Genomic DNA, 56527 nt, shown 5'->3' on the forward strand with positions numbered 1-56527 from the left:
GGGACGACGAGCGTGATGGTGAGGGCAAGCGCGAGCGGCTCGGGCCATGCGGCGACGAGCGGGCCGAGGAGTGCACGAGCACCGAGTGCGAGTGGGAGGATCGCGGCCCAGGTCGCGAGGATCCGGAGTGTCGCGGGAAGCGGCGGCGGCATGGGGCGGGACGGGGGCGCGGATCGAGGGGCGGTCTGCGGGGGCATGAATCTCCAAACGGTTGTTTGGGGATGAGCGTACGGCGCGGGGCGCCCAATTGCAAACGGATGGTTGGAGATGCGCTACGCTGTGCCCATGGCATGGGACACGGCAGCAACCCGCCAGGCGCTTCTCGATGCGGGCGCCCGGCAGTTCGCGGAGCGGGGCTTCGCGGGCGCGCGCATGGACGCGATCGGCGCGGACGCCGGGGTCAACAAGGAGCGCGTTTACCAGTACTTCGGGAACAAGCGCGGCCTGTTCGACGCGGTGCTCGCCGACCGGCTCGGCGATCTGCTGGGCGCGGCACACGCCCCTTCCCCGGGATCCGGCGCTGCGGGCATCGCGGCGTACGCCGGCGCGCTCTTTGATCGCTTCGCGGAGCGGCCCGAGCTCGCTCGCCTGCTCGCCTGGGAGAGCCTCGAGCTCGACGGGGCCGCTGACGCCGTCGCCCGCACGGCGCGCTGCGCGAGTCAGGCGGACGTCCTCGCGTCCGCACTGCCCGGCCTCTCCCCCGCAGCTGCGCAGCAGTTGCTGCTCAGCATCGTCACGCTCTGCGCGGGCTGGTGGACACTCGCCCGCGTCTCGGAGATGGTGGCTCCGGGGAGCGACGCGCCCGCCCGACGAGCGGTGCTCGTCACTCAGGCAGAGGCCCTCGCCCGCGCGGCGTGAACAGCAGAACACCCCCGCCCGGAGAACCCGGACGGGGGTGGAGTGGTGGGCCCGGCCGGGATCGAACCGACGACATCCACGGTGTAAACGTGGCGCTCTACCAGCTGAGCTACAGGCCCGAGCGAATCGGACTCCCCAAGTGTAGGGGATCCCGCTTCGCCGACGCGAATTAGGCGATCGCCGCGAGCGCGTCCCGGTAGGACGCGAAGTCGCGGGCCTCCCCGGGGGCGGTCTCGAAGGACGCGAGGACACGACGGCCCTCACCGATCACGAGGGTCGCGCGAGTCGCGATGCCCGCCTCCTCGACGAACACGCCGTACTCCTTCGCGACCTGGCCGTGGGGCCAGAAGTCGGAGAGGATCGAGAACTCGTAGCCCTCCTGGTCGGCCCAGGCCTTCAGCGCCCAGACGGAATCCACCGAGATGCCGAGCAGGCGGACCTTGCTGTCCGCGAAGATCGCGAGGTTGTCGCGCAGCTCGCACAGCTCGCCCGTGCAGATCCCCGAGAACGCGAGCGGAAAGAAGACGAGCGCGACGGGGCCCTCCGCGACGAGCTCGGAGAGCGTGAGCTCCTCGCCGTGCTGATCCGACAGGGTGAAATCGGGCGCCTGCGCGCCGACCTCGAGCACCATGGTGTGCTCCTTTCTCGGTGCGGGGCACCGGGGTGAACAGTCCGTGGGATCCACACTAGCGAGCGCGCGTGCCGCGGGCACGACCTCGAGCGTCCGAACATTCTGCGAATCGGCCGCGCTCCCGGGCGCGGCGGCCGCACGAAACGCCCGGCGGGACGCCGTGTTTTCGCCCCGAGAGGCTGCGCATTCGCGCTGCATACCATTCCACATCGTGGATGTTCGATAGTGTGGGAGGCACACCCGCTGACCAGCGGGCGCCTCTCGTGCTGCGTGCCCACGCATCAAGCCGCGTCGATCGCGCAGCACGCCACTGGTGAATGGAGCACAATCTTGGCTGTGAACACGCAGGATCCGTACGCACCCGACAGCGACGACTTGGATCCCCAGGAGACCGCCGAGTGGCGGGAATCTCTCGACGCGGTCGTCGATGAGCGCGGCGCAGGCCGCGGTCGCGAGATCATGACGAGCCTGCTCGACCGCTCGCGACAGCTCCACCTGAACGTTCCGCAGGTCCCCACGACGGACTACGTCAACACGATCGCGTCCGAGGACGAGCCCGACTTCCCGGGCAACGAGGAACTCGAGCGCCGCTACCGGTCCTGGATCCGCTGGAACGCCGCCATGACGGTGCACCGCGCGCAGGCTCCCGGAATCGGCGTGGGCGGCCACATCTCCACGTACGCCTCGGCGGCGTCGCTCTACGAGGTCGGCTTCAACCACTTCTTCCGCGGCCAGGATCACCCGGGCGGCGGCGACCAGATCTTCGTGCAGGGGCACGCCTCCCCCGGCATGTACTCGCGCGCCTTCCTCGAGGGCCGCCTCACGGCGGACCAGCTCGACGGCTTCCGCCAGGAGAAGTCGCACGCGGGCGGCGGTCTCCCGTCGTACCCGCACCCGCGCCTCGCACCCGACTTCTGGCAGTTCCCCACCGTGTCGATGGGCCTCGGCCCGATCAACGCGATCTACCAGGCGCAGCTCAACAAGTACCTCACCAACCGCGGGATCAAGGATGCCTCGGACCAGCACGTCTGGGCGTTCCTCGGTGACGGCGAGATGGACGAGGTCGAGAGCCGCGGCCAGCTGCAGGTCGCTGCGAACGAGGGGCTCGACAACCTCACCTTCGTCATCAACGCGAACCTCCAGCGCCTCGACGGGCCGGTGCGCGGCAACGGCAAGATCATCCAGGAGCTCGAGAGCTACTTCCGCGGCGCGGGCTGGAACGTCATCAAGGTCATCTGGGGTCGCGAGTGGGACGACCTGCTGAACCGCGACTCTGACGGCGCGCTCCTGAACCTCATGAACACGACGCCCGACGGCGATTTCCAGACCTACAAGGCCGAGAACGGCGCATTCGTGCGCAACCACTTCTTCGGCCGGGATGAGCGAGCACTCCGCCTCGTCGAGGACTACTCCGACGACCAGGTCTGGGGCCTCCGCCGCGGTGGTCACGACTACCGCAAGGTCTACGCGGCGTACAAGGCCGCGATGGAGCACAAGGGCCGCCCGACCGTCATTATCGCGAAGACGATCAAGGGCTACGGGCTCGGCCCGCACTTCGAGGGGCGCAATGCGACGCACCAGATGAAGAAGATGACGCTCGACGATCTGAAGATGTTCCGCGACACCATGCACATCCCGATCACGGACGCGCAGCTCGAAGCGGATCCGTATCGGCCGCCCTACTACCACCCGGGTGCGCAGGACGAGGCGATCGAGTACATCCACGAGCGCCGTCGCTCGCTCGGCGGGTACCTGCCCGAGCGCCGCTCGACGCACACGGACCTCGCGGTGCCCGAGACGAAGTCGTACGCCATCGCCGCCAAGGGCTCCGGCACGCAGGAAGCCGCGACGACCATGGTCTTCGTGCGCCTGCTGAAGGACCTCATGCGCGACGGCGAGTTCGGCAAGCGGATCGTGCCGATCATCCCCGACGAGGCCCGCACCTTCGGCATGGACTCCTTCTTCCCCACGAAGAAGATCTACAACCCGCACGGTCAGAACTACGTGTCGGTGGACCGCGACCTGCTCCTCGCGTACAAGGAGAGCCCCGAGGGCGTGCTGATCCACGTCGGCATCAACGAGGCCGGCGCCTCTGCCGCGTTCACCGCGGTCGGCACCTCCTACTCGACCCACGGCGAGCCGCTGATCCCCGTCTACATCTTCTACTCGATGTTCGGCTTCCAGCGCACGGGCGATGCCCTGTGGGCTGCGGGCGATCAGATGGCTCGTGGCTTCCTCGTGGGCGCGACCGCGGGGCGCACGACGCTCACGGGCGAGGGCCTGCAGCACGCCGACGGACACTCGCTCGCGCTCGCGTCGACGAACCCGGCCGTCGTGGCGTACGACCCGGCGTACGGCTACGAGATCGGCCACATCATGCGCGCGGGCATCGAGCGCATGTACGGCGGATCGCACCCCGATCCGAACGTGATGTACTACCTCACGGTCTACAACGAGCCGATGATCCACCCCGCGGAGCCCGCCGAGGTCGACGTCGACGGCATCGTGCGCGGCATCCACCGCGTGCAGGCCGCGACGGCAGGCACGCACCGCGCGCAGATCCTCGCCTCGGGCGTCGCCGTGCCGTGGGCGCGCGAAGCCGCCGAGCTGCTCGCCCAGGACTGGGATGTCGCGGCCGACGTGTGGAGCGTGACGAGCTGGAACGAGCTGCAGCGCGACGGCGCGGCCGCCGAGCGCGACACCCTGCGCGATCCCGCCGCGGCCCCGCGGACGCCGTACCTCACCGAGAAGCTCGCGGGCGCCGAGGGCCCCGTGGTCGCGGTGAGCGACTGGGCGACCCAGGTGCCCGAGCAGATCCGTCCGTACGTGCCCGGGGACTACTCCGTGCTCGGCGCTGACGGCTTCGGCTTCTCGGACACGCGCGCAGCGGCTCGTCGCTTCTTCGGGATCGACCGCGAGTCGGTCGTGGTGAAGGTGCTCCAGCGCCTCGCCGCCCAGGGGAAGATCGCGGCGGACATCCCCGCCCGCGCCGCGGCGCAGTACCGCCTGAACGATGTGAACGCCGGCACGACCGGCGGCGCCGGCGGCGACGCGTAACGCGGCCGGCTCGGAGGATGGAAGGCTGATGGACCGGGCGAAAGAGCAGGAACTCGCGTGGCTGCGCACCATCACTGGTGAATTGTCCACGCTCACACTGACGCGTCTTGATGAGACGCTGCCCTGGTACGGAAGCATGCCTCCGAGCCGCCGCTCTGCGGTGGGCCTGGTCGCGCAGACCGGGATCACCTCCTTCATCCAGTGGTACGAGGATCCGTCTTCGACCCCCTGGATCGCCTCCGACGTGTTCAGTGCGGCGCCCCGCGAGCTGCTCCGCTCGATCAGCCTGCAGGAGACCCTGCAGCTCATCCGCGTGGTGGTCACGGTCGTGGAGGAGCGCGTGGGCCCGCGCAGCGAGGCCCTGCGCGAGGCGATCATGCACTACTCGCGGGACGTCGCGTTCGCGGCGGCCGACGTGTACGCCCGCGCCGCTGAGGCCCGCGGGCTCTGGGACGCCCGCCTCGAGGCGCTCGTCGTCGACTCGATCCTCACGGGCGAGAGCGACGACGAGCTGCCGAGCCGGATCGCGGCGCTCGGGTGGCACGGCGACGGCGAGGCCGCAGTGCTCGTGGGATCCGCCGAGCGCACCGTGGACGTCGACCAGCTGCGGCGCTCGGCTCGCCACGCGGGCGCCGACGTGCTGATCGGGCTCCAGGGCACGCGCCTCGTGCTCGTGCTCGGCCGCGTGGATCCCGCGCAGCGCGATGCGACGCAGCTGCCTGAGGAGCCGCTCCCCTTCATCGAGATCGCGCAGCGGGTGGCCGACGGCTTCTCGGATGGCCCGCTCGTGCTCGGGCCCACCGTCGCGAATCTCGTCGATGCCTCGCGGAGCGCGCGCGCCGCGCTCGCGGGCGTCGCCGTCGCGCGGTCGTGGCGGAAGGCGCCCCGCCCGGTCCTCGCCGACGATCTGCTCCCCGAACGCGCGCTCGCGGGCGACGGTCTGGCACGGCGCACCCTCATCGAGCAGATCTACGAGCCCCTCGCCGCCCACTCCGGCGAGCTGCTCGAGACGCTCTGGTGCTATCTCGACAACGGGCGTTCCCTCGAGGCAACGGCGCGCGAGCTCTTCGTGCATCCGAACACCGTGCGCTACCGCCTGAAGAAGGTGTCCGAGGTGATCGGCTGGAACGCGACGGGTGCCCGCGAGGCCCTGATCCTGCAGTCCGCGCTCATCGCCGGATCGATCGCGCAGCACGGCCGCCGTCCGGGCTCGCAGAAGCCGAGCTCCGGGCACTGATCCGCCCGCAGGCGCGCCGAAATCCAACAAAAATACGCGATCCCTACAACGATCTTTTGGATTTATGGTGGGGAATATGCAGGATGCGCGCGGGTGATCTGAGAAACTGGAACACGTGATTGTCATCGCCTGCCCTGGACAGGGCTCTCAGACCCCCGGCTTCCTGAGCGAGTGGCTCGACCTCCCCGGCGGCCGCGAGTTCCTGCGCGAAGCCTCCGAGCGCTCCGGCGTCGACCTCATCGCGCACGGCACGGAGAGCGACGCCGACACGATCCGGGACACCGCGATCGCGCAGCCGCTCATCGTCGCCGCGAGCATCCTCGCGTGGCGCGAGCTCTCGGCTCGCACCGATCTGTCCGCGGTCGGCGTCGCCGGTCACTCCGTGGGCGAGTTCGCCGCCGCGACGGCGGCCGGCGTGCTCGACGCGGGTGACGCGCTCGCGCTCGTGGGCGTGCGCGGTCGGGCCATGGCCGAGGCCGCGGCTCGCGAGGAGACCGGCATGGCCGCGGTCGTCGGCGGCGTTGAAGCCGACGTGCTCGCGAAGATCGCCGAGCACGGGCTCACGCCCGCGAACCGCAACGGCGGCGGTCAGATCGTCGCCGCGGGCTCCCGCGCCGCGCTCGCCGCGCTGGCCGAGGACGCGCCGCGCGCCGCGCGCGTGATCCCGCTCCAGGTCGCCGGTGCGTTCCACACCGACTACATGGCGAGCGCGATCCCCGCGCTTCGCGAGGCCGCGAGCGGCGTCGCCGCCGCCGATCCCACGCACCCGCTCTGGACGAACGCCGACGGCACTCGCGTGACGAGTGGCGAGCGCTACGTCGAGCTGCTCGTCTCGCAGATCGCGCAGCCCGTGCGCTGGGACGCCTGCATGGCAGACTTCCAGGAGGCCGGCATCACGGGCCTCATCGAGCTCACGCCCGCGGGCGCGCTCTCGGGGATCGCGAAGCGCGCGCTGAAGGGCGTGCCGAGCGTCGCCATCAAGTCCCCCGCCGACCTCGACGCGGCGGTCGCCATGATCGCCGAAGCCGCCTGACCGAAGGACACCTGACTATGTCTCCTCTCGTGCAGCCCACCGGGCCGATGCACTCCCGGATCCTCTCCATCGGCGCCGCCCGCGGCGACCTCGATGTGCCGAACGACGACCTCGTCGGCCCGATCGATTCCTCGGACGAGTGGATCCGCCAGCGCACCGGCATCATCCAGCGCCGCCGCGCGAGCGCCGAGCTCTCGGCCGTCGACCTCGCCGTCGCCGCGGGTGAGGAGGCCATCGTGCGCTCCGGGCTCGAGCGCTCGGAGATCGACGGCGTGATCATCTCCACGATCTCAAACGTCGCGGTGACCCCGTCGATGGCCGCGCTCGCCGCGCACCGCCTGGGCCTCACCCCCGCGGCCGCCTTCGACATCTCCGCCGCCTGCGCAGGGTACGTCTACGGCGTGGCTCAGGCCGACGCGCTCGTGCGCTCGGGGGTTTGCTCGAACGTGCTCGTGATCGGCGCGGAGAAGCTCTCCGATCTCGTCGACCCGACCGACCGCAGCATTTCCTTCCTCCTCGCGGACGGCGCCGGCGCCGTCGTCGTCGGTCCGAGCGACCACGCGGGCATCGGCCCGACGGTGTGGGGCTCCGACGGCGAGAAGTGGGACACGATCCGGATGACCTCGACGTTCGAGGAGTACCGGAACAACCCGACCGAGGTCGCGTGGCCCACCCTGCGCCAGGACGGTCAGACCGTGTTCCGCTGGGCGGTGTGGGAGATGGCGAAGGTCGCCCGCCAGACGCTCGAGGAGTCGGGGATCGAGGCGAAGGATCTCGCCGCGTTCATCCCCCACCAGGCGAACGCCCGCATCGTCGACGAGTTCGCGAAGCAGCTGAAGCTGCCCGAGAGCGTCGTCGTCGCGCGCGACATCGAGATGCAGGGCAACACCTCCGCGGCATCGATCCCGCTCGCGATGCACGCGCTGCTCGAGGAGCACCCCGAGCTCTCCGGCGGCCTCGCCCTCACGATCGGCTTCGGCGCCGGTCTCGTCTACGGCGCGCAGGTCGTCGAGATCCCCTAATCCCCTCGGGGTTCCCGCGCGCGGCTCCGCGGCGCCGCGCGCGGCCCCCGATACACTTCATCAGCCAGTACCAACCTAAGGAGAAACACCATGGCATTCAGCAACGAAGAGGTCCTCGCAGGTCTTGCAGAGCTCATCAACGACGAGACCGGGATCGCGGCCGACGTCGTCGCTCTCGACAAGTCGTTCACCGATGATCTCGACATCGACTCGATCTCCATGATGACGATCGTCGTCAACGCGGAGGAGAAGTTCGACGTCAAGATCCCCGACGAGGAGGTCAAGAACCTCAAGACCGTCGGCGACGCTGTCGACTTCATCGTCAAGGCTCAGGCCTAACGACTCCCCGGTCGCCGGGAGGCGAGCACGTGCTCGCCTCCCCGCCCGGAACCCCTCGCCCAGCCCAAGGATTCACCCCACCCGGAGCAGCATCACATGACGAAGAAGATTGTCGTTACCGGCATCGGCGCCACCTCCCCGATCGGCGGAACCGCCGCGGAGAGCTGGGACGCGCTCATCGCCGGCGCCTCTGGCGCGAAGACCCTTGCCCACGACTGGGTGGCGCAGTACGAACTCCCGGTCCAGTTCGCCGCAGAGGCGAAGGTGCGCCCCGAAGAGGTGCTCGCCCGACCGGTCGCGAAGCGCCTTGACCCCTCGAGCCAGTTCGCGCTCATCGCCGCGATGGAGGCGTTTGCGGACGCCGGCTCCCCCGAACTTGATTCCGAGCGCCTCGGCGTCGACTGGGCGACCGGCATCGGCGGCCTCTGGTCGCTGCTCGACGCCTGGGACACCCTCCGCGAGAAGGGCCCGCGCCGTGTCATGCCGCTGACGGTGCCCATGCTCATGCCGAACGCGCCCGCCGCCGCGGTCTCGATGCACTTCGAGGCCCGCGCCTACGCGCGCACCGTCGCCTCGGCCTGCGCGTCGAGCACCGAGTCGATCGCCGCCGCGTACGAGCATATCCAGGCCGGCTACGCCGACGTCGTGATCGCGGGCGGATCCGAGTCCGCGATCCACCCGATTACGCTCGCGGCGTTCTCCTCGATGCAGGCCCTGTCGAAGCGGAACGATTCCCCCGAGACGGCCTCGCGCCCCTACAGCATCGACCGCGACGGCTTCGTCATGGGCGAGGGCGCTGCCGCACTCGTCATCGAGAGCGAGGAGCACGCCCTCGCCCGCGGCGCGCGCATCTACGCAGAGATCGCCGGCGGCGGTGTGACGGCGGATTCGTATCACATCACCGCGAACGATCCCGAGGGCCGTGGTGCGAGCCGCGCCGTTGAGATGGCGCTCGCACAGGCCGGCGCGACGCCCGACGAGGTGACGCACATCAACGCGCACGCGACGTCCACCCCCGTGGGCGATGTCGCCGAGTACGCGGCGCTCCGCAAGGTCTTCGGCGACCGGATCGACTCGATCCCGGTCTCCGCGACCAAGGGCGCGACCGGCCACCTCCTCGGCGGCACGGGCGCGCTGGAGGCGCTGTTCACGATCCTCGCCGTGAAGAACCGCGTGGCTCCCCCGACGATCAACCTCTCCGAGCAGGATCCCGAGATCCCGCTGCAGGTGTCGGGCTCGGCGCAGGAGCTCGGCTCGGAGCCGCAGCTCGCGATCTCGAACTCCTTCGGCTTCGGCGGGCACAACGCCGTCGTGGCCATCCGCTCCTACGACGCCTAGCACCCCCGCTCCGCCGCCCCTCGGGTGCGGCGGAGCGTCGCGGCCGTCGTGCTCGGCAGACGAAGAGGCCCCCTCCCGGTTCGGGAGGGGGCCTCTTCGTCAGGACTGGGCGCTCGCGCCGATCGCGTTCGCTATGCGGCGATGTGCGAGGCGAGGAACCAGCGATCCTTGTCGAGCTGCTGGGCGATCGCGATGACGATGTCCTGGCTCACGGGATCGATCTCCTCGAGCCCCTTGACCGCTGCGTAGACCGTGACGAGCGTCGCATCGATCTGAGCGACCATGTCGCGGATCGCGGCGTCGGCCTGCTGGAAGCCGTCCGCGAGCTCCGGGGTCGTGGTGCGCGCAGCGACGGTGCCGATGCGGCCGTCCACGGGCAGGCCGAGGGCGACGATCCGCTCGGCGACCTCATCGTAGGCGTCGCGTGCACGGTCCACGACCTCGTCGAGGAGCTCGTGCACCGCGATGAAGTTCGTGCCGCGGACGTGCCAGTGCGCCTGCTTGCCGTTGACCGAGAGCGCGATGAGATCGTGCACCACGGGGGTGAGGTACTGCGAGACGCCGCTCGGACGGTGCAGCTCGCCCTGGGCGGCGGGAACGGTGATCTGGGTCGTTGCCATGAAGTGGATCCCCTTCGTTTCGGATGAGCCCGGACCGGGTGGATCCGGGGCTCCTGTCAACCAACACTCTCAACGGTACGCCGATTTTTGGGGAGCGCAAGCAAGGAAAGGCTGGGCTTACCGCGCGGAAAGTCCCCGATGGGGGCCAAGAATTGACCCCCGACCGGGGAGTTCCTAGGCGAAGACGCGCGCGAGGAAGTCGACCGGCTCCACGCGGGGCCCGGTGAAGAACGGCGTCTCCTCCTTCACGTGGCGGCGCGCGTCGGTGGCCCGCAGCTCGCGCATGAGATCGACGATCCGGAGGAGGTCGGCCGACTCGAACGCGAGCAGCCATTCGTAGTCGCCGAGCGCGAAGGACGCGACCGTGTTCGCGAGCACGTCGCCGTAGTCGCGAGCCGCGGCGCCGTGCTCGCGGAGCATCTCCCGGCGCTCCGCGTCGGGCAGCAGGTACCAGTCGTTGCTGCGCACGAACGGGTACACGCACACGAAATCGCCGGGGGCGTCGCCCGCGAGGAACGCGGGCACGTGGCCGCGGTTGAACTCGGCGGCGCGGTGCACGCCGATGTTCGACCAGACGGGGGCGAGCCGACCGGCCGTCCACTCGAGCACCGTGCGGTAGGCGCGCTGCAGTGCAGCCGTGTCCGGGGCGTGCCACCAGATCATCAGGTCCGCGTCGGCGCGGAAGCCGGCGAGGTCGTACCAGCCGCGCGTGGTGAGCCCCGGGATCGCGTCGAGTTCGGCGACCAGCCCGGCCGCGATGCTCCGCCAGGCGGGGGTCACCCCCACGCCGTCGCTCGGACGCGTCTCGCGGAACACCGCGTACATCGTGTAGTTGGTCTCGGCGTTGATGCGCTCGGCAACGGCGCTGTGATCGACGACGGGGGCGGACGAGCTCATGGGGTCTCCGTTCAGAGGGTGGTCGTGCAAAGGGATGCGTGGGCCGCGTGCGGGATCAGTCGTCGGTGCCGGCGATGACGGGGATCCCCGTGACCTCGCCGTGGCGCATCCGGCAGCTGTTCGCGGGTGCGACGTCGGGGAACGCGCCGAGCGAGCCAGCCGTGGGCGCCGGGACGTCCTCGCCGCGCTCGCGTGCCGCACGCTCCAGGATCATGTCGACGAGGCCGCGGATGAAGGGCTCGCGGACGCTCACCGTGCCGGCGCGCGCCGCTGCGATGCCGTGTTCGGCTGCCGTCTCGAGCGCCTCCACGTCGAGGTCGAAGGCGACCTCCATGTGGTCCGAGATGAAGCCGATCGGTGCGATCACGATCTTCGTGACTCCCGCACCCGCAAGCGCCTCGATGTGGTCGTTGACGTCGGGCTCGAGCCACGGGGTGCGCGGATCGCCCGAGCGGGAGCAGTAGGCGAGCGAGGACGGGAGCGCGGCGCCGGTGCGCTCGGCGAGCGCCGCATCGATCACGGCGCGGACGTCCTCGTGCTGCTCGCGGTACCCCGCTCCGGTCACGGCGGAGGCGTCCTGCATGGTGTCGGGGATCGAGTGGGTGACGTACACGATGTGCGCGTCGGCGAGCCCGCCGGCGAGGGACTCCCCGGCCTCGATGATCGCGTCGAGGTTGGCGGTGACGAAGCCGGGATCATTGAAGAACGGGCGGAGGATGTCGATGCGCGGGGCGATCGCGCCGAGCTCCGTGGTCGCCGCGGCGAGGTGCTCGCGGTACTGGCGGCTGCCCGAGTAGGAGGCGTAGGCGCTCGTCACGAGCGTGAGCACGCGGCGGGCGCCGAACGCGGCCGCGTCGCGCAGCGTGTCGACGGTGTACGGGTGCCAGTTCCGGTTGCCCCACACGACGGGCAGTGCGATCTCGCGGCGCGCGAGCTCCGCCTGGAGTGCCGCGACGAGCTCGAGGTTCTGCTCGTTGATCGGGCTGCGGCCGCCGAAGTGGTGGTAGTGCTCGCCGACCTCGGCGAGGCGGGCCTCGGGAATTCCCTTGCCGCGAGTGACGTTGCGCAGGAAGGGAATGACATCTTCAGTGGCGTTCGGGCCGCCGAAGGAGCAGACGAGGAGGGCGTCGTAGGGAAGGGCATGTTCCGTCATGCTCTGCACCGTATCACCAGGTTTCCTGTAGATCTGATGTATAACATCGGATGTGTAAGATCTGATCTGGAAATCGATGGAATCTGTCGGTTCACAGCTTCACGCACCCCCGCACCGCGCCCGTTCCGGGCGCCGCCGATCCCGACAGGACCCCCGTGCCCCGCACTCGAATCTGGCTCGCCGCCGCGCTCTCGGCGGCGCTCCTCGTCCTCGTCGCGCTCGGCTCGCTGACACTCGGGATCGTGCGCCTGCCGCTCGACGAGACGCTGCGCGCGCTCGTCGACCCGAGCGGCGTCGCGCAGCGCACGGGCGCCGTCGTCTGGACGATCCGGCTCCCTCGCGTCGTCGTCGCCATGCTGGTCGGCGCCGCCCTCGCGGTGGCCGGAGTCGTGATGCAGGCGATCCTGCGCAACCCGCTCGCCGAGCCCGGCATCACGGGTGTCTCCGCGGGCGCGGCGGTCGGCGCCGTCGCGAGCATGACGCTCGGCTTCACCGGCTCAGCGCAGTGGGGCATCCCGCTCGCCGCGTTCGCGGGCGCCGCGGCCGTCACGCTCGTGCTGCAGCTCGTGCTGCGCACCCGGCGCGACCTCGGCTCGGCGACGGTGATCCTGATTGGCGTGTCGCTCAGCGCGCTCGCTGGCGCGCTCATCAACGTGCTCATTGCGAACGCGAGCGACGACGCGCTCGTGCGCAGCGCGATGTTCTGGCTCGCGGGAGACCTCGAACTGCGCACCTGGCAGCACGCCGCCCTGGCGGTGGGCCCGATTCTGCTCGGCGGCGCCTGGCTGCTCAGCCGGCACCGCCAGCTCGACGCGCTCGCCCTCGGCGACCAGATCGCGGCAACCTCGGGCGTGCACGTGCAGCGCGAGCGATTCGGGCTGCTCCTCGTCGCCTCGCTCATCACGGGCGCAGCGGTATCGGTGAGCGGCATCATCAGCTTCGTCGGCCTCGTCGTGCCGCACGCCATGCGCCTCCTCGTCGGGGCCTCCCACGCGCGCCTCCTGCCGCTCTCCGCGCTCGGCGGAGCCCTGTTCCTCGTGCTCGCCGACACGGTCGCGCGCACCGCCTTCGGCTCCGTCGTGGTGCAGACCGGCGTCGTGGCCGCGCTGATCGGCGCCCCCGTGTTCCTCGCGCTCCTCCTGCGGCGGGGGGCACGCGCATGAGCGCGCCCGGCGCCCGCCTCGACGCCTTCGCTGCCCTCCGTGGCGGGCGCACGCTGAGCGCACCCATCACGCTCGAGCTGCCGCGCGGCAGCGTGCTCGCCCTCGTCGGGCCGAACGGGGTGGGCAAGTCCTCGCTGCTCGCCGCGCTCGCGCACACGGGCGTGGCCTCGCGCGGGAGTTTCTCGGCCGCGGGCGCCGAACTCGGGACGCTGCGCTACCGGGACCGCGCTCGCGCGCTCGCGCTCCTGCCCCAGGACCTCGCCGCGCCACCCGAACTCACCGTTGCCGAACTCGTCGGCGTCGGCGCACGCGCCGGTGGCGCGGCCGATCCCGCTCAGGCGAGTGCAGCGGCGCTCGCACGCTGCGGCATTGCGGAGCTCGGCGCCCGCCGCTTCGGGACGCTGTCCGGCGGGCAGCGCCAGCTCGCCCACCTCGCGCGCGTGCTCGCACAGGACACTCCGATCGTGCTCCTCGACGAGCCAACCTCGGCGCTCGATCTCGCGCACCAGCGAGCGGTCGAGGAGACCATCCGTGCGCTCGCGGACGACGGCCGGATCGTGATCGCGGCGCTCCACGACCTCGGGATCGCCCTCCATGTGAGCAGCCACGTACTGCTGCTGGAGCGCGGCGGTGGCTTCGCCGTGGGCTCCCCCGCGGAGGTGCTCACCGCCGAGCGCGTGCACGCCACCTACGGCGTGCACACGGAGCTCGTCACGGCCCCCGGCGGTCGGCAGGTGCTCGTGCCGCGGGACACGCCCGCCCAGCACGCCGTGCTGTCCATTCCGGCGACCCAGGCGTCCCCGCACACGCCCGCGTCTGCGCCCGACCCCGCTCCCGCGGTGCCGCCGCCCACGTGACCCGGCGCTCCCGCTCCCAGTTCTCCCGCTCCCAGCTCACCCCTCCCGTCTTTCCCGTCTCCGACCGGCGCCCGATCCGGCGCCCGCCCGAAAGGACCGCCGTGCTCGCTCAACGCACACGCACCCGAACCACCGCACTCCTCCTCGCCGCGACCGCCGCGACCGCCGCGCTCAGCCTGGCCCTCACTGGCTGCGCCGCGGGCGCGACCGACACGGCGCCCGCATCGCAGGCCGCCGACGCTCCGGCCGATGCGCCGGCGTTCCCCCGCACGATCACGGTGCCCGGCGCCCACGGTGCCGAGGCCACCACGCTCGAACTCGAATCGGCCCCCGAGGCCATCGCCGCGCTCGACTACGAGAGCGCCGAGGTGCTCGCCGAGCTCGGCCTCGCGGACCGCCTCGTGCTCATCCCCGAAGCGGTGCTCAACCCCGCGCTCGGCGGGCACGTGGACGAGCTGCGCGGTGTCCCGGAGACGATCAAGGTCGCGATGGAGCTCGATCCCGAGACGGTGATCTCGCTCGCCCCGGATCTCGTCGTGATGAGCCCTCGGCACGGCGCGGAGACGCGCATGGGCGGCGTGTTCGCGCAGGCCGGGGTGCCGACGCTCCAGCTCCCCGATTCCTGGACCGGCGTCGACGAGCTCACCGCGAACATCGCGCTCATCGGTGAAGCGACGGGCGAGGACGCGGCCGCCGAGCAGCTGGTCGACACGATCGATGCGGGCCTGCGGCCCAGCGCGACTCCGCACGACGCCCGGGTCCTCGTGCTGAGCAACCAGGCCGGACGGCCGTTCGTCACGGCGGGCAACGCGTTCCCGCTCCGACTGCTCGAACTCACGGGCGCGCGCGACGTGAGCGCGGAGCTCGGGATCGAGACGACCGGCCCGATCTCCGCCGAGCAGATCGTGCAAGCAGATCCGGACGGGATCCTGCTCGTCGACATGAACGGGAGCGGCGAGCGGCTGTTCGCGGAACTGCTCGCGAACCCCGCCGTCGCCGCGCTGCCGGGCGCGCAGCGCACCCTGCTCGTCACGGGCTCCGAGGTGCAGGCGCTCGGTCTCGCCGGAACGATCGACGGCCTCGCCACGATCGATGCGTGGGTCGGGGGTCTCGCGGAATAGCCGCGCCCGGGTCCACGCACCCGGGATCCGCTCACAGCCCTCTCCTTGCCGGGTTTCGCGCCGCATGCTCACCCACGCGGCGCGTGCCCAGCTGAGGTGACCCTTCCCTCGCTATAGTTGAGCCACGTATTCGGTTTCTCCACAGGAGTTGCTTCGATGGCTTCCACAACACGCGGTTCGCAGAAGGCGCGCGACACGCTCGACTTTCTGCGCGAGAAGATCTCCTCCAGCGAGTGGGACGTCGGCGCGCTCATTCCGAAGGAGCCCGAGCTCATGGAGCTCATCGGCGTCGGCAAGTCCACGGTGCGCGAGGCTGTGCGCTCGCTCGCAGCCTTCGGCATGCTCGAGACGGTTCCGGGAGTCGGCACCTTCGTGCGTGCCCGCACCCCGGTGAGCACGCTGCTCACCGAGTTCCTCGCGGATCACGATCTCGAAGAGGTGCTCGTGTACCGCCGCTCGCTCGAGATCGAGGCTGCGCAGCACGCGGCCGTGCACCGCTCAGAGGAGCAGCTCGCCGGCCTGCGCGAGGCCGTGCGCCGCGCCCAGGAGGCCGTTCCCGGCACGGCGGTCGACTCCTGCGACCACAGCACCAACCCGGGCGCCTTCCACCTGCTCGTCGTCGAGGCGAGCGGAAGCAAGCTGCTGCTCGACCTCTACCTCGGTGTGATGTCGCTCCTCCAGCGCGCGGCCGCCGAGGGGCGGGTCATCCTCGGCACCACGCTCGACACCATGCACCTCGACCACGGAGCCGTGCTCGAAGCGATCGCTGAGCGCGACGTGCGTAGCGCCGCCCACTCCATGGCCCTCCACGTCGACCGCGACCTCGGGCTGCGCACCGACATGCTCGACTTCACGGCGCAGACCGAGCGTGCCGCGTCGCTCATCGGCGCGGGCTACGACCCGGGCGCGAGCCCGGAGGATGCCGAGGGGCAGCCGGTCGAGCTGACCCTTCGCCCAGGCGGAGAATAGCAGCTCGCTCGGGCGCGAGCTGCTCGCTGGATTGCGAGGCGCTTGCGCTTGAGCGATCAGCTAGGCGCTGAGGAAGCGCTCGCGCACCGCGTCGCGCTCGACGGTGCTGAGCCCCAGCGCGCGCTCGAAGTACCCGTCCATGTCGCCGTACTCGGAGCGCACCTGCGCGAAGGCGGTATCGAGGTAGTCCTCCTGCACCCCGAGCAGCGGGCGCAGCAGATCGGGATCGACCCCGGCCTCCTCGGCGCGCGCGAACAGCGGCGCGAGCCGCGGCAGCAGGTCGGTGTTCGTGCGGAGGTAGTCGGCGCGGATCGCCTCATCCGGTGCACCGAGCAGCGCGAGCAGCGATGCGGCGCCCCACCCGGTGCGGTCCTTGCCCGTGGTGCAGTGGAAGATCACGGCCCCCGGAGCGGCGGAGTCGCCGAGCCGCAGGAAGAACTCGCGGTAGGCGGCGCGCGCCGACGGCAGCGAGACGATCTCCCGATAGGAATCGCGCAGCGCTTCCGCGATCCCGCCGCCTGAGACGAGCGCGAGGAACTGCGCCGGATCGGCGAGGAGCGCCGGGATGTTCGCGGCGCCCGCCCCGGGACTGTCCGCGAGCACATCGAGCGCGAGCGGGGCGATCTCGGCGGGCAGGCGATCCGGCGCCGCGGAGGTTTCGGCCGCCGTGCGGAAGTCGACCGCGAGCGCGATCCCGCGCGCTGCGAGCTCGGCACCGTCTTCGGGCGACAGTTCGGCGAGCGAGGCGGAGCGGAACACGCGTCCCCGCGCGACCGTGCCGCCCGCAGCGGGGAGGCCGCCCAGGTCCCGGAGGTTCGCGACGCTCGCGAGCTCGATGCCGCGATCGTCGGAGGAGTGGGCGAGAGCGTCGGTTCCCTGCTGCATGAGCCTCAGTCTAGGGGGCGGAGGCCCGGCCGCGCCCGGTCTGAGTCCGTGCGGGGCCCACGCGGGGTCCGCGCTGGGCTCGTGCGCTCACCCCGCCGCGCAGGATTCGGTCGAGTCTGATCCGGTATGGGGGCCGATTCGTGCAGCAGAGTCGCTCGAATCTTCGTGGGCGCATCCGGTCCCCTAGGATGGGAGGGTTGTTTCGGGGCGGTAGCTCAGTTGGTTAGAGCATCGGACTCATAATCCGCCGGTCACGGGTTCAAGCCCCGTCCGCCCTACTGCGCGCCGAGCGAGGCTTCGCGTGGCGCTCGCTGCTCGTTGCCCGTGAGGTGCGTGCCGCAGCCCGGACCCGCACTCCGGACCCGCACTCCGGACCCGCAGCCCGAATCCGGAGCCGCGCCCCCACCCCGGATCCGGTGCCGCGCCCACTCCCCGCTCCATTTGCTATAGCATATAGGAATGTCGAGCATCGGAGCAAAGGAGACCAGATGACGACCACGCAGAATTCACACCCCCGTACCCCGGAGCAGTCGGACGCCATCGGGCGCAGCGCCATGAAGAAGGCGATCTGGCGACTCGCGCCGTTCCTCGGCGTGCTGTACCTCGTCGCCTACATCGACCGGAACAATGCCGGCTTCGCGAAGCTCGAGATGACCGCCTCGCTCGGGATCACGGAGGCCGCCTTCGGCTTGGCCGCGGGAATCTTCTTCATCGGCTACCTCCTGTTCGAGGTGCCGAGCAATCTGCTCCTCGAGCGCTTCGGTGCGCGGAAGTGGATCGCCCGTATCATGGCGAGCTGGGGCATCGTCGCCGTGGTGACCGCGTTCGTGCAGGACGCGGTGCAGTTCGGCATCATCCGCTTCATCCTCGGCGTGGCCGAGGCCGGATTCTTCCCGGGCGTCCTGCTGTACCTCACGCTGTGGTTCCCGCGCGAGTACCGCACGCAGGTGCTCGTGATCTTCAGCCTCTCGAACCCGCTCGCAAACGCGATCGCCGCGCCCATCTCGGGCTGGATCATGAACCTCCACGGCATGTGGGGCCTCGAGGGCTGGCAGCTCGTCTTCATCCTCGAGGGGATCCCGGCGGTGCTCCTCGCGTTCGCCGTGCTGAAGTGGCTGCCGGACAGCCCGAAGGATGCGAAGTGGCTCACGGGGGCCGAGCGGGACTGGATCACGGACTCGCTCGCCCGGGAGGCCGCGGACACTGAGGCGCGCCACGGCAAGATCCGCCTCCGCGAGGTGTTCGGCAACGGCAAGCTCTGGGCTCTGATCCTGCTCTTCTTCGGCATCGTCTTCGGCGCGTATGGGCTCGGCCTCTGGCTGCCGACGATCGTGAAGACGATGGGCGACTTCGACAACGGCACGACCGGGCTCCTCGTCGCGATCCCGAACCTCTGCGCCGCGCTCGTCATGATCCCCTGGGAGCGCGCGGCTCGCAGGCAGGGCAATATCCCGCTGCAGGTGGGGATCGCGCTCACCATCACGGCGCTCGCGCTCGTGGCCGCCGTCGCCGCTCAGGGCACTCCTGTGCTCGCGCTGGGCGCGCTCTGCGTCGGCATGTCGGCGCTCTTCTCCTCGACGCCGCTCTTCTGGAGCCTCCCGCCGCTGCTCCTCACCGGCACCGCCGCGGCCGCGGGCCTCGCCTTCATCAACTCGGTCGGCAACCTCGCGGGCTTCGCCGGGCCGTACGCGATCGGCTGGGTCAGCCAGTCGACGGGTTCGGCGGTCTGGGGCCTGCTGCTCATCGCGGCGCTCACGCTCATGGGTGCCGGGATCGCGTTCGCGCTCAGCCGTCGCGGGATGTTCGCGGGCCAGCTCCCGGGCGACGCAGCGGTGGCGCCCGGTGTAGCGGGGAACGGAGGAACTGGGGCCGAAGTGGCGCCGTCAGGGACCCAATCGCCGAGCCGGAAGGCCTGACCGGCCACGGAAGGCAGAACCGGCAACGGACAGCCGGAGCGTCCCCGGCTCAGGCCGGGGACAGCGCCATCGCGAGTGCGGTGACGAGCAGGAGTGCGAGGTACGCCCAGGCGTGCACGCGGTCCGGCAGCCGCACCGGTCGCCGCCGCAGCCAGACGATCACGGGGATCGCTCCGGCGAGGAGGGCGGCGGCCGATGCGGCGTCCACGGCGCCGAGCATGCTCGGCTGCGCGGAGAGCGCGGAGCCGGACGCCGCCCCACCCCCGGGCCCGGCTGCGGCCGTGCCGCCCAGCATCAGGAAGGCGGCCAGGGCCGGAGCGCTGAGCGCCAGGGTGAGGGGATTCGCGAGGGTCGTGGCGGTCGACATGGGCGCGCCGGCCCGGCGCAGCACGGGCACGGTCATGACGCTCCCGCCGACGCCGAGGAACGCGGCGAGCGCCCCGATCGGCAGCCCGAGCCACGCGGGCACGCGGGGACCGGCGGAAACGTCGGGGATCGGGGCAGCGGCGCCAGCAGCGGCAGAGGCAGTCGCCGGGCGGAAGAACCCGGGCCGGAGGAGCAGGTCCAGGATCGTGGCAAGCAGGTAGGCGACAAAGCCCCAGCGGATGAGGGGCGCCGGCGCCCCGAGCCCGGCCCACGCCCCGAGCGCGCCGCCGAGGCCGAGCAGCGCGAGCAGGAGCCCGCTGCCGCGGAGGGTGCGAAGCACGCGGCGAGGGGTCGCAGCAGTGGCGACGCCCGCGTTCACGACCATCACCGCCGCCGAGGTCGCGACCGCGACCGTGAGCGCCGCCGCGCCGAGCCGGGCGTCGGCCCAGGCGATCACGGGGACGGCGACGAAGCCGCCGCCGAAGCCGAAGAGCACGGTCGTGACGCCCGAGAGTGCGCCGATGGCGACGAGCACGAGCAGGGCGGTGAGGGTGGGGGTGTCCATGCCTCCCAGTCAACCGATCCGGGCCGCTGCGCACATTCGATGAACTGCATGGTTCATACGAGTTTCGGCCAGTAGGCTGGTCCCGTGCCCTACGCCACGGAAGCCACGCTCGCGGAACTGGACGGACTCCCCCGCGCCGTCGTCGCGATCGCCACGGTGTATCCACCGGATCACCTGCTCGACTGGCACCGGCACCGGCGCGCCCAACTGCTCTACGGCGCGCGCGGAACGATGCTCGTCGAGGCCGACGGCGGCGCGTGGACGGTGCCACCGAACCGCGCGGTGACGATCCCTCCCGGCGTGGCGCACCGCGTGCGGCTGCTCGGCGTCGAAACGAACAGCCTCTACCTGGAACCGAACGCCGTGCCCTGGTGGCCGAGCGAGTGCGCGGTCGTCGAGGTGTCACCGCTCCTTCGCGAGCTTCTCGCGGCGGCCGTGCGCATGCCTCCCGCCTACGCGCTAGCGGGCCGCGACGGAGCGCTCGCGGGCCTGATCCTGCACGAGCTCGCGGATCTCGCGCCGCTCCCCTTCCACATCGGCCTGCCCCGCGATCCCGCGCTCGCCGGACTCTGCCGTGCCTATCTCGCGGCCCCCGATGTGAGCGTCTCGAACCGGAGCTGGGCCCGGCAGCTGAACCGCAGCGAGCGGAGCCTCTCCCGGGCGTTCGCTGAGGACTGCGGCATGAGCCCCGCGGCCTGGCGGGTGCGCGCGCGGCTGCTCGCCGCTCTGCCGCTGCTGCGGGAGGGAACCGTCACCGAGGTATCCGGTGCACTCGGCTACGCGAGCCCGGCCGGCTTCTCCGCGGCGTTCAGCCGCGTGTTCGGCCAGGCGCCGTCGGCGTTCACGGGAGCGGTCGATCCTCGACGATGATCGTGGTGCGGTCGACGCGCGTGTGGCGCATGCCGAGAGCACCCCAGATGAGCGAGGCGCCGAAGACGAGCATGAGGAGCCCCGCGCAGAACGCGACGATGCTGAGCGCGGTGGCCGGCCAGATCAGCGCGAAGACGCCGCCGAGCACCGCGAGAATGCCGGGAACGAGCACGAAGCCGCTGCGGCCCGCGCCGAGGCGCGCGCTGAGGACGAGCCAGGAGACGCCGATGACGAGCAGGGCGGAGCCCACGAGCACCACGAGCGCGCGGCCCGTGAACTCGGAGAAGACGACGGCGAGCACGCCCGCGAGGATACAGACGGCGCCGAGCACGCGGGATCCCGCCCCGGGGCCGCTCCGCACGAGCATGGCGAGGCCGTTCGCGGTGAGCGCTACGCCGAAGATGATCGCCAGCATGCCGCTCGCTGCGATGAACGGCCAGACGATGAGGCCGATCGCCGCGAGCACGACCACGATGCCGACGATGAGCAGGATCCACCAGGGGGCACGCCGCGAGTCGCTCGTGACGATGCGGATCGGCTGTTCGCTCATGGGGGCTCCTGCAGCGGGGTGGCCGAGGGACGCTCGGCAGCGAGTGCGGCACGCGCCGCACCGTCAGTATCGCACGGGGGAACCGGGAAACCGCGGGAGCGGCGAGTGATTCAGCTCTCGGCGAGCGCGGGGGCCGCGGACTCGCCGCCCGCCTGAGGGTGGAAGCGCGCGAGCCCGATCACGCCCGCGATCGCGACGATCCCGGAGGCGATGTAGACGAGCACCGCCCAGCCGGGAGCGCCCGCCGCCTCCTGGAGGACGACGATGCCGATGAGCACCGCGACGATGGGGTCGATCACCGTGAGGCCGGCGACGACGAGATCCGGCGGCCCCGAGGAGTAGGCGTTCTGCACGAACACCATCCCGAGCAGGCCGCCTACGAGGAGCGCGACCACGCACGCCCAGGTGAGCCACTCGAACTCGCCCTGCTGGAAGCGGCCGATCACGGCCTTCGCGAAGGTGGCGACGAAGCCGTACAGCACGCCCGCGCCGACGATGTAGATGAGGGCGAAGCCGCGGTGCCGGAACGCGAGGAAGAGGATCAGCGCAAGCGCGAGCACGACCGCGAAGGTGATGAGGATCACGATCAGCTTCGTGTCGGTGACGGGCCGGTCGCGTGCCGTGAACGCGGCGATCGTGACGAAAGCGACGATTCCGACCACCGCGATCGAGATGGAGGCGCGGACCCGCTTGCCGAGGTGCACGCCGCTCACGCGCGAGTTCAGCACGGAGGTGATCACGAGTCCCACGACCCCGATGGGCTGCACGATAATGAGCGGCGAGAGCGACAGCGACCCGATCTGGAACGCCACGGCCAGGCCGAGGAGGAGCGTGCCGATGACCCAGGAGGGCCGGCGGAGCAGGTTGCGGATGTGCCCCCAGGAGAGCCCGGCGCCCGCGCTCTCCCCCACGATCCGCTCGACCTTATTGAGGCCGCGCGACTGGTACTGCGCGCCGAAGGCGAGCAGCGCGGCGCCCACGAGGGCGAGCGGGATCCCGAGGAACTGCGTGGGGTCGAGATCCGCAACCTGCTCGATCATGCGTCTCGCGCCGGTGCCTGGCGGCTCTCGCCGCGCATCACCTCGAGGAGCCGGGCCGCGGCGCGGGGCACCTCGTCGTTCACGATGATCTCGTCGAACTCGTCGGCGGCCGCGAGCTCGATCCGGGCGGTCTCGAGGCGGCGCTTGCGCTCCTCCTCGTCCTCGGTGCCGCGGCCGACGAGCCGCTGGACGAGTTCGTCCCAGCTCGGCGGCGCGAGGAACACGAGGCGTGCCTCGGGCATGCTGGCGCGCACCTGCCGGGCCCCCTGCAGGTCGATCTCGAGCAGCATGAGCTCGCCGCGCTCGGCGGCCTCGTCGACCGGGCCCCGCGGGGTGCCGTAGCGGTGCACGTTGTGCACGGTCGCCCACTCGAGGAGCTCGTCGGCCGCGAGCATGCGGTCGAAGCCCTCGTCGTCGACGAAGAAGTAGTGCGAGCCGTCGACCTCGCCGGGGCGGGGCGCGCGGGTCGTCGCCGAGACCGAGTGCCGCACCTCGGGGTAGTGCTCCCGGATGTAGTTCGCCACGGTGCCCTTGCCGACGGCGGTGGGGCCGGCGAGCACGGTCAGCGGGGGGCGCCCCGGAGCCGTCTCGGCGCCCGTGCGCTCGCGGACGAAGCGCTCGAGCCGCTCGCGCTGCAGCGCGCCGAGACCGCCGAGGCGCTTGCGCTCGGAGATCTCGAGCTGCTCGCGCACCCGCTCGGCCTTCACCACGCCGATGGCGGGGAAGGACAGCAGGAAGTCCGTGATGCGCAGGGTCGCCGCGGGGCTCCCCGGCACTCGGGACTGCTCGAGCACGCGGAGCGGCGAGAGCTCGCCGCTCCTCAGCCGGCGCTTGAGCTCGGCGCGCGCTTGGCGCGCCGCGATCGCTGCGCGGTTGGCCGCGACCCGATCAACCGCAGGCATGGAGCGTGCGGTGGGATCGTCTGAGTTGATCATCTTCTCTCCACTCATCTTCGTTCCCCCCAGCGTGTCACACCGTCAGCGCGGATGCGACGGCGTCGGCCCGGTCGCGCACGCGCGCGCCGAGCCCCTCGGCTCCCCCGGCGAGCACGCTGCGAGACTCGCTCGCGAGCAGGGCCCAGCCGAGGCCGCCGAAGATCTTTCCCGCGTCCTCCACGCGGGCGCCCTGGAACCCGAAGCCGGGAGCCAGGACGGGAAGCGCGGGGCGCGCGGGTGGCGCGTCCCGGTCGATGCCGAACTCGGAGAGCTCGAGCGTGGCGCCGAGCACCACGCCGACCGAGTTCACGTGATCGTCGGCGACGCCCTCGATCGCGAGCGCGTCGTCGAGCATCGCCCGGGCGACGGTGCGCCCGTCGGCCCGCTGCGCCTGCTGCACGTCGCGCGCCTCAGGGTTCGAGGTGGCGGCGAGCACGAAGAGCCCCTTGCCGTGCTCGCGCACGTACGGGAAGGCCCCCGCGAGGCTGCCGAAGCCCTGGTAGGCGGCGACCGTCATCGCGTCGGCTTCGAGCGGGGAACCGGGCCGGAGCCAGGCGTCGGCGTAAGCCGCGAAGCTCGATCCGATGTCGCCGCGCTTGACGTCAGCGATCACGAGGAGCCCCGCGGCGCGAGCATCGGCGAGCACGCGCTCGAGCGCCGCGAAGCCCGCGGAGCCGAAGCGCTCGAAGAACGCCACCTGCGGCTTCACGCAGGCCGCGACGCCAGCGGCGGCCGCGACGACGTCGCGGCCCATCCGCTCGGCCCCGGCCGCGTCGTCGGCGAGCCCCCAGTCGGCGAGCAGCGGCGCGTGGGGATCGATCCCCACGCACAGGTGCCGCTTCGCGGCGAGCTCGGACGCGAGCCGGGTGCCGAACGTCACGGAGCTCATCGTGCTGCGGCCTCCGCGGCGCGAGCCGCCACGCGGTCCGCCTCGTACTCCTGCAGCGACTTCACGTCGAAGCCGAGCTTCTGCGCGGAGACGGCGCCCACGGCGGCCGAGAGCTCCGACACGGTGGTGAAGATCGGCTTGTCCGCGGCGACGGCCGCGGCGCGGATCTCGTAGCCGTCGGCGCGCGCCGAGCTGCCCGAGGGCGTGTTGACGATCATGTCCACCTCGCCGCGGTTGATGAGGTCGACGATCGTGTCGCCTTCCGCCTGCGCGTGGTGCTTGCGCACGACCTCCGAGGTGATCCCGTTGCGCGCGAGCACGACCTGGGTGCCCGGCGTCGCGAGGATCCGGTACCCGAGCTCCTGCATGCGGAGCGCGGGGAGCACGATCGAGCGCTTGTCGCGGTCGGCCACCGAGAGGAAGACCGTGCCCGAGACGGGGAGCTCGCTGCCCGCGGCGGACTGGCTCTTCGCGAACGCCGTCGGGAAGTCGCGGTCCATGCCCATGACCTCGCCGGTCGAGCGCATCTCAGGTCCGAGCAGCGAGTCGACGACGAGCCCCTCGTGGGTGCGGAAGCGCTTGAACGGGAGCACCGCCTCCTTCACCGCGATGGGCGAGTCGATGGGTGCGCGGGAGCCGTCCCGCTCCGGGAGCAGCCCTGCGGCGATGAGCTCGGCGATCGACTCGCCGGCCATGACGCGGGACGCCGCCTTCGCGAGCGGAATGCCGAGGGCCTTGGAGACGAAGGGCACCGTACGGCTTGCGCGCGGGTTCGCCTCGAGCACGTAGAGCACGCCCTGGCCGATCGCGAACTGCACGTTGAGCAGGCCGCGCACGCCGAGGCCCGCGGCGATGCCGAGGGTGGCCTCGCGCACCTGCGCGATCTGATCGTGGCCGAGCGTGACGGGCGGGAGGGTGCAGCTCGAGTCGCCGGAGTGCACCCCGGCTTCCTCGATGTGCTCCATCACGCCGCCGACGTACAGCTGCTCGCCGTCGTAGAGCGCGTCGACGTCGATCTCGATCGCGTCGTCGAGGAAGCGGTCCACGAGCAGCGGGTGGCCGGGGCCGACGAGGGCGTGGCCCTCGATGCGCGCGAAGTAGCCGTGGAGCGACTCGGTGTCGTACACGATCTCCATGCCGCGGCCGCCGAGCACGAAGGAGGGGCGGACGAGGACGGGGTAGCCGATCTCCTCCGCGATGCGGATGGCGCCCTCCTCATCGATCGCCGTGCCGTTGCGGGGGGCGACGAGGCCCGCGCGCTCCAGGATGCCAGCGAACGCGCCGCGCTCCTCCGCGAGGTCGATCGCCTCGGGCGTGGTGCCGAGGATCGGGATCCCCGCGTCCTTGAGCGGCTGCGCGAGGCCGAGAGCGGTCTGCCCGCCGAGCTGGACGACGACGCCGAGCAGATCGCCTGCTGCCTGCTCCGCGTGGATCACCTCGAGCACGTCTTCGAGCGTGAGCGGCTCGAAGTACAGGCGGTCCGAGGTGTCGTAGTCGGTCGAGACCGTCTCGGGGTTGCAGTTGATCATGATCGTCTCGTAGCCGGCCTCGGAGAGGGCGAACGACGCGTGCACGCACGAGTAGTCGAACTCGACGCCCTGACCGATGCGGTTCGGGCCGGAGCCCAGGATGACGACCTTCTTGCGCTCGGACGGGACGACCTCGGTCTCCAGGTCGTACGACGAGTAGTGGTAGGGCGTCAGTGCGGGGAACTCGCCCGCGCAGGTGTCGACGGTCTTGAAGACGGGGCGCAGTCCGAGCCCGTGGCGCAGGCCGCGGATCTCCGACTCCGACAGGCCGCGGATCGCCGCGATCTGGGCGTCCGAGAAGCCGTGGTCCTTCGCCTCGCGGAGCACCTCGAGGGTGAGCTGTGCAGCGTGCTTCACGCGCTCGGCGACCTCGTTGATGAGCACGATCTGGTCGAGGAACCAGGGGTCGATCGCCGTCGCTTCGAACACCTGCTCGATCGTCGCGCCGAGGCGGAGCGCCTGCTGCACGTCGACGATGCGACCGTCGGTGGGGCGTGCGATGCTCGTGAGGAGATCGGAGACGATGGCCGGCGCCTCGGCGGGATCGACAGCGTCCCAGTGGAAGGAGGTGCCGCGCTTCTCGAGCGAGCGGAGCGACTTCTGCAGCGCGGTCGTGAAGTTGCGCCCGATCGCCATCGCCTCGCCCACCGACTTCATGGTGGTGGTGAGCGTGTCGTCGGCGGCCGGGAACTTCTCGAACGCGAAGCGCGGGGTCTTCACGACGATGTAGTCGATCGCGGGCTCGAACGAGGCCGGGGTCTTCTGCGTGATGTCGTTCGGGATCTCGTCGAGCGTGTAGCCGATCGCGAGCTTCGCGGCGATCTTCGCGATCGGGAAGCCAGTCGCCTTCGAGGCGAGCGCCGAGGAGCGCGAGACGCGCGGGTTCATCTCGATGACGACGACGCGGCCGTCCTTCGGGTCGATCGCGAACTGGATGTTGCAGCCGCCGGTGTCGACGCCGACGCGACGGATGATGTCGATCGAGATGTCGCGGAGGTTCTGGAACTCGCGGTCGGTGAGGGTCAGCGCGGGAGCGACGGTGATCGAGTCGCCCGTGTGTACGCCGACAGCGTCGACGTTCTCGATGGAGCACACGACGACCGCGTTGTCCTTGGTGTCGCGCATGAGCTCGAGCTCGTACTCCTTCCAGCCGAGGATGGACTCCTCGAGGAGCACCTCGGTGGTCGGGCTGTAGTGCAGGCCGTCCGTCACGATGCGGACGAGCTCCTCCTCGGTGTACGCGAAGCCGGAGCCGAGGCCGCCCATGGTGAAGGACGGGCGCACGACGAGCGGGTACCCGAGGTCCTGGGCGTACGCCTTCGCGTCCTCCAGGGTGTGCGCGACGTACGACTTCGCGACACCCGCGCCGGCGGCGATCGCGATGTCCTTGAAGAGCTGGCGATCCTCGCCCTTCTGGATGGCGTCGACCTTCGCGCCGATGAGCTCGACGCCGTACTTCTCGAGGATCCCCTGCTCGTGCAGCTCCATGGCCGCGTTGAGGGCGGTCTGGCCACCGAGCGTCGGGAGGATCGCGTCGGGCTTCTCCTTCTGGATGATCGTCTCGATCACCGCGGCCGTGATCGGCTCGACGTAGGTCGCATCGGCGAAGTCGGGGTCCGTCATGATCGTGGCGGGGTTCGAGTTCACGAGGATGACGCGGACGCCCTCCTCGCGGAGCACGCGGCACGCCTGGGTCCCGGAGTAGTCGAACTCGCAGGCCTGGCCGATGACGATCGGGCCGGAGCCGATGACGAGGACGGAGTTGATGTCTGAACGCTTGGGCATGGCTGTTTAGGCTCCCTGGGTGGTCGTGTCGGCGGCTGCGGCGCGGTCCTGGACCAGAGCGCGGAAGCGGTCGAAGAGGTAGAAGGCGTCGTGCGGGCCTGCGGCCGCCTCAGGGTGGTACTGCACGGAGAACGCGGGGATGTCGAGGCACTCGAGCCCCTCGACGACCTGGTCGTTCAGGCTCACGTGGCTGACCTGGACGCGGCCGAAGCCGGCGGGCGACGGGGTCTCGCCCTCGAGGGGCGCGTCGACGGCGAAGCCGTGGTTCTGCGCGGTGATCTCCACGCGGCCCGTGCGCTTGTCGAGCACCGGCTGGTTGATCCCGCGGTGCCCGAACGGCAGCTTGTAGGTGTCGAAGCCGAGCGCGCGGCCGAGCAGCTGGTTGCCGAAGCAGATGCCGAAGTACGGGATGCCGTCGCGGAGGAGCTCCTGGAGCAGTTCGACCTGCGCGTTGCTCGCTGCGGGGTCGCCGGGGCCGTTCGAGTAAAAGAGCGCGTCGGGGGCGATCGCGCGGATCTCGGCCAGCGTGGTGGACGCGGGCAGCACGATCACGTCGAAGCCGTGCTCCGAGAGGTAGCGCACGGTGGCGCGCTTGATGCCGAGGTCGAGCACCGCGATCGAGCCCACGCGCTCCGTGTCGGACGCGGCGGGGACGTCGTAGCGCTCGGGGGTGGTGACCTCCTGCGAGAGGTTCTTGCCGGCCATTCCGGCCTGCTCGCGCACGAGCTCCAGCTGCGCCTCGTCGGAGAGCGCAAGGTCTGCGCCCGAGAAGACGCCGGCGCGCATCGCACCGGCCGAGCGGATCCGGCGGGTCACGGCGCGGGTGTCGATCCCCGAGATGCCCACGACGCCGTCGGCGGCGAGGTCCTCATCGAGCGAGCGCTCGGCGCGGAAGTTCGAGACGCGGCGTGCGGGATCGCGCACGACAAAACCGGAGACCCAGATCTTGCGCGATTCCATGTCGTCGTCGTTCGCACCGGTGTTGCCGATGTGCGGGGCGGTCATGAGCACGATCTGACCCGCGTAGGACGGGTCGGTGAGCGTCTCCTGGTAGCCCGTCATGCCGGTCGAGAAGACGACCTCGCCGAGGGTGCGACCCGTTGCGCCGTAGGCGCGGCCGGTGTATCGGGTGCCGTCTTCCAGAACGAGCACCGCAGCGCCCTCGGGCACCGCGGCGGCCGGCGGCGCCGTTACTTCGGTCGTGTTCGTGGTCACGCTTCCTCCTGGATCGTGGGGTGAGTGGAATTGGTCTGAGTGTCCGCGTCGGCGGACGAGACGAGCTGGGCGATCGCCGCGGCGAACCGGCCCTGCTCTGCGGGGTCGGCGAGCCGGAAGCTCGATTCGAGCGCGCGGGGCTCGCCGCCGGGGGCGGGGAGCGACCAGCGCAGGATGGAGAGCCCGCCGGGTTCGACGGCCTTGCCGATGCGGCCGCCGGCGACGTCCGTGCCGCGCACCTGCGCGGCCGGGATCGTCACGGGGGCCTCGCCGGTCACGGCGATCGTGACGCCGTCGCGCTGAACGGTGACGTCGGCGTAGCCCTTGTAGCGGAGGCCCGGGATCGCGACGCGCTCGAGCGGCGCTCCCTCGGGCGTGGTGGACACGTAGCTCGCGCGCGCGAAGCTCGCGAGCGCCTCGCCCGCGAGCACGGGGGCGGCGGGCGCCGAGCCGGCCGCGGCCGCGTCGCGCTTGGCGCGGCCGCGCCAAGCGATCCACATGCCGACGAACGCGAGCACCGCGATCGAGGACATCAGGATGATGAACGTGGTGCGGCTCATCGTGCGACCTCCTCGGTGGCGGCGCCCTGCACGGCGCCGGCGGCCTGGGCCGCGGCGGCCACCGTGGCCGGTGCGACGAGCTCGCCCTCGCTCACTGTCGCGAAGCCGCGGCGGATCGTGTGCACGATGCGGCCAGGCAGCTCCATGCCGAGGTAGGGCGAGTTCTCGCTCATGCCCTGCAGGCGGGCGAGGTCGAACGTGCTCGTTCCCGCCGGGTCGACGAGGACGAGGTCGGCCGCCGCCCCGGGGACGAGCTCCTCCGGGTGGTCGGCGAGTCCGCCGATCTGCGCGGGGCGCTGCGAGAGCAGCTGCTCCAGCTCGGCCCAGCTCACGTGTCCCTCCCGGATGAGGGTGAGCAGTGCGATCGGGAGGGCCGACTCGAGACCGACCATGCCGAAGGCCGCGGCATCCCACTCGCACTCCTTCGCTTCGACCGGGTGCGGGGCGTGGTCGGTCGCGATGATGTCGATGACGCCCTCGGCGACCGCGCGGCGGAGCGCCTGCACATCGGCCTCGCGGCGGAGCGGCGGGTTCACCTTGTAGCGCGCATCGTAGCTGCGCACGAGTTCCTCGGTGAGGATGAGGTGGTGCGGGGTAACCTCGGCGGTCACCTGCACGCCCCGGGCCTTGGCCCAGCGGACGACCTCGACGGAGCCTGCCGTCGAGAGGTGGCAGATATGCAGCCGGGAACCGGTGTGCTCGGCGAGCAGTACGTCGCGCGCGATGATCGACTCCTCGGCGACGGCGGGCCAGCCCTTCAGGCCGAGCTCGCTCGACAACGCGCCCTCGTTCATCTGCGCGCCCTCCGTGAGACGCGGATCCTGCGCGTGCTGCGCGATGACGCCGCCGAAGGTCTGCACGTACTCGAGCGCGCGGCGCATGAGGAGCGGATCGTGCACGCACTTGCCGTCGTCAGAGAACACGCGCACCTGCGCGCGGGACTGGGCCATCGCGCCGATCTCGCTGAGCTTCTCGCCCGCGAGATCTTCGGTCACTGCGCCGATCGGACGCACGGTCGCGTAGCCCGCGGCGTCGCCGAGCGCCTGCACCTGCTCGACCACGCCGGCCGTGTCCTGCACCGGCAGCGTGTTCGCCATCGCGAAGACGCTCGTGAAGCCGCCGGCCGCTGCGGCGCGCGTGCCCGTGAGCACGGTCTCGGACTGCTCGAAGCCGGGCTCGCGGAGGTGCGTGTGGAGGTCGACGAGGCCCGTCAGAGCGACGAGCCCGTCCGCCTCGATGACGCGCTCCCCCTCGGTCGCGGCGAGCCCCGTGCCGCGCTCGACGATGCGGCCGTCGGCGATGCGGAGGTCGATCGGAGTCGCGGCAGCCACGTCCCCGCCGCGCTCCGTGAGCTCGGTCGCGAGGCGTGCCCCGCGGATCAGGATTCCGGGATTCGTGGTCATGCGGTCTCTCCTCCACGGGGTTCGGCGGTCTCGGGCGCGGGCTCGGTGCCCCGCTCCCCGGACAGCAGCAGGTAGAGCGCGGCCATGCGAACGGACACGCCGTTCGCGACCTGCTCAAGGACGGTCGAGCGCGGCGAGTCGGCCGCGCGCGACGAGATTTCGAGGCCCCGGTTCATGGGGCCGGGGTGCATCACGATCGCCCGCTCGGTGAGTCGGGCGAGGCGGGCATCGTCGAGCCCCCAGTTGCGCGCGTATTCGCGCTCGTTGGGGAAGAACGCCGCGTGCATGCGCTCGCTCTGGATCCGGAGCAGCATCACGACGTCGGGCTGCTCGATGCGGAGCGCGGCGTCGAGCGAGTGGTGAATCGTCACGGGCCAGGTGCGCGTGCCGTAGGGCAGCAGCGTCTCCGGTGCCACGAAGCTCACGCGCGCGCCGAGCACGTTCAGCAGCCACAGGTTCGATCGGGCCACGCGGGAGTGCGCGATGTCGCCGACGATGACCACGGAGACGCCATCGAGGTCGCGGCCGCGGCTGTGCTCACCGTAGAGCCTGCGTCGCATGGTGAACGCGTCGAGGAGCGCCTGGGTGGGGTGCTCGTGGGTGCCGTCGCCCGCGTTGAGCACTCCGGCGTCGATCCAGCCGCTCGACGCGAGCCGAGCCGGTGCGCCCGAAGCCGGGTGGCGGATCACCACGCCGTCCGCACCGATCGCCTGGAGCGTCTGGGCCGTGTCCTTCAGCGACTCGCCCTTCGAGACCGAGGAGCCCTTCGCGCTGAAGTTGATGACGTCGGCGGAGAGGCGCTTCGCGGCGGCCTCGAAGGAGATGCGCGTGCGCGTGGAGTCCTCGAAGAAGAGGTTCACCACGGTCTTGCCGCGCAGCGTCGGGAGCTTCTTGACCTCGCGCTGCTGCGTCGCGGCCATGTCCTCGGCGGTATCGAGGATCAGGATCGCCTCGTCGCGCGTCAGCGTCTTCGTGTCGAGCAGGTGCCTCACTCTGCGACCTCCGAGCCGTTCGCGCTGTCCGCTCCGGGCTCGCCCGAGGAGATGGTGACCTCGTCGACGCCGTCGTGCTCCGTGAGCCGCACCGAGATGCGCTCGTGCTTCGCGCTCGGCAGGTTCTTGCCGATGTAGTCGGCGCGGATGGGCAGCTCGCGATGCCCGCGGTCGATGAGCGCGGCAAGACGGACCGCCTTCGGGCGCCCGTGATCGTTCAGCGCGTCGAGCGCGGCGCGCACCGTGCGCCCGGAGTAGAGCACGTCGTCGACGAGCACTACGGTCGCACCGTCGACGCCGGAGACCGGCATGTCGGTGGGGTGCGGGGTGCGCGTCGGATTCTGCGCCAGGTCGTCCCGGTACATGGTGACGTCGAGACTGGCGACGGGGACCCGCTGGCCCTCGATCCGCGAGATGGTGTCGGCGATCCGGGCGGCGAGGAAAGTGCCGCGCGTGGGGATGCCCACCAGGACAAGGCCGTCAACGCCCTTGTTCGCCTCGATGATTTCGTGCGAGATTCGAGTCAGCGCCCGCGAGATTTCTGCACTTTCCAGCACAACACGCGTACCCATATTCGAGCCCCCCTTCTCCGCCTCACAGGACGGCAGTTAAAGAAAAGCTGATGCGTTCGATCATAGCGGATCAGATCCGCGGTTCGTGCGGACGCGCCGATCGAGGCGCGCCCGCACGGGGCCTAGGCCCGGGCGTGGTCCGCGATGCGTCCCAGCACCCCGTTCACGAAGCGACCGGAGTCGTCCGTCGAGTACTCCTTCGCGAGCTCCACGGCCTCGTCGATCGCGACGGCCGTGGGAACCTCGTCGTTGAAGAGGATCTCCCACGCGGCGAGGCGCAGCAGCGCCCGGTCCACGTTGGGCATCCGCTCGAGGGTCCAGCCCTGCGCGTAGCTCATGATGAGCTCGTCGATCTCGTCGCGGTGGTCGGTGACCCCGTCGACGATCTCCCGCGCGTAGAGCCAGGAGGCGGCCCGGTCGGGTTCCCCCGCCGCCCGCTTCGCCTCGGCGGCGACGATGGCGAGGACCGACTCCCCGCGCACGTCCGCCTGATAGAGCATGTCAAGCGCGCGCTTGCGCGCCTTCGTCCGTGCCGACACGGAGACTAGTCGTTCACGCGGCCGAGGTACTCACCCGTGCGGGTGTCGACCTTGACCTTCGTGCCGGACTCCAGGAAGAGCGGAACCTGGATCTCCGCGCCGGTCTCGACCGTGGCGGGCTTGGTGCCGCCGGTCGAGCGGTCGCCCTGCAGGCCGGGCTCGGTGTAGGTGACCTCGAGCACGACCGAGGCCGGCATCTCGAGGTAGAGGGGCTCGCCGTCGTGGAGGCCGATCTGCACCTGCTGGCTCTCGAGCATGTACTTCGAGGCGTCGCCCACGACGACGGCCGAAACCGTCAGCTGGTCGTAGTCGGTCTGGTCCATGAAGACGAAGTCGGCGCCGTCCTGGTACAGGTACTGGAAGTCACGACGATCGACGTTCGCGGTCTCGATCTTCGCGCCCGCGTTGTAGGTCTTGTCGATGATCTTGCCCGAGACGACGTTCTTCTGCTTGGTGCGCACGAAGGCGCCGCCCTTGCCCGGCTTCACGTGCTGGAACTCGACCACGCTCCAGAGCTGACCGTTCTCCTTGATGACGGTGCCGTTCTTGATGTCGTTCGAGGTAGCCATACAGGTTCTCCGGGTTCTTTCGAGGTTCGTGCGCGCGACCGCGCCGGACCAGTGTACACCGCGTTCCCGGCACGGAACGCGGAGCCGAACGGGGCGTGTCCGCGCGCCGCCGCACGTGCGCGGACCGCCAAAAGCGCGGGTCCGAGCGTAGGCTGACGGGCATGCACATGCTCTTCCGAACTCTCTGGCACCGGTTCTTCGTGGGCGGGCGGGGATCGCGGCTCGGCTTCAGCGACGTGGGGCGCTCCCGCTTCCGCGTGTGGCCGACCGATCTCGACATCCTGCGGCACATGAACAACGGCAAGTACCTCTCGATCATGGACGTCGCCCGCTACGACCTGCTCCAGCGCAACGGGATCGGCGAGCTCTTCGAGCGCGAGGGCTGGTACCCCGTCGTCGTGGGCCAGACGATCTCCTACCGGAAGTCGCTGAACCCGTGGAAGCGGTTCTGGATCGAGTCGCGGATCCTCGGCTTCGACGAGCAGGCCGTCTACATCGAGCAGCGCTTCGTGCGGCCGGACGCCGCGCGCCGACCGGAGGTGTACGCGCGCGCCTTCGTGCGAGGGCGCATCCTCCGGCGCAGCGGCGGCGTCGTGCCGGTCACCGAGATCATCGAGAAGAGCGGCGCACGCCCGGAGGAGCTCGTCGTCCCGGACGAGGTGCTCGATTGGGGCCGCACCACGCGACTCCCCTCGACGCGCGACACCGCGCCGAGCGAGTGGGAGTAGGCGTCCGCGGCTCGGGGCGCTAGGCCGCGGGGACGCGGGCTCCCAGGTGGGGGCCCTGGTTCCCGATCTCCCGGCACGTGATGCGAATCACGCGCTCACCGGCGTCGTAGACGTGCCGCGCCGCGAGCTTCCCGTCGGCGAGGGGTCCCGCGAGCCAGGTGAAGGTGCCCGAGTCGACGGGCGGCTCCCCCGCGGCGATCCGCATCAGCTGCAGCATGAGGAGTTCGGGGAGCGACACGTGCGGGCCGTGCGCGAAGCCGAGCCCGAGCGTGCTCGGCGCCGAGGCTCCCGGCACGAGCCGGAGCGTCCAGCGCAGCACGGTGCCGACGCCCGCGCGCTGTCCCACAACGGGGAGCGCGCCGGCCGTCTCCGGGATCCGGTCGAGTGCCGCGAAGCCGCGCTCCGCGTCCGCGGCGAGCACGAGCGGAGAGTCACCCGCCTCGGGGGTCAGCACCTCCGGATGGGCCGCCGCCGCGCGGGCGAAGGCGGCACGCCAGCGCTCACTTCCCAACCCGTACGGCGCGGGCACCGGGACGAGGTCCTCGCGGCCGCGCAGGAGCCCGCCCAGGTGTCCGAGGTCGGCGCCCGCCGCCGCGAAGGCCTCGGGCTCGGGAAGCTCGACCTCGAGCAGCGCCGCAGCGGCCCGAGCACGTGCGAACGCCGAGTCGAAGCGCTCCGCGAGCGCGGGATCCTCGAGCGTTGCGAAGGCCGCTCCCGCGAGGAGCGCGCCCGCCTGCCGGTCGAGCCAGGAATCGAACGCGGCTCCGGCGTCGGCGGGCGCCGCTGCCGCGTCGATCTGGCCCGCGAGACTCGGAAAGAGTGCCCGCACCAGTCGAAGCTGCTCCTCGCGTCCCGGCTGCGTCATCATGCTCCCAGGCTACTACCGACGTACGCGCGCACCCGGCGCGACCTCGGCGGCGATGAGCTCGCTGAGCGTCGTCGCGAGCTGCGCGGGATCGTCGATGCGGAGGCCGTCCGGGGCGAAGCGCTGCCTGAGGTCGTCCGTGCCGATCCCGCAGCCGATCACACGCACGCCCGACTGGCGCAGGGCGCGCAGCTCGCGGGCCGCGGCCACGGGGTCGTTCGAACCGCCGTCGCTGATGAGGAACACCATGCGTGTGCGCGCGACTCCCCCGTCGTCGTGCGCAGCCGGGGCGCCGATCCCGAGCGCCGCGCCCGCGGTGGCGAGGGCGGCACCGTCGTTCGTCGACCCCTGCGGGCTCCGGATCGCGGCATCGAGCTCGCGGCGCACGGCGTCGCTCAGCCCGCGCGAGAGCGGCTTCACGATGTGCGCCTCAGCGTCGAACACGATGAGGGCGGTGCGCACGTCGAGTTCCAGCGTGGTCCCTGCGCTGCGCTCGGCGAAGTCGATGTCGCGCTCGACGGCGGCGAGCGATTCGAGCAGCACGATCATCGCATCGGACGCGGCGGCCGCGATCCGGCCCTGCATCGAGGCGGAGCGGTCGACGACGAAGACGTAATCGGTGCTTCCCGCGCGCTCCGCACGCCGGGGTGCGAGCACGCGACTCCGGTACGCGTCGGGCCGTGCGATGCCCGCGCGGGCCTGAGCGAGCGCCGCGGGAAGCGCCTCGCCGGCGAGCTCCTCCCCCTCGGGGCGCGGCCGTCGGCTGAGCGCCGGGCGACGGTCCAGCCGCTCCGCGATGACGCTGGCCCACACCTCGCGCATGCGGTCCACGGCGGGAGCGAGCTCCGCCGCCCGCGCTCGGTACTCGACGAGCGCCGTAGCCCCGGAGAGGCCTCCGCCGCCCGCGGCCTCGCTCGGTTCGCGCGCCCCCGCGTCGTCATCCCGACCGGCTTCGAGTTCCGCAGCGAGCGCCGCCTCCCAGAACGCACCGGCGCCGGGCAGCGGCGTCTCGAGCATGCGCTCGACGAAGCCCGCCTGCTCGGCCGCGAAGAGGTCGGCGCCCTCAGCGCGTTCCTGCCCCTCGCCCGCCCGCGCGCGCTCCTGCTCCTCGGCCGACGCGTCTGCGGTGCCCTCGCTGAGGTCCGCCTCGGCGCCGGGGGCCGCGTCGTCGCCCGCGGCCGGCGCGCCCTCCATCCCGTCGATCCCCGGCTCGGCCTGCTCGCCGCTCCCCAGGCCGTCGCCTGAGGCGTCGAGGCCACGGGCGCGGAGATCGGCAGCGAGCAGCCGCTCGTACGGCGGGAGCAGCAGCACGAGCGCGCGCTCGGCGCGCTGCAGCGCCGGGCGAGAGGAGTCGGGTGCGAGCACCCGCCGCAGAGCGGCGCCCGTGGGCGTTCCCGCGGGTTCCCCCGCCGCGAGGACGGCCGCGAGCTCCGCGACGACGAGCGGATCGGCCTCGCCTCGCGGATCCGGCAGTCCCATCCCGCGTGTGAGCAGGATCGTGACCCACTGGAGATGCCGCGGCAGCGGAGCGAGATCGCTGGGGAGGCTCCGAGCGAGCGCGGCTCCGAGGGGTCCCCGGAGACCCGGCATGGCCTGCAGCAGCTCACGGGCGGACTGCACCCGGATCACGACGTCGAAGAGCGGTGCGAGCTCGGGGCGGGAAGCGACGACCGAGTCCCTGCGCCGCGCACGCGCCGGGGCGAGGCGCGCCGCGCGCGGACCCTCCCAGAGGTGGAGCAGCGCGAGCGCGACCGCTTCCGCTGCCGGGTGCCCGCGCAGCGCGTACCAGCCGAGCCCCACACGGAGCGCGCCGTCCTCGATCGCCCACTCGTTCCCGTCATCGGTCTCGACGGGAACGCCGAGCACCGCCCCCGCCGCGGCGAGGCGCGCCCGCAGCTCCGCACCCGCCTCACTCGCCATGCACTCACCCTAGCCGCACCGGCGGGACGCGAGCGTCGCCGTCGGCCCGCGCACGAAGCGGGCTCCGCCGGGTGATAGCGTGACGAGCATGGACACGTTCGACCCCTCCGCGGTGCTCGCCGAAGCACGCGAAATCCAGGCTGAGCTGCGGCGCGTGCGCCGAGCGATCATCGCCGAGGGTGATCCCGAGCGCGCGGCGGAACACCGGGCCGATCGCGAGCGGCTGAGCGCCGCCCTCACCGCACTCGCAGACGATCCCGCGCACCGCGCCGCGATCGATGCCGCCCTCACGGCGCGTGCAGCGGCGCTCCGCACTGCGGTGCACGCGCGGAGCGCCGAGCTCGCGGCCCGAGCGGCCGGCGATGCCGCCGACGAGATCGTGCAGCGGGCGATCGCGCAGCGCCGCAGCCTCACGGCGCGCGAGCGCACGCGGATCATCGCCCTCCGCGCCGAAGCGGACGACCGGACGACGACGGGAACGACGGACGACGCCGCGGGCCCGCTCGCAGGGATCGCGACGCCCGCGGAGCGCGACGGTGTGCTCGAAGCCCTCGGCACGCTGCGGCTCCGCGAGGCCCGCGCACAGCTCCGCGCCGGCCTGCTGCTCACCGGCCAGATGCGGGGCATCATCGCGGAGGCTGTCCCCGCGCTGCTCCGCGGCGATCCCGTGCTGCTCCTCGGCGAGACCGGCGGCGCGAAGACCGCCCTCGCCGAGCACCTCGCGCGCACCACGACGGGCGCGGAGCCCGAGCTTGTCTCGGGCTACGGCGACATCTCCTCGGCGCAGGTGATCGGCACGCACGAGCTCCGGGCCGAGGGCGGTGCCACCGTGAGCGTGTTCACGCCGGGGCCGCTCCTGCGCGCCATGCAGGAGGGGCGCGCGGTGATCCTTGACGAGGTCAACGCGATGCCCGCGGAGTTCCTGAAGCGCCTCAACCGGATCCTGCAGCTCCGCCCGGGCGACACCCTCCGCGTGCAGGAGGACGCCGGCCGCGAGGTGCGCATCGCACCGGGCTTCGCGATCCTCGCCACCGCCAACGAGCAGACCCCGCACCGGTACCGCGGCGTCGACCGATTGAGTTCCGAGCTCGTGAACCGCTTCGGCGCGAACAGCTATCGCGTGCACTACCCGGATACCGGAGTGCGCTTCGAGGACTTCCCCGTGGAGAACGGGCTGCTCGCGGCCGCCGCCGCGGTCGATGCCGACGGCGTGCTGCCGAGCGAGTGGCGCGCGGAGGAGCTCGTGCGCGTGGCCCGCGCCGCGTTCATCAGCCAGCAGGTGTTCTCGGGCGCGGTGACGGGTGGCTTCGGCGACTACGTGAGCACGGAGCGGGAGATCGACGGGCGCCCGGGCCTCGAGGAATCCGTCCTCGCGCCGCGCACGCTCGTCGCGATGGTGCAGAAGGTGACCGCGAGCGCCGGATCGGTGACCCTCGAGAGCGCCCTCACCCGCTTCGTCGAGGGCGTGATGCACCGCGAGGATCGGCGCGTCCTCGCGCTCATCCTCGAGGGCCAGGGGTTCAGCCTGGGCGCGGTCGCCGGGCACGAGTCCGCGCGCGGCCGCGGGCCGCGCGACTCCGAGGGGCCGCGCGGGGCTACTCGCTGATCCGCAGGTCCCGGCGGGCGAAGAGCGGCACTCCGGCGGCCGCGAGCACCGCGATCCCGATCCCGAGCCAGGCGAACGGCCCCCACCCGCTCGCGCCCGTGGCGAGCGGCGGCCCGTCGAGATAGGCGTGGAACGGCGACCACCACGCGGTGCCGGCACTGCCTGAGGCCATGAGCAGCGTGGTGCCGAAGTAGCTTGCGAGCGCGATCCCCGTCGGCAGCCACACGGCGGTGCTCGTGCGTCCGGACGCCGCCGAGCAGAGCAGCGCCAGCGCCCCGAACCACCACCCCAGGAGCACGAGCAGGGCGCAGGCTGCGGCGAGGTGCGGGACCGGGATATCGAGGCCCGCGATCGCGATCCCGATCCAGCTCCCCCCGAACAGGGCGAGCCCGACGATGGCGACCGAGACCCCGACGACCGCGGCGACCGTCCCGTAGACGCGGACGCGGGAGAGCGGGTGCGCGAGCAGCAGGGACATGCGGCGCTGCCGCTCCTCTCCCGCGATGCCGGCCGACGCGGCCGCGACGCCGACCACGATCACTGCGGCCGGGGCCATCATCCCGAAGGTCTCGAGGTGGAGGAAGCCCGCGGGCGTCGTGAGGTCGCCGCCGCCGAAGAGCGCCGCGATCGCCGCCGGGAACGACGCGGCGAGCCCGCCGATCGCGGAGCTGAGCGGGCGGTACACGAGCGGCAGCACGAGCCCGAGCAGGAGCACGATGACCGTCACGTAGCCGAGCAGCACCTGCTGCGAGGCGAGCCGGAGCGCGAACGGCGATGAGCCACGCCCCGTCGGGGCGAAGACGCGAGCGAGCATCGGCACCGCGCGAATTCGGGCGATCACCCCGCCTGAACCGTGCGCGAGCCGGAGCTCGCGGGTGCGGAACGCGAGCGCGCCGAGCACCAGGAGGAGCAGTGCGCCGCCGAGGAGCAGCGCGAGGTGCGCCCCATCGATGCCATTCACGAGTGGCGTGGAGCCGTTGCCCCAGTACCAGGGCACCCAGTCGGCCGCGCCGGTGCGCCAGAGCGGAAGCAGGCTCGAAGCCAGCCAGCCGAGCACCATGACGGCGGTGGTCACCCCCGCGGCGAGCGACTTCCGCCCGGTCGCGGCGCCCAGGGCGAGCGCGAGTGCCGCGTGGAAGAGGGCGGTCGCTGTGAGGTGCACGATGAGGGCCGACACGCGCGCCTCACCAATCGCCACCCCCATGAGCCGCGGCGCGAGCTCGGCGACCGCCCAGAGCAGTGCCCCGCCCGCGCACAGGAGCAGCACGAGCGCGAGCGCCCGGGCCCCCAGGTAGCGCAACCGCGAGACGGGGGCCGCGAGGAGCAGCGCCAGGGTGCGATCCTGCTCCTCGCCCGCGACCGCCTGCGCACCGATCGCGATCGCGACGCCGACGAAGGCGAGTGCGCCCACCGACGCGAGCATCTCGCTGTACGCGAGCATCGCGGGAGCCGCGTGCGGCGGGATCCCGATCAGCGCACGTACCGCCTCCGGGAGCGTCGCGTAGATGCCGAGGTCGATCCGCGAGTACACGCCGAGGCCGAGCGCGAGCATCGCGGCGACGGCCGCGGCGGCGATCGCGAGCCCGCGCCAGCCCGCGGCGAGGCCCCGCCCCACGAGCGCCGCGATCATGATCGGTCCTGGTAGTAGGTGAGGAACACGTCCTCGAGCTCGGCCTCCTGCATATGGATGTCACGGAGGCGCACGCGCGCGGTGACGGCGGCGAGGAGCGCGGCCATGTCCCCCGCGAAGTTCAGTTCGATGCGGTCCGGGTGGACGATCAGCTCGTGCACCCCCGCGACGCCCGCGAGATCGTGCGGGGTGAGCGCGCCCTCGACGTCGATCTCGATGCGGCGCATCTGGCGGCTCCGAAGCGCGGAGACCTCCTCCACGGTGACGAGCTCGCCGTGCCGGATGATGCCCACGCGGTCGGCGACGCGCTCGACCTCGGCCAGCGTGTGGCTCGACAGGAACACGGTGCGGCCGTCGTCGGCGACCTCGCGCATCATCGCCCAGAACTCGTGCTGCACGAGCGGGTCGAGACCGGCGTTCGGCTCGTCGAGAATGATGAGCTCCGGCCGGTGCATAAACGCGGAGATGAGGCCGATCTTCTGGCGGTTGCCCGTCGAGAGCTCGCCCACCCGCTTGTCGAGGTCGGCGTCGAGCCGCTCCGCGAGCGCGGTGACGTCGTCCCAGCGCACGCGGTGCCGCTCGGAGCCGCGGCGTAGGCGCGCAAGGAAACGGAGGGTGTCGCGGCCCGTCATGGCTGGCCAGAGCGCGAGATCCGCGGGCAGATAGCCGAGCCGCTCGCGGTGGGACACCTCGCGCGGGGCGCTGCCAAGCACGCTCGCCGATCCCGAGCTGGGGTGCAGCTCCCCGAGCAGGGTGCGGATCGTGGTCGACTTGCCCGAGCCGTTCGGCCCGAGGAAGCCGAACACCTCCCCCGGATGGACGTCGAGACTCAGCTCGGAGAGCGCGGTGAACGTGCCGTAGCGCTTCGTGAGCCGATCGGTGTGAATCGCATGCATGAGAGCTCCCGCCTGAAACTCGATCGGCGTCGTGCTCGTGCTCGCGCTGGAGGCGACGACGCGCTCCGTGCTCTGAGAGTAAATCCGCCCGCACGAATGCGCAATCGGCGGTTCGCGGGGTGCGGGTGCGCGGGGGTGCGCGGCTGCGACACCACAACCCTCGGAGAAATCCGAAATCTCGGAGGCTCACGGGGAGATTCTTCCGAGATATCGGATTTCTCCGAGGGAAATGAGGGTTCGGCGGCCGCGCGGTCTAGAGGGTGCCGGCGGCGCGTTCAGTCCGGCGCTAGCCCGCCGCGGGGGTCTCGTACGTGAGCACGCGCGCCACGTCGTTCGCCGGCTTCTTCTCGCCCGCGAGCACCTCGAAGTCGAGGTGGTTCTGGCGGGGCGGCAGCGGGCACGTGACGAAGTTCGTCACGGCGCACGGCAGCGCGTGGGCATAGTTGAAGTCGATCGCGTCGATCCGGCCCTCGCCGTCCTCGGAGAACTGCAGCTCCACCACGCGGCCGGCGCCGTAGCTCACGGGTCCGCTCGTCCGGTCGCGGATGTGAGCCACCGGCTGCACGCCGTGCGCGGAGTCCTTACCGATGAGCACGACCTCGTAGTCGGCGCCGCCGACCGAGAACGCGAGCGTGCCGATCTGCGTGGTGGTCTCGCGGACGCCCGTCTCGACCGTCACGGCCTCAATGTCGTTGCGCGCGCTCGGCGTGAACACGGCGGGGATGCGCCAGGCGGGATCGTAGTCGAACGCCGTGAGGCCGATCTCCTCGGCCGAGACGGAGACGTGCGGATCCCGCACCCGGATTCCGAGGATGCGGTCGCCCGCGTCGTTCGTGCGGGGCACGGTCTCGACCTCGCGGTCACCGAAGTAGACGGGCACGCTGTTCCCGTGGCCGTAGGTCTGATTGCGGCCCGTCGGGATCTCGACGGGGCCGGCGGGGTACTCGCCGTCGACGGACAGGTTCGGTCCCTCGGCCGGCGGCGTGAAGATGACGCGCCCGTCGGTGACCGCCCACGTGCCCGGCAGGCCGTCGAGCACGACGCCCGATGCGCCCTCGTGCAGCCAGAATTGGGCCACGAGCGCGGTCCAGCCGTAGGGGCGGGTCAGCTCCGCGACGCGGGTGTGGCGCCACTCGCGCCACTGGCCGGCAAGATGCTCGGTGGTGGGCATCAGTTCTCCTTCGTGTTGTCGTTCGTCGATGAGGTCGGCAGCGGCCCCGAAATCTTCGTCGCCGGAGTAGCTCGCGGCGCCGCAGCGCTCGCCGCAGCGCCCTCGGCAGCTCGCGCGGCAGCTCGCGCGGCACGGTGCACGAAGGCGCACACCTCGGCGAAAGAGTCGGCGCTCGCGCGGGCATTGCCGAGCGGCGTGCCGCCGTTCGAGTAGGCGACGCCGGACACGGGATGCGTCCGGGCGATCTCGGTGCTCGGGAGGTGCGGGATCGTGATCCCGTGCCCCGCTTCGGCGTAGTCGAGGTGGGTGCGCTCCGCGGAGTGTCCGTGCCGCGCGAGCGTGTCGAGCACCAGCCGGGAGGCGTAGCTCGACGGCCAGGCCCGATCGTCGAGCCCGGAGACGCAGAGCACGGGGCCGGCGAAGCGCTCGATCGGGATCCGGCTGGCGCGCGCGAGCTCACGGTCGCGGAGCCCGTCGACGTAGATGTCGGCGTGCCGGTTCGGCGGCGCCTCGCCGCCCCACGGCTGCCAGTGCACCCCGGCGTTGTCGTGCCACAGGTGCTCGAGCGGCTCGCCGCCCGCGGTCCAGGTCGGGCCGTCCCAGCCCTCGGCGGGATCCGCGGCGCCCTGCGCGCCGAAGACGAACGCGCCGGGGACGAACGCGACGGCGCCGAGGACGAGCTCCGGGTATCGGGCCGCGAGCAGCAGCGTGAGCTCGCCCCCGCGCGACTGGCCGCTCACGAGCGGGGCGCCCCCGAGCGGGTCGAGCTCGTCGCGCGCGTACGCCAGGGCGCGCTCGAAGTACTCGAGCGGTGTGCGCGAGATGAAGTGCGGCAGGCCGGGCGCGCGGAAGTAGCCGAGTGCGAGTGCCTGGATGCCCTCGGCTGCGTAGAGTGCGGCGCGCGCCTCGTTGATGCCGCCGCCGGAGCCGTTCATCACGATGATCGTCGGGAAGGGGCCGGATCCTGCGGGCCGGAAGAGCGTGCCGACGAGCCCCGCCTCCCGCAGCTCGCTGCGCGTGACGCCCGGGGCGAGCAACTGCTGCTCGATCGTTGCCTGCGCGGGCTCGGGATCCGAGCCGTCCGCGAAGGCGCCCTCCGGCGCGTCGAGGTACCCGGTGCCGGGCACGTGCCGGGCGGTGATGCGCGTCACGAGGGGCGCCGTCACATCCTGCGGCTCCGAGCTGCCGCCGCGTGCGGTGTCGCGCGCCTGCGCCCAGAAGAGGCCCATGGCGTCGGCCACGCGGTAGTCGCCCGAGACGGGGGCCTCCGCGTCGAGATCGGCGGAGCCGTCGGCGCCGACGAGCACGGTGGCGTCGGCCGCCCAGAGTTCCTCTCCGCGGAGCGTCTCGGCGCGCAGTGCGACGAGTGATCCCGGCACGGCGCCGCTGATCCGGATGGTGCGACGCTCGGAGAGCAGCCCGCGCTCGGGCGTCACCTGAAGCGCGAGGGCGCTGGATCCCGCGCTGCGTGCGCCGCCGCGCACCGTGTCACCGCGCACCGTGTCACCGCTCTTCGCGCCGCCGCTCATCGCGTGGCCTCCCCGTGCGCTCGAGCGAGGTCCCGGAGGGTCGCGAGGTGCGCGGCGGGAAGCGACACCGTCGCGGGGACCGTGCCGGGCGCTGCGTCACCGCCGGTGTCGCCGGTTTCATCGGAATCGCCGAGCGCATCGAAGCGCGACGGGAGGTGCCCGCCAGCGGCGCGCCAGTCCGCGGCGAGTCGCGCGGTGTCTTCGGCCGCCCTGGCACCGCCTGCGCGTGCCGGATCGAATGCGAGCACGAACGCCCCGCGTCCCGAAGCCGCAGCCCCGGTCTCCCGGCCGCCGACGGCCACGCCGGCGAGCAGTTCGACGAGCAGACCGCCCAGGGATCCGACGAGGCTCTCGGGCAGGATCGCGGCCACACTGGCCGGATCGACGGTGGGCGCGCCCGCAGCGTCGACCGCGAGGCCCGCGGGGAGCTGCTCCCCCGCGGCCGCCCGCTCACGGAGCGCGGCGAGCGTGAGCGGCGAGGTCGCGAAGTCCGCGACGAGCGGGGCGGCGTCCTTCCGGGGCGCCGCGATCGCGAGCGGGTTCGTGCCGATCGCGGGACGCGTGCTGCCCCACGGCGCGACGATCGCCGGCGCCTGCGCGCCGAGTAGCGCAACCGCGCCGGTCCGGGCAAGGTCGCGGGCCGCGAGCCCGAGCACCCCGAGGGCGCCGACCCGGCGGATCCCGATCAGCCCGATGCCGTGCGCACGGATCCCGGCCTCGGCGCGGCGCACGGCGCAGGCGAGAGCGAGCGGGCCGGGGAGGCCCAGGGCGTCTACGGCGGAGATCGGCCCGGGGACGGTCTCGGGGTCCGGCGCGGAGTCGGGCGCAGCGTTCGCGTCCGCAGCACCGATCCGGCTGAGATCCTTCAGCAGCATGCCGACGCCGAAACCCGGGAGCCCGAGCTGCTCGGCCTCCGTGAGCCAGCGGGCCGCGCGCGCGGCGTCGTCCGCGGTGGCCTGCGCGGCCAGAGCGCTTCGGCCGACGTGCGCGCCGAGCACCGTGCCGAGCAGGTGCCGGAGCTCCGCCGCGGCGATGACCTCCCGGACCTCCGCGTCGTCGCGGGCACCCACTAGTACTTCACCCACGGCACGAGCCGGCGTTCGAGGAGCCCCTCGAGCGCCGTCGCGGCGTAGCCGAGCACCGAGATCGTCACGATGCCGACGTACATCTTCGAGACCGCGAAGGTCGACCAGGAGCTCCAGATGAGGTAGCCGAGGCCGCTCTGCGAGCCCACGAACTCCGAGGCCGCGATGATCACGAACGCGCCGCCGGTGGCGAGCTTCATGCCGGTGAAGATCGATGGCAGGGCGTACGGGAAGGACACGGTGAACCAGCGCTGCACGCGGCTCGCCCCGTTCGCCTTCGCGACGTCCGTGAAGAGGGTCGGGGTCTGCATCACTCCGCTCATGGTGTTGAAGAACAGGTAGAAGAAGACACCGATCGCGACGATCACGTACTTGCTCGTCTCGCCGAGACCGAAGATGAGGAGCAACAGCGGGAAGATCGCGACCTTGGGGATCGGGAGCAGGCTCGCGAAGATGGGCTCGAGCAGTTGCCGGAGCGGGCGCACGGAGCCGAGGAGCACGCCGAGGAGCACCCCGGGTACGGCTCCCATGACGAAGCCGATCGCAATGCGGGAGAGCGTCATGGCGGTGTGCTCGAGGAGGACGCCGTCGAGGAGCATCGTGACGAACGTCGAGACGATCGAGCTCGGCGCGGGGAAGAAGCGCGCGTCGAGCACGCCGACGCGGCTGAGCAGCTCCCACACGAGGAGCAGCATGAGCGGCGTATAGGGGCCGATGCGGCGGATCCAGGGGGATCCGCGTTCCGCGGCGACGGCGCTGCGGAGCTCCTGCTCGATCTCTGCCGGGATCGCCGGCGCGGTCCGATCGCTCATGCGGCCGACTCCTCCTCGGGGCGCTGCTCGAGCAGGTCCCACAGCTTGACCGTGATCTCGCCGTAGCGGGGATCGCGGCGCAGTTCCTTGATGTCGCGGGGACGTCCGAACGGGATCTCGATCTCCTCGATGATCCGGCCGGGCCGGTGGGACATCACGACGACGCGGTCGGCGAGCGTGAGCGCTTCGTCGACCGAGTGCGTGATGAACAGCACGGACTTCGAGGTCTGCTCCCAGATCCGCAGCAGCTCCTGCTGGAGGGCGACGCGGGTCTGCTCGTCGAGCGCGCCGAACGGCTCGTCCATGAGGAGCACGTCGCCGTCGTCGGCCAGGGCGCGCGCCACCGAGGTGCGCTGCCGCATCCCGCCCGAGATCTGAGCCGGGTAGTAGCTCGCGAAATCCGCGAGGCCGACGAGCTCGAGCAGCTCCGCGACGCGCGCGCGGCGCTCCGCGCGGGGCACGCCGCGGAGTTTCAGCGGGTACGCGACGTTTTGCGCGATCGTGAGCCAGGGGAAGATCCCGTGCTCCTGGAAGACGACGGAGGGCCGGCTCTGCGTCGAGACGCTGCCGAGGCTCGCCTGTTCGAGGCCCGCCGCCACGCGCAGCAGCGTGCTCTTGCCGCAGCCCGAGGGGCCGAGCACGCACACGAACTCGCGCTCGCCCACTTCGAGGGACACGTCCTGGACCGCGACGAGCACGTCATCGCGCGATTCGGCGTTGGGGAACGCCTTCCAGAGGTTCTGGATCGAGATGCCGGTCACTTGGCGGCAGCCTCCTGCGCCTGCTTCACGGCCGCGGCGAGGATGTCCGCGCGGAAGATGTCCTTGATCCGGGAGTCGCCGGAGAACTCGAGGGTGTCCCGGTCGCGGAAGAACTGCTCCTGCTCGGCCACGTCGGCCCAGTCGATCGCGCCCTCGGGGTCCTGCACGGTGAGGCCGATCTCCGTGAGCGTCGAGACGGGGAGATCCGTGTACTCGGCGATGATCGCCTGGTCAGCGGGATCCTTCCAGCCGCCGTCCTCGAGCTCCTGCACGGCGCGCAGGTAGGCGGCGGTGAACGCGGTGACCGCCTCGGGGTACTTCTCGACGTACTCGCTGTTGAAGGCGAGCGCGCCCAGTTCGACCCCGGCCTGGTAGCTCACGTCGAGGATCTCGTGGCCGAGGCCCTGCGCCGAGATCGCCGAGGAGATGGGCTCGATGGTCCAGCTCGCGTCGATCGAGCCGTTCGCGAGCGCGGGCGGAATGTCGCCGGGAGACAGGTTCACGAGCTCGACGTCGTCGAGGCTGATACCCGCGGTGTCGAGGGCCCGGTACACCGAGTAGATGCCGAAGCCGCCCGTGCCGGGCACGCCGATCTTCTTCCCGCGGAGCTCCGAGACATCGGTGATCCCGGACGACTCGGAGACCATGAGCGGAGCCGGGTTCTTGCCCTCCTCCGGTACGCGCGAGACGCTCGCGATGACGGAGATCGACGCGCCCGCCTGGGTCGCGTTGAAGAGGCCGGCGCCCCAGGTCGCGCCGCCGGCGACGATGCCGCCCGTGCTCACCTGCTGGTAGGTCTCCCCCGAGCTCCCGCTCTTCGAGATGAGCTCGACGTCGACGCCGGCCTCCTCGAAGTACCCCTTCTCCTCCGCGATGAAGAACGGCGCGTAGTCCGCGTACGGGGAGTAGAGGAAGGTGATCTTCGGGGCGTCAGCGGGATCGCCGGTTCCGCTCGGCTCGGCGCTCGAGGCGCACCCCGTCAGCAGGGCGGCGGCGGCAAGGAGGGCGACGCCCCCGGCGAAACGGCGACGAAGGCGCATGATTGGGCTCCAGTGGTGAGACTCGACGCGGCCCATCGCCGCGCATCCCGCCAATCTATCGCCCCGCATATGCCGCGCGCGCGAGGCGCGTCATATTCGGTCACACCAGGGGTTTCGCCCCGATCTAGTTCGCGATTTCCTGGTACGCGAACTGCAGCATCGAATCGTCGACGCCGGCGAGCACGCGGGGCTTGCCGATCTCGTCGAGCACGATGAAGCGGAGCATGCCGGCGCGCGCCTTCTTGTCCCGCTGCATGGTCGCGAGGAGCCCCGCCCAGCGCCCCGCCGGGTAGTTGAGCGGCAGCGTGAGCGAGGAGAGGATCCGGCGGTGCCGATCCACGGCGGCGTCGGAGAGCGCCCCGGCGAGCCGCCCCAGCTCCGCGGCGTACATCATGCCGATGGAGATCGCGACGCCGTGGCGCCACTGGTAGCGCTCGGCGTGCTCGATGGCGTGTCCGAGGGTGTGGCCGTAGTTCAGGATCTCGCGGAGCCCACCCTCGCGGAAGTCCTCCGAAACGACCCGCGCCTTGACGCCCACGGCGAGCTCGATGAGGCGCTGGAACTCGGGCGTCGACGGATCGGTCGCCCGGTCGACGTCGGCCTCGAGCAGCTCGAGGATCTCGGGCTCGGCGATGAAGCCGCACTTGGCGATCTCGGCGAAGCCGGCGAGCAGCTCGTTGCGCGGCAGGGTGTCGAGGAAGTCGATGTCGCAGATGACCCCGGCGGGGGCCGTGAACGTGCCGACGAGGTTCTTTCCCTCGGTCGTGTTGATGCCCGTCTTCCCGCCGACGGCCGCGTCGACCATGCCGAGCACGCTCGTGGGGATCTGCACGAGCCGCACGCCGCGCAGCCAGGTGCCCGCGACGAAGCCCGCGAGGTCAGTGACGGCGCCGCCGCCGAGCCCGATGATCGCGTCCGTGCGCGTGAAGTCGGACTGTCCGAGGATCTGCCAGCAGAACGCTGCGACCTCGACCCGCTTCGCGGACTCGGCGTCGGGCACCTCCGCGAGGAGGACCTGGCCGTAGCGCGTCTGCAGGGCGTCGCGGAGCTCGGTGGCGATCCGGCCGACCGTCGGCGTGTGAATGATGAGCACCTTGGCGACGCGATCCCCGAGCGCCTCGGGCACGCGCTCGATCGCGCCCCGGCCGATCGTGATCGTGTACTCGGACTCCCCGGTCACCTGGATCTCGGTGAACGGCCCCCGCGGGGCATCGCTCGCGGCGGCCGTGGCCGCCTGCGTCTCTGCGGGCTCCTGCGCGCCTGCAGCGTCGCCGAGGGGCTGATCCTGGGTGGTCATGCTTCACTCCTTGTCGATGGCGCGGTCGCACCGCTGCCGGGGATGGGTCCGCGCTTCTTGCCGAAACTGCGGGCCCACTGGGCGACGCGTCTCGCGAGCTGCTCCTTCGTGGAGCGATCGGTGCGGTAGGTCACGTCGGCGACCGCTTCGTAGAGCGGGCGACGCTCTGCGAGGATCCGGCCCCAGGCGTTCGGGTCGTCTCGGAGGAGGGGCCTGCGCGAGAGGTTCGCGGTGCGTAGCACGGCCTCCTGCGTGGTCATCAGGAGCACCACCGGGTAGGAGGCGAGCAGCGTGCGCGTCTCCTCCGTCAGGACCGCTCCGCCGCCGAGTGCGACGATCCGGCCGCCCGGGAGCGCGAGCTCCTGCGCGATTACCTCCGCCTCGATCCGGCGGAACTCGGGTTCGCCGTGCGCCGCGAAGAAGTCGGTGATGGCGCCGTGCTCGCGGACGAACACGGCGTCGGTGTCGATGAACGGCACGCCGAGCTCGCGGGCGACGCGCTTCCCAAGGCTCGTCTTGCCCGCGGCCATCGGGCCGACGAAGACGATGGCCCGGTCCGGCAGTCGCGCGCCCGAGCGGCGACGGCGGCGACGGCGGCTCCGCGTACTGCGGCTCGCGGTCGAGGACTCCGCCCCGGCCTCACCCGCGGTGTGCGCGCGCTCAGCAGGGCCCGCGGGTTCCGGGGAGTGCTGCAGCTCGGGCGTGGTGGGGGGCGCGGGCTTCGGCGCCGCGACGGGCGGGCCGACGGGGCGGCCGGCCCGGCGGGAGCCGGTCACGACTCGATGACGGTCGACAAGCGCTCGGGGATCGCGGCGAGATAGGACTCGAGGTTCCGCTTGGTCTCCGCGACGCTGTCGCCGCCGAACTTCTCGGTGACCGCGTCCGCGAGGACGAGCGCGACCATGGCCTCCGCCACGACTCCGGCGGCGGGAACGGCCGAGACGTCCGAGCGCTGGTGGTGCGCCTTCGCCTCCTCGCCCGTTGCGACGTCGATCGTGGGCAGCGCGTGGGGCACCGTGGCGATCGGCTTCATGCCCGCGCGAACGCGGAGCACCTGCCCGGTCGTCATGCCCCCCTCGATGCCGCCTGCGCGGCCCGTCTCGCGAGCGATCCGGCCGTCGGCGATGTGCAGTTCGTCGTGGGCGGCGGAGCCGCGGCGGCGCGTGGTCTCGAAACCGTCGCCCACCTCGACCGCCTTGATCGCCTGGATGCCCATGAGTGCCCCGGCGAGGCGCGAGTCGAGACGGCGATCCCAGTGCACGTAGGAGCCGAGCCCGGGCGGCAGGCCGTAGGCGAGCACCTCGACGATGCCGCCGATCGTGTCGCCGGACTTCTTCGTGTCGTCGACCTCGGCGACCATGCGGGCGCTCGTCTCGGCGTCGAAGCAGCGGAGCGGGTCAGCGTCGAGTGCGGGGGTGTCCTCCGGGCGGGGCAGTGCGCCGCCCGCGGGAGCCTCGATCGTGCCGAGGGAGACCGTGTGGCTGACGAGGCCGATGCCGAGCTCGGCGAGGAAGGCGCGGGCGACGGCGCCGAGCGCGACGCGAGCGGCCGTCTCCCGCGCGCTCGCGCGCTCGAGCACGGGACGGGCCTCATCGAAGCCGTACTTCTGCATCCCCGCGAGGTCCGCGTGGCCCGGGCGCGGCCGCGTGAGCGCTGCGCCGCGTCCGCGGGACTTCTCCGAGAGCTCGGTGGGCTCGGCGCTCATCACCTCGGCCCACTTGGGCCACTCGGTGTTGCCGATGCGGATCGCGACGGGTCCGCCGATCGACACGCCCTGCACGACGCCGCCCGAGACGTGGAGCTCGTCCTGCTCGAACTTCATGCGCGAGCCGCGGCCATAGCCGAGCTTGCGGCGCGCCAAGTCGGCGCGGATCTCCTCGAGGGAGACGGGCACGCCAGCGGGCAGCCCCTCGAGAACGGCGATCAGTTCGGGTCCGTGGGACTCTCCAGCGGTAAGCCAACGCAGCATACCCACTATCCTCCCACACCGGCGGGTGCCGCTGCGCGCATGGCCTCGCGCACGCCCGCCTCGGCATCGAGCGCGCGCGTGGGGTCGCCGTGCAAGAAGATGCGGATCTGCACGATCGCCTGCTCGATGAGCATGTCGGTGCCGGGGCTCGCCTGTCCACCCGCGCGGGTCCACGACGCGGCCAGGTGCGAGGGCCAAGGATCGTAGGCGACGTCGAAGAGCGGTGCCGCGGTGAGCGACTCGGGCAGCGCCAGGCCTGCGCCGGCGGGCCCCGGGAGTGTCGAAATCGTGAGGCTCGGCGCCCAGGCGGCGAACCCCGGGTCGTCGAGGCCGGTCGACGCGCAGGCGAGCGCACGGGCGGGGCCGGACGTTCCGTCGAAGCGCGCAGCGAGCTCGGCGGCGGCCTCCGCTCGCCGGCCCGCGATGAGCACGTCGCTCGCACCGAGGCTGCGTGCCGCGAGCACCGCCGACACCGCGGTCGCTCCCGTGCCGATGACGAGCGTGCGGGAGGCGTCGAGGCCCGCCGCCGAGATGGCTCGGGCGAGTCCCGCCACGTCGGTGTTGAAGCCGTCCCAGCCGCCGTCCTCGCGGTGGCGCAGCGTGTTCACGACGCCGCTCTCCTCCGCAACCGGGTCGAGTGTCGTGGCGAGGCGGCGGGCCTCCTCCTTAAGCGGCATCGTGAGGGACAGCCCCCGCCACTCGGCGCCGCGACGCGCGAGGAAGGGTGCGAGGCCGGAGACCCCGCACCGCACCGCCGAATAGCGCCACGGCAGCCCGAGGACGCCGTACGCGGCGCGGTGGATGCGCGGCGAGAGCGAGTGCCCGATGGGCCAGCCGAGCACGCCCAGCTGCTCGGGCATCTAGCAGCCCTTGCCCGGGTTCGCGGAGCACCACTCGTTCAGCCGCGCCACCGCGGCCTCGTGCTCTTCTTGCGTGACGCTGAACGCGGACTCACGGGTGTCGAGGTTGATCGCCACGAAGTAGAGCCACTCCCCCGGCTCGGGGTTCAGCGCGGCGTTGATCGCGTCGCGCCCGGGGTTCGCGATGGGGCCCTTCGGGAGCCCCTTGTGCACGTAGGTGTTCCACGGGTTGTCATCGGCGAGCGCCTCGTCGGTCGACCAGACGGATCCGTCCTCGTGCTGCCCCATGCCGTACTGCGCGGTGGAGTCCATCTGGAGCCGCATGTCCTGCGCGAGCCGGTTCTGGATCACTCGGGAGACCTTGCCGAAGTCCTCGATGCGGCCGCCCTCGCGCTGGATCATCGCGGCGATCGTGAGCACGCGCTCGCGATCCGCCTCGGCCACCCCGGCCTCGTCGAGCACGAGCTTCTGCTGGTCGACGAGGCGCTGGATCGCCTGGGCGCCCGTCGTGTCCGACTCGAACTCGTAGGTTGCCGGGAACAGCCAGCCCTCGAGGCTGTCGACGCCTGCGGGCAGGCCGAACGCCGCCGGATCCTCAGCCGCTGCCTGCAGCTCCTCGAGCGGGATGTCGCCGCCCGCGGAGACGAGTTCGAGCGTCTGGGCGACGGTCTTCCCCTCGGGGATCATCGCGGTGAGCTGCATGCGGTTCGCCGGATCCTGCAGCGCGTCGAGCGCCGCCTGCGAGCTCATCTGCAGCTTCAGCCGGTACGAGCCGGGCTGGAACTCCACCGCGGGATCCTGCGCGAGGAGGAGTTTGTAGAAGGCCTCGGAGGTCTTCACGACGTCCGCTTCCGCGAGCGACGCGGCGACGTCTTCGCCGATCTCGCCCGGCGTGATGACGATGATCGTGTCGCCGGTGCCCGTGCCCTCGTAGTCGTTCGAGGTCCAGCCGAGCGCCTCGGAGATCCGATCGCCGAACTGGGACCAGAGGTAGGCGCCCGCCGCGCCGAGCCCGCCGAGCAGCACGGCGGTGATCACGAGGACGATCGCGATCCGCTTGCCGCGTCCCGGGCGCTTCTCGCGTGTACGTGCGTTCATGCGTCTGTCTCCTTCGCGATTGCTCCGGTCACCGAGACCGGGCTCCCCGGGGCCGTGTCCTGCGCGCGCTCGCTGTCGAGCGCGTGCTGCAGGATCACGACTGCCGCCGCCTGATCGATGATCGATCGGCTCTGTTTCGTCTTCTTGCCCGCTTGCCGGAGCTGCCCCTGCGCGGAGACCGTCGAGAGGCGCTCATCGACAAGCCGCACCGGTACGCCGTGCTCGGCGAGGCGCTCGGCGAGGAGCGCCGCGAAGTCCGTGGCGTCATCAGTTGAGGGCGTGCGCTCGCCGCGCATGTTGAGCGGCAGTCCGACGATCACCTCGAATGCATCGAGCTCGCTCGCGATCGCGCTGAGGCGCGCGAGGTCCGCGTCGCCGTCGGCCGCGCGCGGCACGGTCTCGACGGGGGTCGCGAGCATGCCGTGGAGGTCGGAGCGCGCGACACCGATGCGGGCCTTGCCCACATCGATGCCGAGCCGGACGCCGCTGCGCACGCCGCCTACTCCGCGAGCCGGTCGCGGATCGCGGACAGTGCTGCGCCGATCTGCGCCGGGTCGGCGCCGCCGCCCTGGGCGAGATCGGGCTTGCCGCCGCCACCGCCGCCGAGCACCTGCGCGCCGAGCTTGGCGAGGTCGCCCGCGCGGACTCCCGCGCCGCGGGCGGCCTCGGTGGTCGCCGCGATCACGACGGGCTTGCCGCCCGACTCGCCCGCGAGCACCACGACCGCGGGCTCCGCCGCGAGCCGGTCGCGCACCTGGATCGCGAGTCCGCGGATGTCGTCCGCGGAGCCCACCGAGCCGAGCGAGTGCAGTACGGCGCGCACCGCGCCCACCTGCTCAGCACCAGCCACGAGCTCGGGCACGCGCTGCGCGAGCTTCTCGGCCTCAAACGCGGCGATCCGCTTCTCGGCGGCCTTGAGCTGCGCGCCGAGATCCTGCACGCGGCCGACGAGCTCGGCGCGCGGCACCTTGAGCCCGCTCGCGAGCTGCTGCACGATGGCGCGCTCGGCGGCGAAGCTCTGGAACGCCTCGAGGCCGACGAGGGACTCGACGCGGCGGTTGGTCGAGCCGACCGAGCTCTCGGAGACGAGGTTGATCATGCCGACCTCGGCGGAGCTCGAGACGTGGGTGCCTGCGCAGAGCTCGCGCGACCAGGGGCCGCCGATATCGACGACGCGCACGCGGTCCCCGTACTTCTCGCCGAAGAGCGCCATCGCGCCCATGGCCTTCGCCTCCTCGATGCCCATCTCGCGTGTGACGACCTCGTAGTTCGAGCGGATCGCGAGGTTCGAAATCTCCTCGATCTCGCTCTTCGTCGCGGCGCTGAGCGCCTCCGAGTGGGTGAAGTCGAGGCGCATGTAGCCGGCCTTGTTGTACGAACCGGCCTGGTGGGCGCTCGGTCCGAGCACGTCGCGCAGCGCGGCGTGCACGATGTGGGTGGCAGAGTGCGCCTGCGTCGCGCCGCGGCGGTAGTCCGCGTCGACGCGGGTCTCGGCGCGCTGGTCGATCCCAACGGTTCCAACGGTCACCTTCACGGTGTGCACGATGAGCCCAGGAACGGGCTTCTGCACGTCGAGCACCTCGGCCTCGAAGCCGTCGCCCACGATGAGGCCCTGATCCGAGTCCTGGCCGCCCGATTCCGCCCACAGGGACGTCTCGGACAGCACGAGCTCGGCGATCTGCCCCTCGTGCGCCTCGCGCACGGGCGCGCCGTCCACGACGAGGCCGAGCACGCGGCCCTCATGGGTCAGCTCGTCGTACCCGGTGAAGAGCGTCTCCCCGAGGCCGCGCAGCTCCTTGTACACCGACAGGTCCGCGCGCTGGCCCTTCTTCGCCTTCGCGTCGGCCTTCGCGCGGTCGCGCTGCTCCTGCATCAGCTCGGTGAAGACCTCCCGGTCCACCTCGACGCCGGCCTCCTCCGCGATCTCGAGCGTGAGCTCGATGGGGAATCCGTGCGTGTCGTGCAGTAGGAACGCCGTGTCGCCGGGGACCGCCGCAGCACCAGCCTTCGCCGCGTCGACCGCGGTATCGAGGATCTGGATACCGGAGGCGAGCGTGCGGAGGAAGGTCTTTTCCTCAGCGTAGGCCGCGCGCGAGATGAAATCGAAGTCGCGGGCGACGGCGGGGTAGGCCGCCTGCATGGCGTCGCGCGAGACGGGGAAAAGCTCGCTGAAGCTCGCGCCCTCGTAGCCGAGCAGCCGCATCGAGAGGATCACCCGGCGGAGCAGACGGCGGAGGATGTAGCCGCGCCCCTCGTTCGACGGGGTGACCCCGTCTGCGATGAGCATGAGGCCGCTGCGTACGTGATCGGCGATGACTCGGAGGCGCACGTCGTCCGCGTGATCGGCACCGTAGCGCTTGCCGGTGAGCTCCGCGGCACGATCGAGCACGGGGCGCACCTGATCGATCTCGTACATGTTCTGCACGCCCTGCTTGATGAAGGCCACGCGCTCGAGCCCCATGCCCGTGTCGATGTTCTTCTTCGGGAGCTCGCCGAGAATCGTGAAGTCCGTCTTCGAGCGCACGTCGGCGACCTCGTACTGCATGAAGACCAGGTTCCAGATCTCCACGTACCTGTCGTCGTCGGTAGCGGGGCCGCCGTCGATGCCGTACTCGGGGCCGAGGTCGAAGAAGATCTCCGAGCAGGGGCCCGCGGGTCCCGGCTGACCCGTCGACCAGTAGTTCGTGTCCTTGCCGAGGCGCTGAATGCGCTCATCCGGCAGTGAGGAGTGCGTGCGCCAGAGCTCGATCGCTTCCTCGTCCTCCTCGTACACGGTGACCCACAGGTCCTTCGCGTCGAAGCCGAGGCCGCCGTCGGCCTCCGGCGTGGTGAGGAGCTCCCACGCGAAGCGGATGGCGCCCTCCTTGAAGTAGTCACCGAAGGAGAAGTTGCCGCACATCTGGAAGAAGGTGCCGTGGCGCGGCGTGCGCCCCACCTCCTCGATGTCGTTCGTGCGGATGCACTTCTGCACGCTCGTCGCTCGCGGGTACGGTGCCGGGACCAGCCCGGAGAGGTACGGCACGAACGGGACCATGCCCGCCACCGTGAACATGAGGCTCGGGTCGTCGCTGACGAGCGACGCGGATGGGACGACGGTGTGCCCTCGCTTCTCGAAGAAGTCGAGCCAGCGGCGGTGGATTTCAGCGGTCTGCATCCGGAGTCTTTCTAGGTGTGGGTGGTCGTGCGGGCGGCGGGGCGGCCGCGGGGTGCCGAGGCGATCAGGCCCGGTCGCGGAGGTCGCGGAGCGCCTCCTCCAGTTCGTCTGCGAGCTCCGTGTCGTCGGCCTCGGCCTCGTAGCCGCTCGCGAAGGCGCGACTGAACTCGTTCATCCCCCGGTTCACGCGATCGAAGAAGCGTCGACCCTCGGGGTTCTGGTTGACGAAGTGGGCCGCGACGAAGCCCAGCACGACGCCGCCCAGCAGCCACATCAGCTTGCGCATCTCTCATTCCTCCTGACGTCGAACGGGCGCGGGGAGCGCCGCGTCCGGAAAACACGGTTCAGTTTAGCGGGTCGTGTCCGCCCGGAACCGGATATCCACAGCGGGCGAACGGTTCCGGAAACGCCGCAGGGGCGCCGGATCTCTCCGACGCCCCTGCGGGGTTGCGCTGTGCGAGGCTTAGCGGCCCGAGTAGTACTCGACGACGAGCTGCACTTCACAGGTCACGGGGACCTCAGCGCGCTTCGGACGGCGCACGAGGCGCGCCTGGAGCTTGTCGAGCTCGACCTCGAGGTAGCCGGGGACGGGGGGCAGCACCTCGGCGTGCCCGCCTGCAGCGGCGACCTG

The 56527-nt window shown here is 71.6% G+C and carries 53 protein-coding genes and 2 tRNA genes (2 of these 55 only partly in view); 16 read left to right on the forward strand and 39 right to left on the reverse strand.

Annotation, left to right across the window (positions count from 1 at the left end):
- On the reverse strand, nucleotides 1-197 hold the 5' portion of the coding sequence (locus tag U874_RS0102025) for a hypothetical protein (protein WP_025132882.1). 97 nt of this gene lie to the left of the window's left edge; 197 of the gene's 294 nt are visible here — the first part of the coding sequence; the start codon lies at nucleotides 195-197; its stop codon lies off the left edge, out of view.
- Nucleotides 198-285: 88 nt separating this feature from the next.
- Between U874_RS0102025 and U874_RS0102030 the strand changes: the two genes are divergently transcribed.
- Nucleotides 286-858, forward strand: coding sequence for a TetR/AcrR family transcriptional regulator (locus U874_RS0102030; RefSeq protein WP_025132883.1), 573 nt, complete (start codon nucleotides 286-288; stop codon nucleotides 856-858).
- 43 nt (nucleotides 859-901) lie between these two features.
- Here the strand turns inward: U874_RS0102030 and U874_RS0102035 are convergent.
- Both U874_RS0102035 and U874_RS0102040 read right to left on the reverse strand, forming a co-directional pair.
- Nucleotides 902-977, reverse strand: a tRNA-Val gene (locus U874_RS0102035).
- A gap of 50 nt (nucleotides 978-1027) precedes the next feature.
- Nucleotides 1028-1489, reverse strand: coding sequence for a peroxiredoxin (locus U874_RS0102040; RefSeq protein ID WP_025132884.1), 462 nt, complete (start codon nucleotides 1487-1489; stop codon nucleotides 1028-1030).
- 330 nt (nucleotides 1490-1819) lie between these two features.
- Between U874_RS0102040 and aceE the strand changes: the two genes are divergently transcribed.
- The 6 genes from aceE (at nucleotide 1820) to U874_RS0102070 (ending at nucleotide 9515) form a co-directional block, all read left to right on the forward strand.
- On the forward strand, nucleotides 1820-4546 hold the full coding sequence (gene aceE / locus U874_RS0102045) for a pyruvate dehydrogenase (acetyl-transferring), homodimeric type (RefSeq protein ID WP_025132885.1): 2727 nt from the start codon (nucleotides 1820-1822) through the stop codon (nucleotides 4544-4546).
- Between the two features lie 28 nt (nucleotides 4547-4574).
- A complete protein-coding gene (locus tag U874_RS0102050; RefSeq protein ID WP_025132886.1) occupies nucleotides 4575-5783 on the forward strand; it encodes a CdaR family transcriptional regulator in 1209 nt (402 codons plus the stop codon).
- 115 nt (nucleotides 5784-5898) lie between these two features.
- Nucleotides 5899-6816, forward strand: a complete 918-nt coding sequence (locus U874_RS0102055; protein ID WP_025132887.1) for an ACP S-malonyltransferase — start codon at nucleotides 5899-5901, stop codon at nucleotides 6814-6816.
- 17 nt (nucleotides 6817-6833) lie between these two features.
- On the forward strand, nucleotides 6834-7838 hold the full coding sequence (locus U874_RS0102060; RefSeq protein WP_025132888.1) for a beta-ketoacyl-ACP synthase III: 1005 nt from the start codon (nucleotides 6834-6836) through the stop codon (nucleotides 7836-7838).
- Between the two features lie 90 nt (nucleotides 7839-7928).
- Nucleotides 7929-8177, forward strand: coding sequence for an acyl carrier protein (locus U874_RS0102065; protein WP_017794148.1), 249 nt, complete (start codon nucleotides 7929-7931; stop codon nucleotides 8175-8177).
- 96 nt (nucleotides 8178-8273) lie between these two features.
- Nucleotides 8274-9515, forward strand: a complete 1242-nt coding sequence (locus U874_RS0102070; RefSeq protein WP_025132889.1) for a beta-ketoacyl synthase — start codon at nucleotides 8274-8276, stop codon at nucleotides 9513-9515.
- Nucleotides 9516-9646: 131 nt separating this feature from the next.
- Here U874_RS0102070 and U874_RS0102075 read toward each other — a convergent pair whose 3' ends face one another.
- From U874_RS0102075 to U874_RS0102085, 3 genes are all read right to left on the reverse strand, one after another.
- A complete protein-coding gene (locus U874_RS0102075; protein ID WP_025132890.1) occupies nucleotides 9647-10135 on the reverse strand; it encodes a Dps family protein in 489 nt (162 codons plus the stop codon).
- Nucleotides 10136-10309: 174 nt separating this feature from the next.
- Complete coding sequence (hemQ, locus tag U874_RS0102080; RefSeq protein WP_025132891.1) at nucleotides 10310-11032, reverse strand: hydrogen peroxide-dependent heme synthase; 723 nt, start codon at nucleotides 11030-11032, stop codon at nucleotides 10310-10312.
- Nucleotides 11033-11087: 55 nt separating this feature from the next.
- A complete protein-coding gene (locus tag U874_RS0102085; RefSeq protein WP_025132892.1) occupies nucleotides 11088-12185 on the reverse strand; it encodes a ferrochelatase in 1098 nt (365 codons plus the stop codon).
- Between the two features lie 155 nt (nucleotides 12186-12340).
- Between U874_RS0102085 and U874_RS0102090 the strand changes: the two genes are divergently transcribed.
- The 4 genes from U874_RS0102090 to U874_RS0102105 all read left to right on the forward strand — a co-directional run bounded on the left by U874_RS0102090 (nucleotide 12341) and on the right by U874_RS0102105 (nucleotide 16295).
- Nucleotides 12341-13348, forward strand: a complete 1008-nt coding sequence (locus U874_RS0102090) for an iron ABC transporter permease (protein ID WP_025132893.1) — start codon at nucleotides 12341-12343, stop codon at nucleotides 13346-13348.
- Nucleotides 13345-14205, forward strand: a complete 861-nt coding sequence (locus tag U874_RS0102095; RefSeq protein WP_025132894.1) for an ABC transporter ATP-binding protein — start codon at nucleotides 13345-13347, stop codon at nucleotides 14203-14205. The genes U874_RS0102090 and U874_RS0102095 overlap by 4 nt, the downstream gene beginning before the upstream one ends.
- A gap of 101 nt (nucleotides 14206-14306) precedes the next feature.
- A complete protein-coding gene (locus U874_RS0102100; protein WP_025132895.1) occupies nucleotides 14307-15326 on the forward strand; it encodes an ABC transporter substrate-binding protein in 1020 nt (339 codons plus the stop codon).
- A gap of 156 nt (nucleotides 15327-15482) precedes the next feature.
- Complete coding sequence (locus U874_RS0102105; protein ID WP_025132896.1) at nucleotides 15483-16295, forward strand: FadR/GntR family transcriptional regulator; 813 nt, start codon at nucleotides 15483-15485, stop codon at nucleotides 16293-16295.
- A 60-nt stretch (nucleotides 16296-16355) separates the two neighbouring features.
- Here U874_RS0102105 and U874_RS0102110 read toward each other — a convergent pair whose 3' ends face one another.
- The gene (locus tag U874_RS0102110) at nucleotides 16356-17180 is read right to left on the reverse strand and encodes a tyrosine-protein phosphatase (protein WP_025132897.1); all 825 of its coding nucleotides are present in this window, start codon (nucleotides 17178-17180) and stop codon (nucleotides 16356-16358) included.
- A gap of 204 nt (nucleotides 17181-17384) precedes the next feature.
- On the opposite strand from U874_RS0102110, the gene U874_RS0102115 reads away from it, so the two are divergent.
- Nucleotides 17385-17458, forward strand: a tRNA-Ile gene (locus U874_RS0102115).
- A gap of 210 nt (nucleotides 17459-17668) precedes the next feature.
- Nucleotides 17669-19096: an MFS transporter gene (locus U874_RS0102120; RefSeq protein ID WP_025132898.1), complete on the forward strand. Its 1428-nt coding sequence runs from the start codon at nucleotides 17669-17671 to the stop codon at nucleotides 19094-19096.
- Between the two features lie 49 nt (nucleotides 19097-19145).
- On the opposite strand, the gene U874_RS0102125 is transcribed toward U874_RS0102120, so the two are convergent.
- On the reverse strand, nucleotides 19146-20027 hold the full coding sequence (locus U874_RS0102125) for a TSUP family transporter (RefSeq protein WP_036057572.1): 882 nt from the start codon (nucleotides 20025-20027) through the stop codon (nucleotides 19146-19148).
- Nucleotides 20028-20111: 84 nt separating this feature from the next.
- Here U874_RS0102125 and U874_RS0102130 point away from each other — a divergent pair, with 84 nt between their 5' ends.
- Nucleotides 20112-20897, forward strand: a complete 786-nt coding sequence (locus tag U874_RS0102130) for a helix-turn-helix domain-containing protein (RefSeq protein WP_025132900.1) — start codon at nucleotides 20112-20114, stop codon at nucleotides 20895-20897.
- Here the strand turns inward: U874_RS0102130 and U874_RS0102135 are convergent.
- The 12 genes from U874_RS0102135 to efp all read right to left on the reverse strand — a co-directional run bounded on the left by U874_RS0102135 (nucleotide 20869) and on the right by efp (nucleotide 33475).
- Nucleotides 20869-21447, reverse strand: a complete 579-nt coding sequence (locus tag U874_RS0102135) for an HdeD family acid-resistance protein (protein WP_025132901.1) — start codon at nucleotides 21445-21447, stop codon at nucleotides 20869-20871. The two genes, U874_RS0102130 and U874_RS0102135, sit on opposite strands and share 29 nt — an antisense overlap.
- A gap of 110 nt (nucleotides 21448-21557) precedes the next feature.
- Entirely contained in the window at nucleotides 21558-22487 is a 930-nt protein-coding gene (locus U874_RS0102140) for a DMT family transporter (protein ID WP_025132902.1), read from the reverse strand.
- The gene (gmk, locus tag U874_RS0102145; RefSeq protein ID WP_232755844.1) at nucleotides 22484-23389 is read right to left on the reverse strand and encodes a guanylate kinase; all 906 of its coding nucleotides are present in this window, start codon (nucleotides 23387-23389) and stop codon (nucleotides 22484-22486) included. The genes U874_RS0102140 and gmk overlap by 4 nt, the downstream gene beginning before the upstream one ends.
- Before the next feature lie 67 nt (nucleotides 23390-23456).
- Entirely contained in the window at nucleotides 23457-24311 is an 855-nt protein-coding gene (gene pyrF / locus U874_RS0102150; protein ID WP_025132904.1) for an orotidine-5'-phosphate decarboxylase, read from the reverse strand.
- Nucleotides 24308-27625, reverse strand: a complete 3318-nt coding sequence (carB, locus tag U874_RS0102155) for a carbamoyl-phosphate synthase large subunit (RefSeq protein ID WP_025132905.1) — start codon at nucleotides 27623-27625, stop codon at nucleotides 24308-24310. The genes pyrF and carB overlap by 4 nt, the downstream gene beginning before the upstream one ends.
- 6 nt (nucleotides 27626-27631) lie before the next feature.
- A complete protein-coding gene (gene carA / locus U874_RS0102160) occupies nucleotides 27632-28840 on the reverse strand; it encodes a glutamine-hydrolyzing carbamoyl-phosphate synthase small subunit (RefSeq protein ID WP_198525800.1) in 1209 nt (402 codons plus the stop codon).
- Entirely contained in the window at nucleotides 28837-29400 is a 564-nt protein-coding gene (locus tag U874_RS0102165; RefSeq protein ID WP_025132907.1) for a hypothetical protein, read from the reverse strand. Before U874_RS0102165 ends, carA begins: the two co-directional genes overlap by 4 nt.
- Nucleotides 29397-30803 carry a dihydroorotase gene (locus U874_RS0102170; RefSeq protein ID WP_025132908.1) on the reverse strand — a complete coding sequence of 469 codons (1407 nt, stop codon included), beginning with the start codon at nucleotides 30801-30803 and terminating at the stop codon, nucleotides 29397-29399. Before U874_RS0102170 ends, U874_RS0102165 begins: the two co-directional genes overlap by 4 nt.
- Nucleotides 30800-31795 (reverse strand): aspartate carbamoyltransferase catalytic subunit, encoded by a 996-nt coding sequence (locus tag U874_RS0102175; RefSeq protein ID WP_025132909.1) that lies wholly within the window; start codon nucleotides 31793-31795, stop codon nucleotides 30800-30802. The genes U874_RS0102170 and U874_RS0102175 overlap by 4 nt, the downstream gene beginning before the upstream one ends.
- Nucleotides 31792-32367: a bifunctional pyr operon transcriptional regulator/uracil phosphoribosyltransferase PyrR gene (gene pyrR / locus U874_RS0102180; protein WP_025132910.1), complete on the reverse strand. Its 576-nt coding sequence runs from the start codon at nucleotides 32365-32367 to the stop codon at nucleotides 31792-31794. Before pyrR ends, U874_RS0102175 begins: the two co-directional genes overlap by 4 nt.
- Nucleotides 32368-32489: 122 nt before the next feature.
- On the reverse strand, nucleotides 32490-32906 hold the full coding sequence (gene nusB / locus U874_RS0102185; protein ID WP_025132911.1) for a transcription antitermination factor NusB: 417 nt from the start codon (nucleotides 32904-32906) through the stop codon (nucleotides 32490-32492).
- 5 nt (nucleotides 32907-32911) lie between these two features.
- Entirely contained in the window at nucleotides 32912-33475 is a 564-nt protein-coding gene (efp, locus tag U874_RS0102190; protein ID WP_025132912.1) for an elongation factor P, read from the reverse strand.
- A gap of 167 nt (nucleotides 33476-33642) precedes the next feature.
- Here efp and U874_RS0102195 point away from each other — a divergent pair, with 167 nt between their 5' ends.
- Nucleotides 33643-34203: a thioesterase family protein gene (locus U874_RS0102195; RefSeq protein ID WP_232755845.1), complete on the forward strand. Its 561-nt coding sequence runs from the start codon at nucleotides 33643-33645 to the stop codon at nucleotides 34201-34203.
- A 19-nt stretch (nucleotides 34204-34222) separates the two neighbouring features.
- Here U874_RS0102195 and U874_RS0102200 read toward each other — a convergent pair whose 3' ends face one another.
- Both U874_RS0102200 and U874_RS0102205 read right to left on the reverse strand, forming a co-directional pair.
- Nucleotides 34223-35071: a hypothetical protein gene (locus tag U874_RS0102200; RefSeq protein WP_232755846.1), complete on the reverse strand. Its 849-nt coding sequence runs from the start codon at nucleotides 35069-35071 to the stop codon at nucleotides 34223-34225.
- Between the two features lie 12 nt (nucleotides 35072-35083).
- On the reverse strand, nucleotides 35084-36988 hold the full coding sequence (locus U874_RS0102205; RefSeq protein WP_025132915.1) for a vWA domain-containing protein: 1905 nt from the start codon (nucleotides 36986-36988) through the stop codon (nucleotides 35084-35086).
- An 88-nt stretch (nucleotides 36989-37076) separates the two neighbouring features.
- Here U874_RS0102205 and U874_RS0102210 point away from each other — a divergent pair, with 88 nt between their 5' ends.
- Nucleotides 37077-38594 (forward strand): AAA family ATPase, encoded by a 1518-nt coding sequence (locus U874_RS0102210; RefSeq protein WP_115651479.1) that lies wholly within the window; start codon nucleotides 37077-37079, stop codon nucleotides 38592-38594.
- On the opposite strand, the gene U874_RS0102215 is transcribed toward U874_RS0102210, so the two are convergent.
- From U874_RS0102215 to rpsD, 17 genes are all read right to left on the reverse strand, one after another.
- Entirely contained in the window at nucleotides 38584-40224 is a 1641-nt protein-coding gene (locus U874_RS0102215) for an ABC transporter permease subunit (RefSeq protein ID WP_025132917.1), read from the reverse strand. The genes U874_RS0102210 and U874_RS0102215 overlap by 11 nt on opposite strands.
- Nucleotides 40221-41120, reverse strand: coding sequence for an ABC transporter ATP-binding protein (locus U874_RS0102220; RefSeq protein ID WP_025132918.1), 900 nt, complete (start codon nucleotides 41118-41120; stop codon nucleotides 40221-40223). Before U874_RS0102220 ends, U874_RS0102215 begins: the two co-directional genes overlap by 4 nt.
- Nucleotides 41121-41406: 286 nt before the next feature.
- A complete protein-coding gene (locus U874_RS0102225; RefSeq protein ID WP_025132919.1) occupies nucleotides 41407-42291 on the reverse strand; it encodes a DUF1684 domain-containing protein in 885 nt (294 codons plus the stop codon).
- Nucleotides 42291-43820, reverse strand: coding sequence for an acyl-CoA thioesterase/bile acid-CoA:amino acid N-acyltransferase family protein (locus tag U874_RS0102230; RefSeq protein WP_025132920.1), 1530 nt, complete (start codon nucleotides 43818-43820; stop codon nucleotides 42291-42293). The genes U874_RS0102225 and U874_RS0102230 overlap by 1 nt, the downstream gene beginning before the upstream one ends.
- Nucleotides 43817-44905 carry an Ldh family oxidoreductase gene (locus U874_RS0102235; RefSeq protein WP_081809854.1) on the reverse strand — a complete coding sequence of 363 codons (1089 nt, stop codon included), beginning with the start codon at nucleotides 44903-44905 and terminating at the stop codon, nucleotides 43817-43819. The genes U874_RS0102230 and U874_RS0102235 overlap by 4 nt, the downstream gene beginning before the upstream one ends.
- Nucleotides 44890-45717, reverse strand: coding sequence for an ABC transporter permease (locus U874_RS0102240; RefSeq protein ID WP_025132922.1), 828 nt, complete (start codon nucleotides 45715-45717; stop codon nucleotides 44890-44892). The genes U874_RS0102235 and U874_RS0102240 overlap by 16 nt, the downstream gene beginning before the upstream one ends.
- On the reverse strand, nucleotides 45714-46478 hold the full coding sequence (locus U874_RS0102245) for an ABC transporter ATP-binding protein (RefSeq protein WP_025132923.1): 765 nt from the start codon (nucleotides 46476-46478) through the stop codon (nucleotides 45714-45716). The genes U874_RS0102240 and U874_RS0102245 overlap by 4 nt, the downstream gene beginning before the upstream one ends.
- Nucleotides 46475-47518, reverse strand: a complete 1044-nt coding sequence (locus U874_RS0102250; RefSeq protein ID WP_025132924.1) for an ABC transporter substrate-binding protein — start codon at nucleotides 47516-47518, stop codon at nucleotides 46475-46477. Before U874_RS0102250 ends, U874_RS0102245 begins: the two co-directional genes overlap by 4 nt.
- A gap of 124 nt (nucleotides 47519-47642) precedes the next feature.
- Nucleotides 47643-48815 (reverse strand): 3-dehydroquinate synthase, encoded by a 1173-nt coding sequence (gene aroB / locus U874_RS0102255; RefSeq protein ID WP_025132925.1) that lies wholly within the window; start codon nucleotides 48813-48815, stop codon nucleotides 47643-47645.
- On the reverse strand, nucleotides 48812-49591 hold the full coding sequence (locus U874_RS14595) for a shikimate kinase (protein ID WP_025132926.1): 780 nt from the start codon (nucleotides 49589-49591) through the stop codon (nucleotides 48812-48814). The genes aroB and U874_RS14595 overlap by 4 nt, the downstream gene beginning before the upstream one ends.
- The gene (gene aroC / locus U874_RS0102265; protein ID WP_025132927.1) at nucleotides 49588-50784 is read right to left on the reverse strand and encodes a chorismate synthase; all 1197 of its coding nucleotides are present in this window, start codon (nucleotides 50782-50784) and stop codon (nucleotides 49588-49590) included. The genes U874_RS14595 and aroC overlap by 4 nt, the downstream gene beginning before the upstream one ends.
- A gap of 5 nt (nucleotides 50785-50789) precedes the next feature.
- On the reverse strand, nucleotides 50790-51644 hold the full coding sequence (locus U874_RS0102270) for a shikimate dehydrogenase (protein ID WP_025132928.1): 855 nt from the start codon (nucleotides 51642-51644) through the stop codon (nucleotides 50790-50792).
- The gene (mltG, locus tag U874_RS0102275; RefSeq protein ID WP_025132929.1) at nucleotides 51645-52742 is read right to left on the reverse strand and encodes an endolytic transglycosylase MltG; all 1098 of its coding nucleotides are present in this window, start codon (nucleotides 52740-52742) and stop codon (nucleotides 51645-51647) included.
- Entirely contained in the window at nucleotides 52739-53236 is a 498-nt protein-coding gene (gene ruvX, locus U874_RS0102280) for a Holliday junction resolvase RuvX (RefSeq protein ID WP_025132930.1), read from the reverse strand. The genes mltG and ruvX overlap by 4 nt, the downstream gene beginning before the upstream one ends.
- 5 nt (nucleotides 53237-53241) lie before the next feature.
- Nucleotides 53242-55896, reverse strand: coding sequence for an alanine--tRNA ligase (gene alaS, locus U874_RS0102285; RefSeq protein WP_025132931.1), 2655 nt, complete (start codon nucleotides 55894-55896; stop codon nucleotides 53242-53244).
- A gap of 64 nt (nucleotides 55897-55960) precedes the next feature.
- Nucleotides 55961-56182, reverse strand: a complete 222-nt coding sequence (locus tag U874_RS0102290; protein ID WP_025132932.1) for a hypothetical protein — start codon at nucleotides 56180-56182, stop codon at nucleotides 55961-55963.
- 177 nt (nucleotides 56183-56359) lie between these two features.
- Nucleotides 56360-56527 carry the end of a 30S ribosomal protein S4 gene (gene rpsD, locus U874_RS0102295; RefSeq protein WP_025132933.1) on the reverse strand. The gene runs 462 nt beyond the window's last position, so only the last 168 of its 630 coding nucleotides appear in the window; its start codon lies beyond the right edge, outside the window; the stop codon is at nucleotides 56360-56362.

Source organism: Leucobacter sp. PH1c, from assembly GCF_000633415.1.
Lineage (GTDB): Bacteria > Actinomycetota > Actinomycetes > Actinomycetales > Microbacteriaceae > Leucobacter.

Coding starts and splice junctions, on each gene's coding strand:
- U874_RS0102030 (WP_025132883.1), top strand. CDS start 286: ATGGCATGGGACACGGCAGCAACCCGCCAGGCGCTTCTCGATGCGGGC.
- U874_RS0102040 (WP_025132884.1), bottom strand. CDS start 1,489: ATGGTGCTCGAGGTCGGCGCGCAGGCGCCCGATTTCACCCTGTCGGAT.
- U874_RS0102050 (WP_025132886.1), top strand. CDS start 4,575: ATGGACCGGGCGAAAGAGCAGGAACTCGCGTGGCTGCGCACCATCACT.
- U874_RS0102060 (WP_025132888.1), top strand. CDS start 6,834: ATGTCTCCTCTCGTGCAGCCCACCGGGCCGATGCACTCCCGGATCCTC.
- U874_RS0102065 (WP_017794148.1), top strand. CDS start 7,929: ATGGCATTCAGCAACGAAGAGGTCCTCGCAGGTCTTGCAGAGCTCATC.
- U874_RS0102070 (WP_025132889.1), top strand. CDS start 8,274: ATGACGAAGAAGATTGTCGTTACCGGCATCGGCGCCACCTCCCCGATC.
- U874_RS0102075 (WP_025132890.1), bottom strand. CDS start 10,135: ATGGCAACGACCCAGATCACCGTTCCCGCCGCCCAGGGCGAGCTGCAC.
- hemQ (WP_025132891.1), bottom strand. CDS start 11,032: ATGAGCTCGTCCGCCCCCGTCGTCGATCACAGCGCCGTTGCCGAGCGC.
- U874_RS0102085 (WP_025132892.1), bottom strand. CDS start 12,185: ATGACGGAACATGCCCTTCCCTACGACGCCCTCCTCGTCTGCTCCTTC.
- U874_RS0102095 (WP_025132894.1), top strand. CDS start 13,345: ATGAGCGCGCCCGGCGCCCGCCTCGACGCCTTCGCTGCCCTCCGTGGC.
- U874_RS0102105 (WP_025132896.1), top strand. CDS start 15,483: ATGGCTTCCACAACACGCGGTTCGCAGAAGGCGCGCGACACGCTCGAC.
- U874_RS0102110 (WP_025132897.1), bottom strand. CDS start 17,180: ATGCAGCAGGGAACCGACGCTCTCGCCCACTCCTCCGACGATCGCGGC.
- U874_RS0102120 (WP_025132898.1), top strand. CDS start 17,669: ATGACGACCACGCAGAATTCACACCCCCGTACCCCGGAGCAGTCGGAC.
- U874_RS0102125 (WP_036057572.1), bottom strand. CDS start 20,027: ATGGACACCCCCACCCTCACCGCCCTGCTCGTGCTCGTCGCCATCGGC.
- U874_RS0102135 (WP_025132901.1), bottom strand. CDS start 21,447: ATGAGCGAACAGCCGATCCGCATCGTCACGAGCGACTCGCGGCGTGCC.
- U874_RS0102140 (WP_025132902.1), bottom strand. CDS start 22,487: ATGATCGAGCAGGTTGCGGATCTCGACCCCACGCAGTTCCTCGGGATC.
- gmk (WP_232755844.1), bottom strand. CDS start 23,389: ATGCCTGCGGTTGATCGGGTCGCGGCCAACCGCGCAGCGATCGCGGCG.
- pyrF (WP_025132904.1), bottom strand. CDS start 24,311: ATGAGCTCCGTGACGTTCGGCACCCGGCTCGCGTCCGAGCTCGCCGCG.
- carB (WP_025132905.1), bottom strand. CDS start 27,625: ATGCCCAAGCGTTCAGACATCAACTCCGTCCTCGTCATCGGCTCCGGC.
- U874_RS0102165 (WP_025132907.1), bottom strand. CDS start 29,400: ATGAGCCGCACCACGTTCATCATCCTGATGTCCTCGATCGCGGTGCTC.
- U874_RS0102170 (WP_025132908.1), bottom strand. CDS start 30,803: ATGACCACGAATCCCGGAATCCTGATCCGCGGGGCACGCCTCGCGACC.
- pyrR (WP_025132910.1), bottom strand. CDS start 32,367: ATGGGTACGCGTGTTGTGCTGGAAAGTGCAGAAATCTCGCGGGCGCTG.
- efp (WP_025132912.1), bottom strand. CDS start 33,475: ATGGCTACCTCGAACGACATCAAGAACGGCACCGTCATCAAGGAGAAC.
- U874_RS0102195 (WP_232755845.1), top strand. CDS start 33,643: ATGCTCTTCCGAACTCTCTGGCACCGGTTCTTCGTGGGCGGGCGGGGA.
- U874_RS0102200 (WP_232755846.1), bottom strand. CDS start 35,071: ATGATGACGCAGCCGGGACGCGAGGAGCAGCTTCGACTGGTGCGGGCA.
- U874_RS0102205 (WP_025132915.1), bottom strand. CDS start 36,988: ATGGCGAGTGAGGCGGGTGCGGAGCTGCGGGCGCGCCTCGCCGCGGCG.
- U874_RS0102210 (WP_115651479.1), top strand. CDS start 37,077: ATGGACACGTTCGACCCCTCCGCGGTGCTCGCCGAAGCACGCGAAATC.
- U874_RS0102215 (WP_025132917.1), bottom strand. CDS start 40,224: ATGATCGCGGCGCTCGTGGGGCGGGGCCTCGCCGCGGGCTGGCGCGGG.
- U874_RS0102220 (WP_025132918.1), bottom strand. CDS start 41,120: ATGCATGCGATTCACACCGATCGGCTCACGAAGCGCTACGGCACGTTC.
- U874_RS0102225 (WP_025132919.1), bottom strand. CDS start 42,291: ATGCCCACCACCGAGCATCTTGCCGGCCAGTGGCGCGAGTGGCGCCAC.
- U874_RS0102230 (WP_025132920.1), bottom strand. CDS start 43,820: ATGAGCGGCGGCGCGAAGAGCGGTGACACGGTGCGCGGTGACACGGTG.
- U874_RS0102240 (WP_025132922.1), bottom strand. CDS start 45,717: ATGAGCGATCGGACCGCGCCGGCGATCCCGGCAGAGATCGAGCAGGAG.
- U874_RS0102250 (WP_025132924.1), bottom strand. CDS start 47,518: ATGCGCCTTCGTCGCCGTTTCGCCGGGGGCGTCGCCCTCCTTGCCGCC.
- aroB (WP_025132925.1), bottom strand. CDS start 48,815: ATGACCACCCAGGATCAGCCCCTCGGCGACGCTGCAGGCGCGCAGGAG.
- aroC (WP_025132927.1), bottom strand. CDS start 50,784: ATGCTGCGTTGGCTTACCGCTGGAGAGTCCCACGGACCCGAACTGATC.
- U874_RS0102270 (WP_025132928.1), bottom strand. CDS start 51,644: ATGCCCGAGCAGCTGGGCGTGCTCGGCTGGCCCATCGGGCACTCGCTC.
- mltG (WP_025132929.1), bottom strand. CDS start 52,742: ATGAACGCACGTACACGCGAGAAGCGCCCGGGACGCGGCAAGCGGATC.
- alaS (WP_025132931.1), bottom strand. CDS start 55,896: ATGCAGACCGCTGAAATCCACCGCCGCTGGCTCGACTTCTTCGAGAAG.
- U874_RS0102290 (WP_025132932.1), bottom strand. CDS start 56,182: ATGCGCAAGCTGATGTGGCTGCTGGGCGGCGTCGTGCTGGGCTTCGTC.